Source organism: Weizmannia acidilactici (assembly GCF_008974225.1).
GTDB lineage: Bacteria > Bacillota > Bacilli > Bacillales > Bacillaceae_C > Weizmannia > Weizmannia acidilactici.
Genome location: NZ_BKZR01000004.1, coordinates 1 through 54,859, shown reverse-complemented (window position 1 = coordinate 54,859; position 54,859 = coordinate 1). Strand labels below are relative to the sequence as shown.

65 protein-coding genes and 2 riboswitches (1 of these 67 cut by a window edge) are annotated in these 54,859 nt (G+C 48.0%); of the genes, 54 read left to right on the top strand and 11 right to left on the bottom strand.

What is annotated here, in order from left to right:
* From GBH70_RS02390 to mciZ, 5 genes are all read right to left on the bottom strand, one after another.
* A protein-coding gene (locus tag GBH70_RS02390) for a helix-turn-helix domain-containing protein (protein WP_253693353.1) crosses the window boundary here: on the bottom strand, nucleotides 1-123 show its 5' end (the start). Its footprint begins 129 nt before the window's first position; 123 of the gene's 252 nt are visible here — the first part of the coding sequence; it begins with the start codon at nucleotides 121-123; the stop codon falls past the left edge of the window.
* Between the two features lie 596 nt (nucleotides 124-719).
* The gene (locus GBH70_RS02385) at nucleotides 720-1,049 is read right to left on the bottom strand and encodes a helix-turn-helix domain-containing protein (RefSeq protein WP_151679525.1); all 330 of its coding nucleotides are present in this window, start codon (nucleotides 1,047-1,049) and stop codon (nucleotides 720-722) included.
* A 102-nt stretch (nucleotides 1,050-1,151) separates the two neighbouring features.
* Nucleotides 1,152-1,298 carry an anti-repressor SinI family protein gene (locus GBH70_RS02380; RefSeq protein ID WP_151679524.1) on the bottom strand — a complete coding sequence of 49 codons (147 nt, stop codon included), beginning with the start codon at nucleotides 1,296-1,298 and terminating at the stop codon, nucleotides 1,152-1,154.
* 28 nt (nucleotides 1,299-1,326) lie between these two features.
* Nucleotides 1,327-1,410, bottom strand: a riboswitch (cyclic di-GMP riboswitch).
* A 272-nt stretch (nucleotides 1,411-1,682) separates the two neighbouring features.
* Entirely contained in the window at nucleotides 1,683-2,597 is a 915-nt protein-coding gene (locus tag GBH70_RS02375; RefSeq protein WP_151679523.1) for an aldo/keto reductase, read from the bottom strand.
* Nucleotides 2,598-2,660: 63 nt separating this feature from the next.
* Nucleotides 2,661-2,789: a Z-ring formation inhibitor MciZ gene (gene mciZ / locus GBH70_RS02370; protein WP_151679581.1), complete on the bottom strand. Its 129-nt coding sequence runs from the start codon at nucleotides 2,787-2,789 to the stop codon at nucleotides 2,661-2,663.
* A gap of 85 nt (nucleotides 2,790-2,874) precedes the next feature.
* Here mciZ and GBH70_RS02365 point away from each other — a divergent pair, with 85 nt between their 5' ends.
* The 19 genes from GBH70_RS02365 (at nucleotide 2,875) to GBH70_RS02275 (ending at nucleotide 18,839) form a co-directional block, all read left to right on the top strand.
* Nucleotides 2,875-3,423, top strand: coding sequence for an NUDIX hydrolase (locus GBH70_RS02365; protein WP_151679522.1), 549 nt, complete (start codon nucleotides 2,875-2,877; stop codon nucleotides 3,421-3,423).
* Entirely contained in the window at nucleotides 3,420-4,595 is a 1,176-nt protein-coding gene (locus GBH70_RS02360; protein WP_151679521.1) for an endonuclease Q family protein, read from the top strand. Before GBH70_RS02365 ends, GBH70_RS02360 begins: the two co-directional genes overlap by 4 nt.
* A gap of 86 nt (nucleotides 4,596-4,681) precedes the next feature.
* Nucleotides 4,682-5,329: a stage II sporulation protein M gene (gene spoIIM / locus GBH70_RS02355; RefSeq protein WP_151679520.1), complete on the top strand. Its 648-nt coding sequence runs from the start codon at nucleotides 4,682-4,684 to the stop codon at nucleotides 5,327-5,329.
* A gap of 110 nt (nucleotides 5,330-5,439) precedes the next feature.
* On the top strand, nucleotides 5,440-5,916 hold the full coding sequence (fur, locus tag GBH70_RS02350) for a ferric iron uptake transcriptional regulator (protein ID WP_151679519.1): 477 nt from the start codon (nucleotides 5,440-5,442) through the stop codon (nucleotides 5,914-5,916).
* Between the two features lie 143 nt (nucleotides 5,917-6,059).
* Complete coding sequence (locus GBH70_RS02345) at nucleotides 6,060-6,281, top strand: DUF4227 family protein (protein ID WP_151679518.1); 222 nt, start codon at nucleotides 6,060-6,062, stop codon at nucleotides 6,279-6,281.
* 5 nt (nucleotides 6,282-6,286) lie between these two features.
* Complete coding sequence (gene xerD / locus GBH70_RS02340) at nucleotides 6,287-7,180, top strand: site-specific tyrosine recombinase XerD (protein ID WP_151679517.1); 894 nt, start codon at nucleotides 6,287-6,289, stop codon at nucleotides 7,178-7,180.
* A 144-nt stretch (nucleotides 7,181-7,324) separates the two neighbouring features.
* Nucleotides 7,325-8,509 (top strand): phosphopentomutase, encoded by a 1,185-nt coding sequence (gene deoB, locus GBH70_RS02335; protein WP_151679516.1) that lies wholly within the window; start codon nucleotides 7,325-7,327, stop codon nucleotides 8,507-8,509.
* Nucleotides 8,510-8,520: 11 nt separating this feature from the next.
* Nucleotides 8,521-9,363, top strand: coding sequence for a purine-nucleoside phosphorylase (locus GBH70_RS02330; RefSeq protein ID WP_151679515.1), 843 nt, complete (start codon nucleotides 8,521-8,523; stop codon nucleotides 9,361-9,363).
* On the top strand, nucleotides 9,350-10,654 hold the full coding sequence (locus GBH70_RS02325; protein WP_151679514.1) for a pyrimidine-nucleoside phosphorylase: 1,305 nt from the start codon (nucleotides 9,350-9,352) through the stop codon (nucleotides 10,652-10,654). The genes GBH70_RS02330 and GBH70_RS02325 overlap by 14 nt, the downstream gene beginning before the upstream one ends.
* Nucleotides 10,655-10,820: 166 nt before the next feature.
* The gene (locus tag GBH70_RS02320; protein WP_151679513.1) at nucleotides 10,821-11,984 is read left to right on the top strand and encodes a D-alanyl-D-alanine carboxypeptidase family protein; all 1,164 of its coding nucleotides are present in this window, start codon (nucleotides 10,821-10,823) and stop codon (nucleotides 11,982-11,984) included.
* Nucleotides 11,985-12,097: 113 nt separating this feature from the next.
* Nucleotides 12,098-12,448: an anti-sigma F factor antagonist gene (spoIIAA, locus tag GBH70_RS02315; protein ID WP_151679512.1), complete on the top strand. Its 351-nt coding sequence runs from the start codon at nucleotides 12,098-12,100 to the stop codon at nucleotides 12,446-12,448.
* Entirely contained in the window at nucleotides 12,449-12,892 is a 444-nt protein-coding gene (spoIIAB, locus tag GBH70_RS02310; RefSeq protein ID WP_151679511.1) for an anti-sigma F factor, read from the top strand.
* 12 nt (nucleotides 12,893-12,904) lie between these two features.
* Entirely contained in the window at nucleotides 12,905-13,663 is a 759-nt protein-coding gene (gene sigF, locus GBH70_RS02305) for an RNA polymerase sporulation sigma factor SigF (protein ID WP_151679510.1), read from the top strand.
* A gap of 94 nt (nucleotides 13,664-13,757) precedes the next feature.
* On the top strand, nucleotides 13,758-14,378 hold the full coding sequence (locus tag GBH70_RS02300) for a stage V sporulation protein AA (protein ID WP_151679509.1): 621 nt from the start codon (nucleotides 13,758-13,760) through the stop codon (nucleotides 14,376-14,378).
* The gene (locus GBH70_RS02295; protein ID WP_172967435.1) at nucleotides 14,338-14,790 is read left to right on the top strand and encodes a stage V sporulation protein AB; all 453 of its coding nucleotides are present in this window, start codon (nucleotides 14,338-14,340) and stop codon (nucleotides 14,788-14,790) included. Before GBH70_RS02300 ends, GBH70_RS02295 begins: the two co-directional genes overlap by 41 nt.
* A 15-nt stretch (nucleotides 14,791-14,805) precedes the next feature.
* Nucleotides 14,806-15,417 (top strand): stage V sporulation protein SpoVABEA, encoded by a 612-nt coding sequence (spoVAEA, locus tag GBH70_RS02290; protein WP_151679507.1) that lies wholly within the window; start codon nucleotides 14,806-14,808, stop codon nucleotides 15,415-15,417.
* Nucleotides 15,371-16,849 carry a spore germination protein gene (locus tag GBH70_RS02285; protein WP_151679506.1) on the top strand — a complete coding sequence of 493 codons (1,479 nt, stop codon included), beginning with the start codon at nucleotides 15,371-15,373 and terminating at the stop codon, nucleotides 16,847-16,849. The genes spoVAEA and GBH70_RS02285 overlap by 47 nt, the downstream gene beginning before the upstream one ends.
* A 155-nt stretch (nucleotides 16,850-17,004) precedes the next feature.
* Nucleotides 17,005-18,324: a diaminopimelate decarboxylase gene (gene lysA / locus GBH70_RS02280; RefSeq protein WP_151679580.1), complete on the top strand. Its 1,320-nt coding sequence runs from the start codon at nucleotides 17,005-17,007 to the stop codon at nucleotides 18,322-18,324.
* Between the two features lie 155 nt (nucleotides 18,325-18,479).
* Nucleotides 18,480-18,839, top strand: a complete 360-nt coding sequence (locus tag GBH70_RS02275; protein WP_151679505.1) for a GNAT family N-acetyltransferase — start codon at nucleotides 18,480-18,482, stop codon at nucleotides 18,837-18,839.
* Between the two features lie 222 nt (nucleotides 18,840-19,061).
* Here GBH70_RS02275 and GBH70_RS02270 read toward each other — a convergent pair whose 3' ends face one another.
* Nucleotides 19,062-19,154, bottom strand: coding sequence for a YjcZ family sporulation protein (locus tag GBH70_RS02270; protein WP_151679504.1), 93 nt, complete (start codon nucleotides 19,152-19,154; stop codon nucleotides 19,062-19,064).
* Nucleotides 19,155-19,321: 167 nt separating this feature from the next.
* On the opposite strand from GBH70_RS02270, the gene GBH70_RS02265 reads away from it, so the two are divergent.
* From GBH70_RS02265 to GBH70_RS02205, 13 genes are all read left to right on the top strand, one after another.
* Nucleotides 19,322-20,065: a segregation/condensation protein A gene (locus GBH70_RS02265; RefSeq protein WP_151679503.1), complete on the top strand. Its 744-nt coding sequence runs from the start codon at nucleotides 19,322-19,324 to the stop codon at nucleotides 20,063-20,065.
* A 1-nt stretch (nucleotide 20,066) separates the two neighbouring features.
* Nucleotides 20,067-20,669, top strand: a complete 603-nt coding sequence (scpB, locus tag GBH70_RS02260) for an SMC-Scp complex subunit ScpB (protein WP_151679502.1) — start codon at nucleotides 20,067-20,069, stop codon at nucleotides 20,667-20,669.
* Nucleotides 20,670-20,805: 136 nt separating this feature from the next.
* On the top strand, nucleotides 20,806-21,924 hold the full coding sequence (locus GBH70_RS02255) for a D-alanyl-D-alanine carboxypeptidase family protein (RefSeq protein WP_151679501.1): 1,119 nt from the start codon (nucleotides 20,806-20,808) through the stop codon (nucleotides 21,922-21,924).
* Nucleotides 21,917-22,507 carry a nucleoside recognition domain-containing protein gene (locus GBH70_RS02250; protein WP_151679500.1) on the top strand — a complete coding sequence of 197 codons (591 nt, stop codon included), beginning with the start codon at nucleotides 21,917-21,919 and terminating at the stop codon, nucleotides 22,505-22,507. Before GBH70_RS02255 ends, GBH70_RS02250 begins: the two co-directional genes overlap by 8 nt.
* A 6-nt stretch (nucleotides 22,508-22,513) precedes the next feature.
* A complete protein-coding gene (locus GBH70_RS02245) occupies nucleotides 22,514-23,041 on the top strand; it encodes a spore maturation protein (protein WP_151679499.1) in 528 nt (175 codons plus the stop codon).
* 110 nt (nucleotides 23,042-23,151) lie between these two features.
* Nucleotides 23,152-23,889 carry a pseudouridine synthase gene (locus GBH70_RS02240; protein ID WP_151679498.1) on the top strand — a complete coding sequence of 246 codons (738 nt, stop codon included), beginning with the start codon at nucleotides 23,152-23,154 and terminating at the stop codon, nucleotides 23,887-23,889.
* Nucleotides 23,890-24,020: 131 nt separating this feature from the next.
* Nucleotides 24,021-24,560: a thiol-disulfide oxidoreductase ResA gene (resA, locus tag GBH70_RS02235; RefSeq protein WP_151679497.1), complete on the top strand. Its 540-nt coding sequence runs from the start codon at nucleotides 24,021-24,023 to the stop codon at nucleotides 24,558-24,560.
* Nucleotides 24,561-24,575: 15 nt separating this feature from the next.
* The gene (locus GBH70_RS02230; RefSeq protein WP_151679496.1) at nucleotides 24,576-26,225 is read left to right on the top strand and encodes a cytochrome c biogenesis ResB family protein; all 1,650 of its coding nucleotides are present in this window, start codon (nucleotides 24,576-24,578) and stop codon (nucleotides 26,223-26,225) included.
* A 47-nt stretch (nucleotides 26,226-26,272) separates the two neighbouring features.
* Nucleotides 26,273-27,484, top strand: coding sequence for a c-type cytochrome biogenesis protein CcsB (gene ccsB / locus GBH70_RS02225; RefSeq protein ID WP_151679495.1), 1,212 nt, complete (start codon nucleotides 26,273-26,275; stop codon nucleotides 27,482-27,484).
* A gap of 114 nt (nucleotides 27,485-27,598) precedes the next feature.
* Nucleotides 27,599-28,315, top strand: a complete 717-nt coding sequence (locus GBH70_RS02220) for a response regulator transcription factor (protein ID WP_151679494.1) — start codon at nucleotides 27,599-27,601, stop codon at nucleotides 28,313-28,315.
* The gene (locus GBH70_RS02215) at nucleotides 28,312-30,087 is read left to right on the top strand and encodes an ATP-binding protein (RefSeq protein ID WP_151679493.1); all 1,776 of its coding nucleotides are present in this window, start codon (nucleotides 28,312-28,314) and stop codon (nucleotides 30,085-30,087) included. The genes GBH70_RS02220 and GBH70_RS02215 overlap by 4 nt, the downstream gene beginning before the upstream one ends.
* A 112-nt stretch (nucleotides 30,088-30,199) precedes the next feature.
* The gene (locus tag GBH70_RS02210; RefSeq protein WP_151679492.1) at nucleotides 30,200-30,916 is read left to right on the top strand and encodes a peptidoglycan DD-metalloendopeptidase family protein; all 717 of its coding nucleotides are present in this window, start codon (nucleotides 30,200-30,202) and stop codon (nucleotides 30,914-30,916) included.
* Nucleotides 30,917-30,988: 72 nt separating this feature from the next.
* Nucleotides 30,989-31,124, top strand: a riboswitch (FMN riboswitch).
* A 150-nt stretch (nucleotides 31,125-31,274) separates the two neighbouring features.
* Complete coding sequence (locus GBH70_RS02205; protein ID WP_151679491.1) at nucleotides 31,275-31,853, top strand: ECF transporter S component; 579 nt, start codon at nucleotides 31,275-31,277, stop codon at nucleotides 31,851-31,853.
* A 44-nt stretch (nucleotides 31,854-31,897) separates the two neighbouring features.
* On the opposite strand, the gene GBH70_RS02200 is transcribed toward GBH70_RS02205, so the two are convergent.
* On the bottom strand, nucleotides 31,898-32,146 hold the full coding sequence (locus tag GBH70_RS02200) for a ferredoxin (RefSeq protein WP_151679490.1): 249 nt from the start codon (nucleotides 32,144-32,146) through the stop codon (nucleotides 31,898-31,900).
* A 293-nt stretch (nucleotides 32,147-32,439) separates the two neighbouring features.
* Here GBH70_RS02200 and GBH70_RS02195 point away from each other — a divergent pair, with 293 nt between their 5' ends.
* The 5 genes from GBH70_RS02195 (at nucleotide 32,440) to GBH70_RS02175 (ending at nucleotide 36,324) form a co-directional block, all read left to right on the top strand.
* Nucleotides 32,440-33,510 (top strand): YpbB family protein, encoded by a 1,071-nt coding sequence (locus GBH70_RS02195; protein WP_151679489.1) that lies wholly within the window; start codon nucleotides 32,440-32,442, stop codon nucleotides 33,508-33,510.
* The gene (locus GBH70_RS02190) at nucleotides 33,488-34,951 is read left to right on the top strand and encodes a RecQ family ATP-dependent DNA helicase (protein WP_151679488.1); all 1,464 of its coding nucleotides are present in this window, start codon (nucleotides 33,488-33,490) and stop codon (nucleotides 34,949-34,951) included. Before GBH70_RS02195 ends, GBH70_RS02190 begins: the two co-directional genes overlap by 23 nt.
* On the top strand, nucleotides 34,944-35,522 hold the full coding sequence (locus GBH70_RS02185; RefSeq protein ID WP_151679487.1) for a CPBP family intramembrane glutamic endopeptidase: 579 nt from the start codon (nucleotides 34,944-34,946) through the stop codon (nucleotides 35,520-35,522). Before GBH70_RS02190 ends, GBH70_RS02185 begins: the two co-directional genes overlap by 8 nt.
* Nucleotides 35,523-35,546: 24 nt before the next feature.
* Nucleotides 35,547-35,798: a hypothetical protein gene (locus GBH70_RS02180; RefSeq protein ID WP_151679486.1), complete on the top strand. Its 252-nt coding sequence runs from the start codon at nucleotides 35,547-35,549 to the stop codon at nucleotides 35,796-35,798.
* Nucleotides 35,799-35,874: 76 nt separating this feature from the next.
* On the top strand, nucleotides 35,875-36,324 hold the full coding sequence (locus tag GBH70_RS02175) for a YpbF family protein (RefSeq protein WP_151679485.1): 450 nt from the start codon (nucleotides 35,875-35,877) through the stop codon (nucleotides 36,322-36,324).
* A 68-nt stretch (nucleotides 36,325-36,392) separates the two neighbouring features.
* On the opposite strand, the gene GBH70_RS02170 is transcribed toward GBH70_RS02175, so the two are convergent.
* Genes GBH70_RS02170 through GBH70_RS02160 form a run of 3 tightly spaced genes read right to left on the bottom strand, consistent with a single transcriptional unit; the run spans nucleotide 36,393 to nucleotide 37,471 of the window.
* Nucleotides 36,393-36,962 carry a manganese catalase family protein gene (locus GBH70_RS02170; RefSeq protein WP_151679484.1) on the bottom strand — a complete coding sequence of 190 codons (570 nt, stop codon included), beginning with the start codon at nucleotides 36,960-36,962 and terminating at the stop codon, nucleotides 36,393-36,395.
* 24 nt (nucleotides 36,963-36,986) lie between these two features.
* On the bottom strand, nucleotides 36,987-37,247 hold the full coding sequence (locus GBH70_RS02165) for a spore coat protein CotJB (RefSeq protein ID WP_151679579.1): 261 nt from the start codon (nucleotides 37,245-37,247) through the stop codon (nucleotides 36,987-36,989).
* 5 nt (nucleotides 37,248-37,252) lie between these two features.
* Nucleotides 37,253-37,471, bottom strand: a complete 219-nt coding sequence (locus GBH70_RS02160; protein ID WP_151679483.1) for a spore coat associated protein CotJA — start codon at nucleotides 37,469-37,471, stop codon at nucleotides 37,253-37,255.
* 201 nt (nucleotides 37,472-37,672) lie between these two features.
* Here GBH70_RS02160 and GBH70_RS02155 point away from each other — a divergent pair, with 201 nt between their 5' ends.
* From GBH70_RS02155 to rpsA, 10 genes are all read left to right on the top strand, one after another.
* Nucleotides 37,673-38,458, top strand: coding sequence for a metallophosphoesterase (locus GBH70_RS02155; protein ID WP_151679482.1), 786 nt, complete (start codon nucleotides 37,673-37,675; stop codon nucleotides 38,456-38,458).
* Nucleotides 38,459-38,518: 60 nt separating this feature from the next.
* Nucleotides 38,519-39,067, top strand: coding sequence for an adaptor protein MecA (locus GBH70_RS02150; protein WP_151679481.1), 549 nt, complete (start codon nucleotides 38,519-38,521; stop codon nucleotides 39,065-39,067).
* A gap of 96 nt (nucleotides 39,068-39,163) precedes the next feature.
* The gene (locus tag GBH70_RS02145) at nucleotides 39,164-40,441 is read left to right on the top strand and encodes a Glu/Leu/Phe/Val family dehydrogenase (RefSeq protein WP_151679480.1); all 1,278 of its coding nucleotides are present in this window, start codon (nucleotides 39,164-39,166) and stop codon (nucleotides 40,439-40,441) included.
* A 132-nt stretch (nucleotides 40,442-40,573) separates the two neighbouring features.
* The gene (locus tag GBH70_RS02140; protein WP_151679479.1) at nucleotides 40,574-41,545 is read left to right on the top strand and encodes a YpdA family putative bacillithiol disulfide reductase; all 972 of its coding nucleotides are present in this window, start codon (nucleotides 40,574-40,576) and stop codon (nucleotides 41,543-41,545) included.
* Between the two features lie 127 nt (nucleotides 41,546-41,672).
* Nucleotides 41,673-42,356, top strand: coding sequence for a glutamic-type intramembrane protease PrsW (gene prsW, locus GBH70_RS02135; protein WP_151679478.1), 684 nt, complete (start codon nucleotides 41,673-41,675; stop codon nucleotides 42,354-42,356).
* A gap of 371 nt (nucleotides 42,357-42,727) precedes the next feature.
* Complete coding sequence (sleB, locus tag GBH70_RS02130; RefSeq protein ID WP_253693369.1) at nucleotides 42,728-43,474, top strand: spore cortex-lytic enzyme; 747 nt, start codon at nucleotides 42,728-42,730, stop codon at nucleotides 43,472-43,474.
* A gap of 12 nt (nucleotides 43,475-43,486) precedes the next feature.
* Nucleotides 43,487-44,836 carry a germination protein YpeB gene (gene ypeB, locus GBH70_RS02125; RefSeq protein WP_151679476.1) on the top strand — a complete coding sequence of 450 codons (1,350 nt, stop codon included), beginning with the start codon at nucleotides 43,487-43,489 and terminating at the stop codon, nucleotides 44,834-44,836.
* A 147-nt stretch (nucleotides 44,837-44,983) separates the two neighbouring features.
* Nucleotides 44,984-45,628 (top strand): flagellar brake protein, encoded by a 645-nt coding sequence (locus GBH70_RS02120; protein WP_151679475.1) that lies wholly within the window; start codon nucleotides 44,984-44,986, stop codon nucleotides 45,626-45,628.
* 131 nt (nucleotides 45,629-45,759) lie between these two features.
* Nucleotides 45,760-46,434, top strand: coding sequence for a (d)CMP kinase (gene cmk / locus GBH70_RS02115; RefSeq protein ID WP_151679474.1), 675 nt, complete (start codon nucleotides 45,760-45,762; stop codon nucleotides 46,432-46,434).
* A gap of 144 nt (nucleotides 46,435-46,578) precedes the next feature.
* Nucleotides 46,579-47,712 (top strand): 30S ribosomal protein S1, encoded by a 1,134-nt coding sequence (gene rpsA / locus GBH70_RS02110; RefSeq protein ID WP_151679473.1) that lies wholly within the window; start codon nucleotides 46,579-46,581, stop codon nucleotides 47,710-47,712.
* Nucleotides 47,713-47,737: 25 nt separating this feature from the next.
* Here the strand turns inward: rpsA and GBH70_RS02105 are convergent, their stop codons facing one another.
* Nucleotides 47,738-47,866, bottom strand: a complete 129-nt coding sequence (locus GBH70_RS02105) for a YpzI family protein (RefSeq protein ID WP_151679472.1) — start codon at nucleotides 47,864-47,866, stop codon at nucleotides 47,738-47,740.
* Between the two features lie 97 nt (nucleotides 47,867-47,963).
* Here GBH70_RS02105 and GBH70_RS02100 point away from each other — a divergent pair, with 97 nt between their 5' ends.
* The 7 genes from GBH70_RS02100 to hbs all read left to right on the top strand — a co-directional run bounded on the left by GBH70_RS02100 (nucleotide 47,964) and on the right by hbs (nucleotide 54,616).
* Nucleotides 47,964-48,563, top strand: a complete 600-nt coding sequence (locus GBH70_RS02100; protein WP_151679471.1) for a YphA family membrane protein — start codon at nucleotides 47,964-47,966, stop codon at nucleotides 48,561-48,563.
* 88 nt (nucleotides 48,564-48,651) lie between these two features.
* Nucleotides 48,652-49,962, top strand: coding sequence for a ribosome biogenesis GTPase Der (gene der, locus GBH70_RS02095; RefSeq protein ID WP_151679470.1), 1,311 nt, complete (start codon nucleotides 48,652-48,654; stop codon nucleotides 49,960-49,962).
* A 20-nt stretch (nucleotides 49,963-49,982) separates the two neighbouring features.
* The gene (locus GBH70_RS02090) at nucleotides 49,983-51,032 is read left to right on the top strand and encodes an NAD(P)H-dependent glycerol-3-phosphate dehydrogenase (RefSeq protein ID WP_151679469.1); all 1,050 of its coding nucleotides are present in this window, start codon (nucleotides 49,983-49,985) and stop codon (nucleotides 51,030-51,032) included.
* Between the two features lie 259 nt (nucleotides 51,033-51,291).
* Nucleotides 51,292-51,492, top strand: a complete 201-nt coding sequence (locus GBH70_RS02085; RefSeq protein ID WP_151679468.1) for a DUF2768 domain-containing protein — start codon at nucleotides 51,292-51,294, stop codon at nucleotides 51,490-51,492.
* Nucleotides 51,493-51,512: 20 nt separating this feature from the next.
* On the top strand, nucleotides 51,513-52,232 hold the full coding sequence (locus tag GBH70_RS02080; RefSeq protein ID WP_151679467.1) for a YphF family lipoprotein: 720 nt from the start codon (nucleotides 51,513-51,515) through the stop codon (nucleotides 52,230-52,232).
* 360 nt (nucleotides 52,233-52,592) lie between these two features.
* Nucleotides 52,593-54,071 carry a stage IV sporulation protein A gene (gene spoIVA, locus GBH70_RS02075; RefSeq protein WP_151679466.1) on the top strand — a complete coding sequence of 493 codons (1,479 nt, stop codon included), beginning with the start codon at nucleotides 52,593-52,595 and terminating at the stop codon, nucleotides 54,069-54,071.
* Nucleotides 54,072-54,343: 272 nt separating this feature from the next.
* Entirely contained in the window at nucleotides 54,344-54,616 is a 273-nt protein-coding gene (gene hbs, locus GBH70_RS02070; RefSeq protein ID WP_151679465.1) for a non-specific DNA-binding protein Hbs, read from the top strand.
* Nucleotides 54,617-54,859 lie beyond the last annotated feature (243 nt).

The window sequence follows — 54,859 nt, the reverse complement described above, 5'->3', positions numbered from 1 at the left end:
GTTATTGCGGATGTTTCGTTCAATATAACTTAAATAAGATTTCGACACGCCGGCCCGCCAGTGTGTAATCGAGTAGCAGTAGCCTTTTTTCAGGCGGAGTTCTTTTATCTTTTTCCCGATCATGGTATTCTCCTTTTTTGATAAGTCCTTAATGTTCATTATAAAAAACGATCGATTCTTTATAAAATGCCAAAATTGTACGGACGGATGAAATAATTTGAGAAAAAGAACAAAAAATGTTCTTAATTAAGAAAATACCACTTTTTTAAAGTTATACAAAATTAACGTGCTTTCGTATATTCAAGTTGTGCAGATCGTTAAAACAAACGCTGATAAAATGCACATTTTCACTGTTTTAATTATAAAAAATAGATAAAAGGAGGATGGATTTGTTCTCTAAAAAGGACTACTGGAAAATCCAGGGAGGGAACAGAAAGGGGTATAGGTGAAAAGCGGGAAATCCGGGGTGGAAAAAGCGCACCAATCGTCACAAAGCAGCACAGCGAAGCAAAACACCGAAAACGCCAAAACAGCTGTAAACAAGGCTGCTCCAGGCAAAAATAACACAGAAAAAGGGGCAGCAATGCCGGATACAAACGTGCAAACAGAATTGGTTCCTGGCAGGGGGCCGGCCTTGCTTGATTGCCGGCGCGGAAAAACACCGCCCGCCTCGGCAAATAAAGCAAAAGCAGCCGCTTTTTGCGCAACTGCCTGTGCTTTTACTTTCGCCCCATTTTCCATTTGTTATATTCGAGGAATTCCCGAAATTCTTCTTTGGATACACCGGAATGCATGGCTTCAATGACCAGCTGTTCCCACTCGGCATCAAGTTCTGTTGTTTCTTTCTCATCTATTTGGTCGTGGAGCAAGACACCGATAGACACCCCGAGCACCTGGGAAATTTTTTCGAGAAATTGAATGGATGGGTTGGTTTGGATATTCCGTTCAATGGAACTTAAATAAGATTTTGCCACGCCTGCTTTTTCAGCCAATTCAGATAAAGACAGTTCTTTTTTCAGGCGGTAGCTTTTAATTCGTTCGCCAATCATGCACGTCACCTACCTCCGTTTTATTATAGCATATAACGAAGAATATGTTTCATATCTAGAACAAAAAAATTCACAACCCCCCAAAAATCGTTCCTAAGTTCGTCAGCCTTTATGATTGCCTTTTGCTTTTTTCTTTCTTAAAAAAGAATGGAATTCGGCGACCGACAGCCCCTTGTTTTTTGCCATGCTGATGAGATGCACCCATTCCTGATCCAACTGTTTATTGGAATATTGAACATCAGGCTTCATCCTCATTCCTCCTAAAATACAATGTATTTCAGGCAGCCCAGCCGTCTTAGCCTCCGCCTTAGACCTGTGGCTTTGCGCCTCTATTTTTCAAAAAGGTTTGCTCTTTTCTGATTTCTCCAATCCTTGTATCCGAACAATCGGTTCATTATGAATATAGACATTTTTTCTATCCGTGATGGTGGAATTTGTCGAAAAATCTAAAAATTGTTATGACAAATTCATCCTTTCTTCCCCTATTATATCGGCAAAGGGTGCCATTATTTTGGAATCTGGGCAGAATGTTGGCGCAAATATTGTCGAAAACGGACGATTCAGGTGACGCTTTTTGCGCGGGGGGCATAAATAAGATGGCAAAGAATGGCGCGCATCCTTTGCCGTGCAGGGTTATCGGTGTGCGGTATAAACATTTTGCTTTGTGATTTCGCGAAGCAGGTTGAGTTCCCGTTCTGTTAAAGGCAGTGCATTCACCGCATTGGCATTGGCACGCACCTGGTCCGGGGAGCTGGCGCCGGCAACGACTGAAGCAACCGTAGGGCAGGCGAGGTCATATTGGAGGGCGAGCTCGAGCATCGTCCGTCCGCCGCCAAGCAGCGCTTCTTTGATTTTTTCAAGAAGTGTGGCGATTTCTTCGTAAGTGTAATCAAGATACCCGTCCCGGGGCACCTTTTCCATCATTTTCCCGCTTAAAATTCCTTTTGCGACCGGGCCCCTGGCGACAATGCTGATCCCGTTTTCCTCCAAAAGATCCGTGACCGTTTCTTCCGGGCGCCGGTCCAATAAGCTGTACTGCATCATCACACTTACGATTGACGATTTTTTCATGTATTCGCGGATGACATTCGGGCGGATGGAAGAAATGCCGTAATAACGGATCACGCCTTCTGCTTTTAACTCTTCAAACGCTTCAATCGTTTCTTCAATCGGGTCTTCGATCGTTCCGCCGTGGAGCTGGTACAAATCGATATAATCCGTACCGAGGCGCTTCAGGCTTTGTTTGACGGATTCTTTTATGTATGCTTTGGACGGGTCCCAATGCCAGCCTTTGCCGTCTTCATTCCAGCGGTTCCCGACTTTCGTCGCGATGACCACTTCCCCGCGCACGTTTTTGAGCGCCCCGCCTACCAATTTTTCGTTGGTGCCGTGGTCATAAAGGTCGGCCGTGTCGAAATAGTTGACGCCTTCTTCGAGCGCCGTTTCGATAATGGCGCGCGCTCTTTTCGGGTCAGTGCCGAGCGACATGCAGCCGAGACCGAGTTTTGATACATATAAATTGGAATTGCCTAAACGGTTTTTTTCCATTTTTTCCTTCCCCCTTTTTCTTTTATTGTATAAAAGCGAGAGGGAAAAACACAAACATTGGGTTTAGGAACACGTTTTTTCAATCCATTCCTCGACCGTGCTGTACTTGCGGCTGTATTTTTTCAGTTGTGCGCGGATTTCCCAAGCCTTTCCTTTCAAAATAATGCCTTTTGGATGGACAAGAATGGTCATCATTTTTCACTCCCCTGGCCGGTAACTTTTTTATGGTAAAATATATGAGTCAGTTTAGAATCAAGAACTCGAGGAGTTTGGTAACATGCATAAATACGAAGAAAAAACGTTGAAGGTGGAAGAGATTTTTAACGGGAAAATATTGCATTTGCAAGTATTGGATGTCGAGCTGTCGGACGGGAAGACATCAAAGCGCGAGGTGATCAAGCACCCTGGTGCCGTCGCTGTGCTGGCTGTCACGAAAGAAAATAAAGTTGTCATGGTCGAACAATACCGGAAAGCGGCCGAGCGCGCGCTCATCGAAATTCCGGCCGGGAAACTGGAACCGGGGGAAGATCCGCTGGAGGCGGCGATGCGTGAACTCGAGGAAGAAACCGGCTATGCGTGCGGGAAATTGGAGCCGATAACTGCTTTTTACACCTCGCCGGGTTTTGCCGATGAATGGATCCGACTTTATATGGCTACAGGCCTTGAAAAACTGGAAGAGCCGAAAGCGGGAGATGACGATGAGTTTGTCGACATTTTGGAATTCAGTCTTGATGAGGTGAAAGGGATGCTCCGGTCGGGGAAATTATGCGATGCCAAAACGATCATCGCCCTTCAGCATTGGATCCTGCTGGGGGAAAACAAATGAACAACGAGGCTTATTTTGCTGATCTGCATATCCATATCGGGCGCACGCAAATGGGCAGGCCGGTAAAAATTACGGGTGCACAAAGCCTCACGCTTGAAAATATTTTAAAAGCGGCCAAAAAACCGAAGGGGTTGGACATTGTCGGGGTGATCGACTGCCATTCACCGGAAGTAAGGGAAGAAATCAGAACGCTTATCGGTTCAGGCGGTTTAGCCCCGTTAAAAGGCGGCGGGCTTTTGTACCAGGGGAAAGTCACACTGATCCCGGGTGTTGAAATTGAAGTTTATGATGAAAATTGCCTGGGGCCGGTCCATGTGCTCGCCTATTTTCCGGAATTGGCAGCACTTGATGCGTTTTCCGGATGGTATGCGGCGCGTGTTGCCAATCCGCATTTAAGCACGCAGCGGATCCGCGCGGGGGCAAAAGAGCTGCAGCAAAAAGTGAAGGCGCTGGATGGAATGTTTATTCCCGCCCATGTGTTTACCCCTTTTAAAAGCTTGTACGGAAAAGGGGTGGAACGGTCGCTCGAAGAAGTGCTTGACCCGGATTTGATTGATGCCGTAGAACTCGGGTTAAGTTCCGATACTGATATGGCGGACCGGATCGGGGAGCTGCACCGCTATCCATTTGTGACGAATTCGGATGCGCACTCGCTTGCAAAAATCGCGAGGGAATACCAAATGGTGGCACTTGAGTCTCCGTCATTCAATGCTCTTTTAAAGGCGTTCCGGAATGAGGGGGGGAACCGGATCATCGCAAATTACGGGTTAAACCCGAAACTCGGGAAGTATTACACAACGACGTGCGCTAAATGCCGCCAGCCTGTTTCAAGTGGAATTTGCCCGCATTGCGGGTCCCCGTTAAAAACGAAAGGCGTTTCCGGACGGATTGAAGAATTGGCGGATGCCCAACCGCTTAACACGCGCCCGCCTTATATCCACCAGGTGCCGCTTGAGTTTTTGCCAGGTCTCGGACCGAAAACGATGGCAAAACTACTGGACCATTTCGGGACGGAGATGGATATTTTGCACCGCGTACCGGAGGAGGCGCTTCGTGAAGTCGTTAACCTGAGTCTTTCGGATCTGATCGTAAAAGCACGGGCAGGAATGCTGGCGCTTGACTCGGGCGGCGGCGGAAAATACGGAAAGGTGAAGCAGAAAAAGCCCCGGTAGACCGTTTCCTCCATCTCCTGCATAAACGTTCCCCTCCTTTCATAGATTGATAGCAAGAGCCAACTCGCTTTCAGGAGGGGAAAGCAATGCGGAAACAAAATGTGCTACAAAATCCGATCAGCCGCCATATCAGGGAAAATTCCTCTATTTATTCGTTTGTCATCGTGCTGTTTTTGATGGGCGTGATCTTTGGCGCCGTCATTGTCAACAGCCTGTCCATCGCCCAGAAAGAAGATTTGTTTTTCTATTTGAAGCAATTTTTCGGACAAGTGTCGACCGGCAAAGTCGCTGCGCCGGAAGATTTATTCCGTTCGAGTTTTTTGCACAATATCAAATTTCTCGTGCTGATTTGGGTGCTCGGCATTTCGATCATCGGCTTGCCGCTCATTCTCATTCTTCTTTTTTTAAAGGGACTTGTTGTCGGTTTTTCGATCGGCTTTCTCGTGAACCAAATGAGGTGGGGCGGGTTTTTGCTCGCATTTGTCACCGTCCTCCCGCAAAATCTGCTCATTATTCCGATGTTTATTTTTACGTCCGTGATCGCGGTTATGTTTTCCTTAAACCTGATCCGTAAAATTTTCATCAAACAATCAGCCCATTATGCGTTTTTCCATTTATTTATCAAATATTGTGGGGCACTTGCCGCGGCATTCATTGCCGTATTGCTGGCGGCTTGCGTGGAAGCGTACATTTCCCCGCAGCTTATGCAGTCTGTTATGAAGATTATTAATTAATAATTAATATTAAAAAATAACCATTATTTTTTACAGTTTATAATCATTTCATTTTGACTATTTCCCTTAATCTGCTATAATATCATAGACAGCGGCGAGGGGGAGGAATAATGGAAGAAGCTCGTATTGATAGAATTAAAAAGCAATTACATTCAGCCAGTTACAAGCTGACGCCGCAGCGAGAGGCGACCGTGCGCGTTTTGCTTGAACATGAAACGGACCATTTGAGTGCGGAAGATGTGTACCTCCTTGTAAAAGAAAAATCCCCTGAGATCGGTCTCGCCACCGTTTATCGTACTTTGGAACTGCTGTCCGAACTGAAAGTGGTGGACAAAATCAATTTCGGCGACGGGGTATACCGCTATGACCTCAGGCAGGAAGGCGCCGCACATTTTCATCATCACCTTGTGTGCATCGAATGCGGCGCGGTGGACGAAATACAGGAAGATTTATTGGAAAATGTAGAAAAAGTTGTGGAAAGCCGCTGGCATTTTATCATTAAAGACCACCGCCTGACATTTCACGGCATCTGCTACAGGTGCCAGCAAAAAGAAAAGGGAAAGAAAGACGGGACAAAAGAAGAATGACCAGGCCTTTTCGCGCGGACGAAAAGGTTTTTGTTATAATATGCGTTTTTGGCTACCTCAGAAATTTTTACATACAACATGTATAATTCGGCAAAAGTCTGTCATAGCTTGTATTAAAAGTGATTCAGAAAGGCGGACGAAACATGCCGTGGCTGAAAATGTTGCTCCATGTGCTGAAAATCTTCATTCTGTTTTTATGCTGCACGTTGCTTTTTTACTTTACGCTGCTGTGGGTTAATCAGGAATATGAAAACTACCACCGCTATGAAAAACCAAAAGGGGCGGCCGTTAAGGTAAGCGCGGCCGCGAAGGATGAGCCGGCGTGGGTACAACGCCTGTTGCTCTTTTATATGGATGGGGAGTAATCGGAATGGAAGACCAATTAAAAGATTTTATGCATTTTATGGTTGTTGAAAAAGGGCTGGCCAAGAATACGGTTGCATCGTATGAACGCGATTTGCGCAGCTATCTCCGTTATTTGCAAAAGGTGGAGCTGCTCGCGTCCTGGAATGAAGTGACGCGGTTCCATATCATGCATTTTTTGAACTTTTTAAAACAGCAGGGGAAATCATCGAAGACGCTCGCAAGGCATGTCGCCTCGATCCGGTCTTTCCACCAGTTTCTGCTGAGGGAAAGGGCGGCGGACCATGACCCGACCGTCCATATTGAAACTCCCCGGGCCGAGCGCACTTTGCCGAAAGTATTAAGCATCCAGGAAGTCGAAGCGCTGCTTGCCGCGCCGAAAGGGGATACGCCGCTCCATATGCGTGACCAGGCGATGCTTGAGCTGCTGTATGCAACCGGCATGCGTGTCAGTGAACTGATCGGGCTAAATCTCGATGACCTCCATTTGTCGATGGGCTTTTTGAAATGCATCGGAAAAGGGGACAAGGAAAGGATTATCCCGGTCGGGCGTACAGCAACTGCGGCGCTTGAACGGTATTTAAAAGACGGGCGACCGAAATTAGTGCCCAAAACGGAAAAAACGGATGCGCTGTTTTTGAACCACCACGGCAGCCGGCTGACGCGGCAGGGGTTTTGGAAAATTTTAAAAGCGCTCGCCAAAAAAGCAAATATTGAAAAAGACATTACGCCGCATACGCTCAGGCATTCGTTTGCTACCCATCTGATCGAAAACGGCGCTGATTTGCGGGCGGTGCAAGAAATGCTCGGGCATGCTGATATTTCGACAACGCAAATTTATACCCACGTCTCGAAAACAAGATTAAAAGATGTCTATGCCAAATTCCATCCAAGGGCCTGATGCTTCTCCCTCCTTGCATTCCACGGGGCAGGTTGAAGCATCCGGCCCTTTCTTGTACTTTTGTGGCAGATTTTAGTAAAATAATAATTATGATCACATTCACGGCAGATAGACGGCTGCCGCAAAGCTTGAGGAGGCAATGAAATGAAAGAGAGCGGATTCAAAAGGGTGCATCTCATTGTAATGGATTCCGTCGGGATCGGGGAAGCGCCCGATGCTGATAAATTTAATGATAAGGGCGCGGATACGCTCGGCCATATCGCGGAAAGAATGAACGGGCTCCATATGCCGAATATGGCAAGACTTGGGCTGTCCAATATCCACGAAATTAAAGGCATAAAGCCGGCGGAAAAGCCGCTAGCGTATTACACGAAAATGCAAGAAGCGTCAAACGGAAAAGATACGATGACGGGCCACTGGGAAATCATGGGTTTGAATATAAAGGAGCCTTTCCGGACATTCCCGGACGGTTTTCCACCCGAACTGATCTCCCTTTTGGAAGAAAAAACAGGCCGCAAAGTGATCGGCAACAAGCCGGCGAGCGGGACGGCGATTATCGAAGAACTCGGGGAAGAGCATATGAAAACCGGCGCTTTAATCGTTTATACATCCGCCGATCCCGTTTTGCAGATTGCCGCGCACGAAGAAGTAGTGCCGCTTGAAGAATTATATCAAATCTGCAAAATCGCCCGCGAAATTACGCTTGCGGACGAGTACAAAGTCGGACGTGTGATCGCGCGCCCATTTGTCGGCAAGCCGGGAAGTTTTAAACGGACGGCAAACCGCCATGACTACGCGCTTAAGCCTTTCGGGCGGACGGTCATGAACGAATTGAAAGACAGCGGGTTTGACGTCGTTGCGCTCGGTAAAATCTCGGATATTTACGACGGGGAAGGCGTAACGGAAGCGATCCGCACCGTCTCCAATATGGACGGGATGGACAAATTCATCGCAACGTTTGATAAAGATTTTATCGGGTTAAGCTTTTTGAATTTGGTCGACTTTGATGCTTTGTACGGCCACCGCCGCGACCCGGAAGGATACGGGAAAGCGCTGGAGGAATTCGATGCGCGCCTCCCGGAAGTTTTTGCCAAAATGAAAGATGGTGACTTGCTGATTATTACTGCTGACCACGGCAATGACCCGGTCCACCATGGCACGGACCATACGCGCGAATATGTGCCCCTGTTGGTGTATGCCAAACGTTTTCAAGTTGGCAAGGCACTGCCGGTCAGGAGAACGTTCGCGGATATCGGCGCAACGGTGGCGGATAATTTTGGCGTCAAAATGCCTGAATACGGTACAAGCTTTTTGGCGGATTTAAAATAGGAGGATTTGAAATGGATTACGGACAGGTAAAAGAAGCAGCCGCATTTTTGCAAAATAAGTATACAGGGAGGCCGAAAATCGGGCTGATCCTCGGTTCCGGGCTCGGCATCCTCGGCGAAGAAATCAAACAGTCGGTGCGGGTGCCGTACAAAGAAATCCCGCATTTTCCCGTGTCGACGGTAGCGGGGCATGCCGGCCAGCTTGTTTTCGGTTTTTTAAGCGGAAAAGAAGTCGTCGCGATGCAGGGCCGTTTCCATTACTATGAAGGCTATCAGATGGGCCAGGTGGCGTTCCCGGTGCGGGTGATGAAAGAACTCGGCGTGGAAGTGCTGATCGTGACAAACGCGGCAGGCGGGGTGAATGAAAAATTAAAACCTGGCCAGCTGATGCTCATTTCCGACCATATCAATTTGATGGGCACGAACCCATTGATCGGACCGAATGACGCGGAATTCGGCGTGCGTTTTCCGGACATGTCCGCCGCGTATGATCCGGAATTGCGCCAATTGGCAAAACAAATCGCAGACGAGCTGCAAATCGATGTGCAGGAAGGCGTTTATGCGGCGTTTACAGGCCCTTCATACGAAACGCCCGCCGAAATCCGCATGGTGCGCGCAATCGGCGGCGATGCGGTTGGCATGTCAACAGTGCCGGAAGTGATCACAGCGCGCCATGCCGGATTGAAAGTACTGGGCATTTCCTGTATTACGAATATGGCAGCGGGGATCCTTGATGTGCCTTTGAACCACGAAGAAGTGGTGAAAACGGCAAACCGGGTCCGGGAAGATTTCCTTTCGTACGTAAAAGAAATCACCGGTCGTTTGAAAGTAGGGCAGCCAAATGAGAATGGTTGATTTGATTGAAAAAAAGCGTGATGGATATGAATTGGCAACAGAAGAAATCCAATTTATCATCCGCGGTTATACGGACGGTACAATTCCGGATTACCAGATGAGTGCTTTCGCCATGGCCGTCCTTTTCCGCGGGATGACGGAAAGGGAACGGGCCGATTTGACAATGGCGATGGTGCACTCCGGCGATATGATTGATTTATCGGCCATTGAAGGGATTAAAGTCGATAAGCACTCAACCGGCGGCGTCGGCGATACGACTACGCTCGTGCTCGCGCCGCTTGTTGCGTCAGCAGGCGTCCCGGTTGCTAAAATGAGCGGGCGCGGACTCGGCCATACGGGCGGCACTATTGACAAGCTCGAATCGGTACCGGGTTTTCATGTCGAAATTTCAAATGAGGAATTTATCCGGCTTGTCAACGAGAATAAACTTTCCGTCATCGGCCAAAGCGGCGATTTAACGCCTGCCGACAAGAAACTGTATGCATTGAGGGATGTCACAGGCACGGTCGACAGCATCCCACTGATCGCCAGTTCAATCATGAGCAAAAAAATCGCGGCCGGGGCGGATGCGATCTGCCTCGATGTGAAAACGGGCGCGGGCGCATTTATGAAAACGCTCGAGGATGCCCGCGAACTAGCGCGTGCGATGGTTTCGATCGGCAGGCACACCGGCAGAAAAACGATTGCCGTGATCAGCGATATGAGCCAGCCGCTCGGGTATGCAGTCGGCAATGCCCTTGAAGTAAAGGAAGCGGTCGATACGCTGAAAGGGAAAGGCCCCGAAGATTTGCGCGAACTCTGCCTTGTACTCGGGAGCCATATGGTCGTTTTGGCGCAAAAAGCAGGCTCCTTAAAAGAGGCGCGCGCGATGCTCGAAGCTTCGATTGCCTCCGGTAATGCGCTTGAAAAATTTAAAGTGTTCCTCAAGTCACAGGGAGGGGATGTATCCGTTGCGGACCATCCGGAAAAACTGCCACAGGCCAAATTCCAAATCGATCTTCCTGCGTTAGAGAGCGGATATATCTCCGGCATTACGGCGGATGAAGTCGGCCTTGCCGCCATGATGCTCGGCGCCGGCAGGGCTACAAAAGAGTCAAAAATTGATCTTTCGGTCGGGATCGTCCTCCATAAAAAAGTGGGCGACCCTGTTAAAAAAGGGGAATCGCTTCTCACCATCCATGCCAATCAAGAAGACATTGCGGAAGTGAAAGAGAAACTTTACAAACATATCCGGATCTCAAAGGAAAAAACGGCCCCTCCCCGCCTCATATGGGAAGAAATCGAAGAATAACCTGATTCCCACCCGGCATACGCCGGGTTTTTTTATCGCGTGTGAAAAAATCAGTATAAAAATGGCGGAACTGGAAAAAATGGTTCTATGCATACGTATTTAAAATCTCCGCCCGGTTCGGGGGTTTTGCACTGGAGTTTCACATTTTACAAGATGGAGGGTCATCATGAAGAAAATCACAAGTTTGCTCGCCTGTCTGATACTTGCCGCCGCCGCCCTGGGCCCGCGCGCTTTTGCGGCCGAAACGAAAAATGAACTGGCCCCGGATGCCAAATCCGCCATTTTGATCGAGCGTGACACGGGAACAGTTTTATACAGCAAAAACAGCCATGAAGAACTGCCGCCCGCATCCATGACAAAAATTATGACCATGCTTTTGATTATGGAAGCGCTTGATAAGGGCGAAATTAAAATGAATGAAAAAGTGCGGGCGAGCGAATATGCGGCCTCCATGGGCGGATCGCAAATCTTCCTTGAGCCCGGCGAAGAAATGACAGTGGAACAAATGCTGAAAGGCATTGCCATCGGTTCGGCAAATGACGCTGCCGTTGCGATGGCGGAAAGGATTGCCGGAAGTGAAGAAGCTTTTGTCGACCGCATGAACGAACGGGCAAAAGCGCTCGGCCTGAAAAACACGCATTTCGAAAATGTAACGGGGTTGCCTGTAAAAGGCCATTACAGCTCGGCATATGACATGGCCATGATGGCGAAGGAACTGCTGAAGCATGAAGAGATTACAGAATTTACCGGGAAGTACGAAGATTATTTAAGGGAAGGCACGGATAAAAAGTTTTGGCTTGTCAATACGAATAAGCTTGTCCGGTACTATCCCGGCGTTGACGGCCTAAAAACCGGCTTTACGAGTGAAGCGAAATTCTGCCTGACCGCGACGGCCAAAAAGAACGGCATGCGCGTCATCGCCGTCATTTTCGGCGCGCCGTCGACAAAAGAACGGAACGCGCAAGTCTCAAAAATGCTCGACTATGCATACAGCCAGTATACCTCACATCCGTTATACAAAAAAGGGGCGGTACTTGCTGAAGCGAAAGTCAGCAAAGGCGATGTGAGGCACATCCGCGCCGTGACAAGCGAGCCTGTATCGGTGCTGACGAAAAAAGGCGTGAAACTGTCAAATATCAAGAAAACGGTTAAATTGAACGGGCATTTGCAGGCCCCTCTGGAAAAAGGGCAGCCGGTCGGGACGCTCTCGGTCAGCCAGGGCGGAAAAATGCTGGCAAAAACAACGCTTGTCGCGGAAAAAAGCGTCAAGCGCGCAAGCTGGTGGCAGCTATTCAAACGCGCTGCCGGGATGTTTGCCCAGAATGACTGATGTCGAATGAAATGCAAAAAATGTTTTTTTCTTGCTTCTTTTGTCGGCAGGAAGGAAAAACGGGCAGGAAGGTCGAAATGACTCACTATTAACAGCGAAGGAGGCTTTTAATCGTGAGTCTGGCGATTGACCTGGAAGTGAAAAAAGATGTTTTATGCATCCGGCTGCAGGGGGAATTGGACCACCACACCGCCGAAGCTTTGCGCGGGAGCGTGACGAAAGCAATTGATGAAAACGGCATCCGCCATCTTGTTTTAAATTTGGAGCAGCTTACCTTTATGGATAGCTCGGGTTTGGGCGTGATATTGGGGCGGTACAAACAGATCAAACAGAAAAACGGGGAGATGATCGTCTGCGCCATTTCCCCGCCAGTAAAACGGCTGTTTGAACTGTCCGGTTTGTTTAAAATTATCCGTCTTGACGAATCCGAACAATACGCGCTGCACAGATTGGGGGTTGCCTGAATGAAAAACAAAATGCAATTGCAATTTTCCGCGCTCAGCCAAAACGAATCTTTTGCCCGTGTGACGGTTGCCGCTTTTGTGGCGCAGCTTGACCCGACGCTTGAGGAACTGACCGAAATCAAAACGGTCGTGTCGGAAGCGGTGACGAATGCGATTATCCACGGGTATGAAGGCGATCCGGACGGGATTGTCTATTTGTCGGCGGCCATCGAGGATAACGGGACGGTTGAACTTGTGATCCGCGATGAAGGGAAAGGGATAGAAGATATTGAAGAAGCCAGGCAGCCGCTATTTACGACAAAGCCCGAACTGGAAAGGTCCGGCATGGGCTTTACGATCATGGAAAATTTTATGGACGATGTAGAAATCCAGTCGCAGCCAGAATTAGGCACCGTTGTTCGTCTAAAAAAGCATTTGGCCCTGAAAAACGCCTTATGCAATTAAGGAGTCGTGCCGATGGATGTAGAACTGAAGAAGGGCAAAAAACAGGCCCAGCTGAAAGATGAGGAAGTGAAAGACTTAATCAGGCGGAGCCAGGACGGGGACCAGGCCGCGCGCGACCTGATTGTCGAAAAAAATATGCGCCTTGTCTGGTCGGTTGTCCAGCGTTTTTTAAACCGCGGGTACGAGCCGGATGACCTGTTTCAGATCGGCTGCATCGGACTGTTGAAATCCGTTGACAAATTTGATTTAACTTATGATGTGAGATTTTCAACGTACGCGGTTCCAATGATCATCGGGGAAATTCAGCGGTTTTTGCGGGATGACGGGACGGTAAAGGTAAGCCGCTCGCTGAAAGAGATGGGCAACCGCATCCGCAAAGCGCGCGATGAACTGACGAAAAAGCTCGGCAGATCGCCGACGGTCCATGAAATATCGGAAGTGCTGGACATCCCGGTTGAAGATGTTGTGATGGCGCAGGAAGCAAACAAATCCCCATCCTCGATCCACGAAACGGTTTACGAAAACGACGGCGACCCGATTACGCTATTGGACCAAATCGCGGATCAGAACGACCAGAAATGGTTTGATAAAATTGCGCTGCAGGAAGTGATCAGGGGATTGGAGGAGCGGGAAAGGCTGATCGTCTACCTCCGCTATTACAAGGATCAGACGCAGTCGGAAGTGGCGGAGCGGCTCGGCATTTCCCAAGTCCAGGTTTCCCGCCTTGAAAAGAAAATATTGGAAGTTATGAAAGAGCGCATGGAGATGTAAAGCTGTGCGCTTTTTTGCATTCCCGGTTTGATGCATGAAAACCTCCCAATATCACATACTACAAGTAACCAGTAACAAGCAGGGGGTGAATGCAATGGATGAAACGGTTTATTTACGGCTGCGCCACCGCATCCGCGTGAATCCGGGAAGCTCGGTTTTGTTGTCCCATATTGCCCAGATCATCGCCCCCGGGCATTTGGAGGAAATCCTCCCCCGGATCCCCATTCATCAGATTACGGAAGAAGATCGGGATACTGTTGTAGTGGACATGATGCAAATCATTTCCTGTATCCGGCACTATGCCCCTTCGGCTGCCATTTCCCAGATCGGCCCGTCGGAGGCGATCATTGAAGTGGCGATAAAGAAAAGGAATCTACCGGTATTGTTTTTTATTTTGATTTGGATTTTGCTGTTTTTGGGCTCCGCGCTCGCCATTATCAATTTTCACGAAGATGTCGGCATGCAGGCGGCCCAGGAAAAAATCTATTATCTCATCACCGGCATCCATGATGACACGCCGCTCGTTTTTCAAATCCCTTATTCACTCGGGCTTGGGGCGGGAATGGTCATTTTTTTCAACCATGTGTTTAAAAAAAGATTCAACGAAGAACCGAGCCCGCTCGAAGTGGAAATTTTCAACTACCAGCAGGACATCGACCAGTACATCCTGCTGAATGAAAACAAGGAGAGCATTAAACATTTTGACCATCGTTAAAGAGATGTTTGCCGCCTTTTGCGGACTTGGCGGTGGGCTTGTCGCCGGCTGCGGTTACGTGGCATTTTTAACCGTGCTCGGCATCGTGCCGCGGCTTGTGCAGCTGTCGAAAACCGCAAAATTTATCCAATATTATGAGTGGGCGGTGGTGCTCGGGGTGCTGTCCGGCACATGGTGGGGGCTCGGGGATGCCGGCGGGAGACTCCCTTTGTTTGTTGCGGCGCCGGCCGGGCTTTTTTGCGGCGTGTTTGTAGGCATGCTTGCCGCCGCGTTGACGGAAGTGATCAATGTTATCCCGATTTTTTCGAAAAGAATCGGGATGGACCGGCGACTGATCAGCGCGTTAATGGCCATTGTCATCGGCAAAGTGGCCGGTTCTTTATTCCAATGGCTCTATTTTGTATACCATTAAGAAAGGAAAGTCGGCATGGGGAAGAAACGGAGGGTCATCCTTGTTACAGACGGAGACGAATACGCCAAAAAAGCAATTGAATGTGTCGCAAAAAAAATCGGAGGGCGCTGCATCTCACAGACGCGGGGCAATCCGACCGTGTTGAGCGGGGAACAGACTGTAGAGCTGATCAAAAACGCGGCATCGGATCCCGTCTTTGCCATGTTCGACGACAGCGGGTATATCGGGCCGGGTTCCGGAGAAGAAGCGCTCATGTATGTTGCCGGGCACCCGGATATCGAAGTTTTGGGGGTGATTGCGGTCGCGTCCAAAACCCACCAGGCGGAATGGTCAAGGGTCGATGTCTGCATTGACAACAATGGAGAATTAACGCCGTACGGGGTCGATAAATTCGGCGTTCCGGAAATGGAGCTGAAAAAAATAAACGGGGACACGGTCTACAGCCTCGATTGCCTGGATGTGCCGGTCATTGTCGGGATCGGGGACATCGGAAAAATGTCCAAAAAAGACGACTATAAAATTGGCGCCCCCATTACCGAAAAAGCTGTCAGCCTCATCTTGGAAAGGAGCGGATTCAGGCATGATGAACACAAGCGCAAAAAGGCCGGTTCCGGCAAATCCTGCTGAAACTGAAGCATTTTTTAAAAATAAAATCGGCCTCGGCATCAGCTATGATATCGGCGTAAGGAAAATCCAAGTGTTAAAAAAAGAAGTGCAGGTTTACTATATCAACGGGTTGACGGACACGCTTTATATTATCCATATTCTCGAACAGCTTGTGGAATTAAATAACGATCAGCATTCTGAGCGGAATGCGTATGAACTGATCCAAAACCGGATTGTCCACCAGCAGTTCCAAAAAGTCAAAACGCTTGATGAAATGGTGGACCAGGTCCTTTCCGGGCTGATTGGAATCACCGTGGAAGGGGAGACGGAAGCGATTATTATCGATGTCCGCAGCTATCCAGGCAGGACGCCGATGGAACCGGATACGGAAAAGGTTGTCAGGGGATCGCGGGACGGCTATGTGGAAAATATCGTTTTTAATACTGCGCTGACGCGGAGAAGGATCCGTGATGAGCGGTTGCGTTTTGAAATGATGAAAGTGGGGGAACGCTCGAAAACGGATGTGGCGCTCGCCTATATTGAAGGAGTGGCCGACCCCGAATTGATTGAAACGGTAAAAAAAGAACTGAAAGCGATCGATCTTGACGGCATCACGATGGCGGATAAGACGGTGGAAGAATTTTTGCTGAAGCAGGGTTTCAATCCTTTTCCGCAAATCCGCTATACCGAACGTGCAGATGTCGGCGCCGCCCACCTGCTTGAAGGGCATGTATTAATTTTTGTCGATACATCGCCGAGTGTTATCATTACACCGGCGACGATCTTCCACCATATGCAGCACGCCGAAGAGTTCAGGCAGGCGGCCGCAGTAGGGACTTTGATCCGTTGGGTCCGGTTCTTTGGCATCTTCACATCGATTTTTTTATTGCCGCTTTGGTACTTGATGGCAGTGGAACCGTCTCTTTTGCCTGATAAGCTGGATTATATCGGCCCGAACAAGCAGTCGCATGTCCCGCTCATTGCCCAAATTATGATTGCGGACCTCGGCGTGGAATTTATGCGGGTCGCCGCCATCCATACGCCGACCCCGCTTGCGACGGCAATGGGCTTGATTGCCGCCGTCATGATCGGACAGATTGCGGTGGAAGCAGGCCTTTTTGTATCTGAAGTCATTTTGTATGTGTCCGCGGCGGCGATCGGGACATTTGTGACGCCAAGCTATGAATTGAGCGTCGCCAATAAAATTGTCAGGGTCCTGCTGCTTGTTTTCGTCGGATTTTTCAAAGTAAAAGGGTTTGTGATTGGCAGCACGGTGTTCTTGCTGTTTCTCGTTGCGATGAAGCCTTTGAACGCCCCGTATTTATGGCCGTTTATCCCGTTTAACCCGATGGCATTTTTCCAAATCCTTTTCAGAAGGCCGATTCCGGGCTCCAAATTCCGTCCGAGCATCGTCCAGCCTGTTGACCGCTTCCGGCAGCCGCCTGATGCGTAAACTATTGCGAAAAGCCTGTTTTTATGATAAAGTTAGTAGAAAAATTAAGAACAGGATTTCAGTGCCGGGAGAACAAAACGGAGCCGCCGGGCATAATGTATTTGGAAGGCGGCTTTCCTCTATTCGGGCGGAATATACAGGTGGAGTTGAAAAAGATGAACCATTACGGGACGATGAAAGTAAATGCACAGGGGCATCTCGAAATCGGCGGCGTGGACACGGTGGATTTGGCCGCCCGTTACGGAACGCCTCTTTATGTATATGACGTTGCTTTAATACGGCAGAGGGCCAGAGCATTCAAAGAGGCTTTCCAAAACCTTGGTGTAAAATCCCGGGTTGCCTATGCAAGCAAAGCTTTTTCTTCCATTGCCATGCTGCAGCTGGCGAATGAAGAAGGTCTCTCCCTGGACGTTGTCTCGGGCGGGGAATTGTATACTGCAATGGCTGCCGGATTCCCGGCGGAAAAAATCCATTTTCACGGGAATAATAAAAGCAGGGAAGAGCTGGAAATGGCGCTTGATGCCAATATTGGTTGTATCGTGGTGGATAATTTTTACGAACTCGGGATGCTGGAAAATCTTTGTGCAGCAAGAAACCGGAAAATCCGGGTCCTGCTGAGGGTGACGCCGGGCATCGAAGCGCATACGCATGATTATATTTTGACGGGACAGGAAGATTCGAAATTCGGGTTTGATTTGCAAAATGGGCAGGCAGAAACAGCTTTGAAGCAGGCTTTGGATTCCAAATGGCTCAAAGTCCACGGGCTGCACTGCCATATCGGTTCACAAATATTCGAAACGGCCGGGTTTGTTCTGGCCGCCCAAAAAATTATGGAAAAACTGGATAAATGGCACAAGCTTTACGGCTATTTTCCGCAGGTGCTGAACCTTGGAGGCGGCTTCGGCATCCGCTACACGAGCGAGGACAATCCGCTCCCGCCCGGTTATTATGTGACAGAGATCGTAAAAGAAGTCAAACATCAAGTAAATATGCGCCGCCTGCCAATGCCGGAAATTTGGATTGAACCCGGCCGGTCGCTTGTCGGGGAAGCGGGGACGACGCTTTATTCGGTAGGGTCGAGCAAAGAAGTGCCGAATGTCAGGAAGTATATTGCCGTTGACGGGGGGATGATCGACAATATCCGGCCGGCGCTGTACGATGCAAAATATGAAGCGGTGCTGGCCAACCGCCCGCTTGCAAAATGCGAGGAAACTGTATCGATCGCCGGCAAATGCTGCGAGTCGGGGGATATGCTGATTTGGGACTTGCCGCTTCCAAAGGCGGGCAGTGACGATCTTCTTGCCGTGTTCTGCACCGGCGCCTACGGTTATTCAATGGCTAACAATTACAACCGCATCCCTCGCCCGCCGGTTGTGTTTGTCGAAAACGGAAAAGATGAGCTTGTCGTCAAGCGGGAAACTTATGAAGATTTGATCCGCAACGACCTTCACCTGCGCGTGCCGCTTGCCGAATGAGGCGCGCGCCCGGGTGGAAAACTTATGCTTGTCTTCCGGCTGCGCTTATGATAAATATGAAGTTGTCGTCTTGCGCCTGTTTACTTTCTCTGAAATAAGCATATACTAATAAGTAAAGCGTTTGAATTAAACTGGATGATTACGAGGGATTCTGTATGTTAATTCGGTATAAGAAATCTTATGATAAGATTGCGATGGGCCTGTTATCATTTATGCCAGATGAAAAAGATTTAAAAAAGCTGCTGCAGACGAAAAATTTGTACGAGACGGAGGACAACTGGCAGCTTTTTTTGTGGAAAGAGGATGATGATATTGTAGGCCTGATCGGAGCCGTGCTGGACGGCGACACGGTTGAAATCCGGCATATCTCTGTAAATCCGTCTTATCGTGATCAGGGGATCGGAAAAAGCATGGTCAAGGCTTTAAAACAAATGTATGAAGGGAAAAAAGTGGTTCCGAATAAATACATTGTCAACTTCTTTCATAAGTGCGCCGAAAATGAAGACCTGTCCTGACCGGGTCTTCTTTTATTTCGGGGTTCGGGGCGGTGTGCCGGATAAATATGGCACTTTTCGGAGTCCGTTTCGCTCAGAAGCGTCGCAAGGTTCACCCGTCCGGGGATCTTCTTGTCCGCTTTTCCTATAGGAGTTTCATAAGTATGTGATCATCAGTAATGAATACGGACAATACCGACTAAAAGAACCCTCCGGCAGAGGCCGGGGGTTCTTTCTCAACAGTTACCAAATATAGGCGCTGCCGACAATAATTAACAAAATAAACAGCACGACAATCAACGCAAAACCGCTGCCCCAGGCAAAACCATCAGCCATGAGATACCCTCCCTCAACATTCATTACATGGTATACTATGTAGGCGGGCCGGAACGTGTATAGACTTTTGCCCATCCAGCCCGTACCCCAAGGTTTCCGTTGGATGTGCCCGGATTTTCGGCTATACTAAGTTTGGACGCTGCGAAAAAGGAACGGTGTAAATTTTTATGGAATATAAAGTGAAAATCGATGCGTTTGAAGGGCCGCTCGATCTACTCCTGCATCTTATCCATCAGCTTGAAATTGATATTTATGATATTCCAATGGCCGAAATCACCGAGCAGTATTTGGATTATATACATACAATGAAACAATTGGAACTTGATGTGGCCAGCGAATATTTGGTGATGGCCGCGACACTTTTGGCGATCAAAAGCAAGATGCTTCTGCCCAATCAGGAACAGGAAGAGCCGGAAGATGAGTTTGTCCCCGAGGAAGATCCGCGCGAAGCACTCGTCGAACGGCTGTTGGAATACAAAAAATACAAGGAAGCGGCCCGCAAATTGAAACGCCTGGAATCGAGCCGCAGCGAAATGTTTACAAAGCCCCCGAGCGATTTGTCGGAATTTGCGGCAGATGCAGGCGGGAAGAAAATCGGCGCCAACGTAACCATATACGATATGATCGGTGCATTAAATAAACTGTTGCGTAGAAAAAAATTGCAAAAGCCGCTGTCAACAAAAATTACGCGGCAGGAAATCTCGATTGAAGAAAGAATGGATGATATTTTAAAGAGATTGGAAGAAACGCCGGGAAGCGTCCATTTTAACGAATTATTTCCTTTTCCGGATAAGGAGCATATCGTCGTCACTTTTTTGGCTGTCCTGGAGCTGATCAAACGGCATGAAATCATCGTAGAGCAGGAAGAAAATTTCGGCGAGATACTGGTTGCGAGAAAAGGAGAGAAGTAATTTGGAAATTGTCCATTGGAAAGGCATTCTGGAAAGCCTGTTGTTTGCTGCGGGGGATGAAGGGCTGTCACTTAAGCAAATTTCCCATGTCATGGAAATCGAGGAATTCGAAGCCCTCGAGGTGATTAACAGTTTAAAAGAGATTTATGAAAAAGATCCGGACCGCGGTATTACCCTTGTTGAGCTGGCAGGTACCTACCAGCTGGCGACAAAAAAAGAGCATGCGCCTTATTTGAAAAAGCTGGTGGAATCCCCGAATGCAAATACGTTATCGCAGGCGGCTCTAGAGACGCTCGCGATTATATCATACAAACAGCCGATTACGCGGATTGAGATCGAAGAAATCCGCGGTGTGAAAACGGAACGGCCGCTGCAGACGCTGATGGCAAAAGGGTTAATCCAGGAAGTCGGCAGGCAGGAAGGGGCGGGACGGGCAATCCTTTACGGTACAACGAAAGAATTTCTCGACCATTTTGGGTTGAAAGATTTAAAAGAACTGCCGCCGTTTCCGGAACAATTGGAGGATGATTTTTCCGAGGAAGAGGCGAATTTGTTTTTTGAAAAATTTAATGTAGATCACAGTGTAAATGGATTTTCACCCTGATGGAAGCAGGCTCCCCAAAAAGTCAGTCGTTGACCCGGGGGAGTCCTTTTTTTGTTTGCGGTTATTTCTTTCCATCCGGCGCATAAACTTGTACAAAGCGTATGTAAGAAAAAGCTGAAAAAAAAGGAGCTTTTTTATGAAACGGTTATTCTTCTATGCGGCAGCCATGATGCTCATTTTTTCGGCCATGCCGCCGGAATCGGCTGAAGCGGCGCCATCCGTGCAGGCAAAAAGCGCCATTTTAATGGACCAGGATACAGGGCGGATTTTATATGAAAAAGGTGCTTATGAGCCGCGCAGCATTGCCTCGATTACGAAAATTATGACGGCCATCCTCGCGATCGAATCAGGCAAGATGGATAAGGAGGTGACAGTCACGGACCGCGCCGTACGTACGGAGGGTTCGTCTTTATATTTAAAGCCGGGGGACAAATGGAAATTAAAGGATTTGGTGTACGGGTTAATGCTCCGTTCCGGAAACGATGCCGCAAACGCCATTGCCGAAAATGTCGGCGGCAGCATCGATGGCTTCGTGTTTATGATGAACGAAAAGGCAAGGGAAATCGGGATGCGCGATACCCATTTTGCCAACCCGAGCGGCCTAGATGACCCCGATGGTGAACATTATTCAACTGCTTACGATATGGTGCTTTTAATGAGATACGCGATGCAGAACAAAACGTTTAGGGAAATTTCCGGCACCAAATTTTACAAAGGCTGGCGGAATAAAAACCGGCTGCTCACAGAGAAATACCGGTACTGTACAGGCGGGAAAACGGGTTATACGAAAATTGCCAGGCGGACGCTTGTGACAACCGCATCAAAAGACGGGCAGCATCTTATTGCGGTTACGCTGAATGACCCCGATGACTGGGATGACCATATCGCCTTGTTTGATTATGGGTTCAGCCATTACGGCAATAAGCTGATTGTGGAAAAAGGCCCTGTTGCCGCTATCCGCAACAAATTTTTCAAAAACCATGTTTATATCAAACGCAATATTGTGTATCCGCTCGCGAGGAACGAAGAAGACGGCGTGAAAGTAGATTTTCGGCTCGCAAAGCCAAAAAAAGAATGGAAAGATCCGGAAAACGTGCCTCAAATCGTCGGGAGGGCCGTTGTTACGCTGGATAACAGGGTGATCAGCAGCACGCCGATATATTACAAGAAGACGCCGTTTAAGGAAAGGAAAACATGGTATAAGCTTTTTAAAGAAACATTATTCATCCAATTGGGGCTGAAAAACTATGGTTAATTATATTTGGATCGGCATGACTGTTATCGGCCTCGTTTTTGCAGGTATCAACGGCAAAATGAAAGAGGTCAACCAGGCGATTTTTGTTTCCGCGCGCGATGCGGTCGCAATCAGCATTGGCCTGATCAGCGTCCTCGTTTTTTGGCTCGGCATGATGAAAATCGCGGAAGTGTCCGGCTTGCTTGCGAAACTTTCACGCTTATTCCGCCCGCTGATTACGAAATTGTTTCCCGAAGTGCCAGAAAACCATCCTGCGATGGGTTATATCCTGTCCAATTTGATCGCTAATATGTTCGGGCTCGGGAATGCCGCCACCCCGCTCGGCATCAAGGCGATGGAACAGCTGCACGAATTGAACGGGCGGAAACCGGAAACAAGCCGGTCAATGATTACATTCCTTGCTTTGAATACATCGGGGCTGACGATCATTCCGGCAACCGTTATTGCCATTCGTATGAATTACCATTCCGCGCAGCCGACCGAAATTGTAGCGCCCACATTGATCGCCACTTTTTCCACGACGATTGCGGCCATTTGTATTGACAGGTTTTTTTACCACAGACGGGCGAAACGGAGGAGATGAAGCGGCATGAGATGGATATCGCTTATATCAATCTGGATGATTCCGGCGATGGTCGGGTTCATCCTGCTTTACAGCACATGGAAAAAAATCCCCGCATATGAAACGTTTGTGGAAGGCGGCAAAGAGGGGATCAAAATTGCCGTTTCCATTATCCCGTTTTTGGTTGGAATGCTCGTAGCGATTACAATATTCCGGGCATCAGGGGCGCTTGAATTTTTTGTCGGCTTTCTGAAACCTGTGCTGAATTTGTTTGGCGTTCCCTCTGAAATCGTGCCACTCGCTTTGATCCGGCCTGTGTCAGGAAATGCCGCGCTCGGGATTATGACCGACCTCATCAAGACGTACGGCCCCGACTCGCTGATCGGGAGAATGGCATCCGTGATCCAGGGCAGTACAGATACTACGCTTTATGTGGTAACCGTCTACTTCGGGGCGGTCGGGATCAGGAAAATGGGCGATGCCTTAAAGGTGGGGCTGCTCGCCGATCTGGTCGGCATCATCATCGCTGTCACAATAGTGCTTTTACTGTTTTAACGGCCGTATTTTTTTGTAGATATGCGCCAAACTTTCTTTGAAATTTTATCCGGTTATGCCATAATGCTAAAAGGAAAGTTTATCCGAAAAAAATATTTGAGGTGTAACGGATGGAACGTTTGCAGAAAATGATTGCCCAATCAGGCATGACATCCCGAAGAAAAGCGGAACAATTGATTATAGAAGGAAAAGTGAAAGTAAACGGGGAAGTCGTAACGAAGCTCGGGACAAAGGTTTCTTCCCAGGATAAGATCGAAGTGGAAGGAATCCCGCTAGAGCATGAAGAAAAAGTATATTACCTGTTTTACAAGCCGAGAGGGGTGATTTCCGCCGTCAGTGATGATAAAGGAAGAAAAGTAGTAGCCGATTATTTCGGGGATGTTGCGCAAAGGGTTTATCCGGTCGGCCGTCTTGATTATGATACATCAGGGCTTCTTTTAGTGACGAATGATGGTGAGTTTGCCAACCTCCTGATGCACCCGCGTTATGAAATCGACAAAACCTATATCGCAAAAGTTGACGGTATCCCTTCAAAACTGGAACTGAAGCAGCTTGAAAAAGGCATCCGGCTCGAAGAAGGCATAACCGCGCCCGCCAAAGCAAAATTGCTTTCCGCAGATAAACGGAAGAAGAAGGCAATCGTCCAATTAACGATCCATGAAGGGAGAAACAGGCAGGTGAGGCGCATGTTTGATAAAATCGGATACCCGGTTGAAAAGCTGCGCCGCGAAGCGTACGGGACTTTGACGCTGAAAGGCTTGAACGCGGGTGAAAAAAGGGAGCTCTCTCCGCATGAAGTGAAGACTTTAAGGGCGCTGGCCCAAAATGGCGCCAAAGCGTCCAAGTAGCGGGCAGTCCAAAGCGTGGCCCCGCTCTTTCTACTTTTATTCACAAAACTTTCAAAAATCAGTAAAAAAACGGGAGAAAATGTTATAATATATGATAGTTATGTGACAGTTTCGGGACAGGGGGATCACAAATGTCACTAACGAAAAAGAGACGCCTTTTGGTCCGTACCGCCATCCTTGCTGTTCTGATCGCGGCTGCAGGATACACGCTTTATGCAAATGCAACGAAAGGGACGCGCGGCAAGCTGCAGGCCGGCGACCAAGCTCCTGATTTTGTGCTGAAAGATTTGAACGGCAAAACATACCGGCTTTCGGATTATAAAGGCCGCGGCGTTTTTTTGAATTTCTGGGGCACTTGGTGCGATCCATGCAAAAAAGAGATGCCCTATATGAACGAACTCTATCAAACTTACAAACAAAAAGGTGTGGAAATTCTTGCCGTCCATGTGAAGGATACGAGATTCCTTGTGGATCAATTTGTGAAACAGTACGGCCTCGACTTTCCGGTATTGATCGATAAAAACGGCGATGTCCAGAACGCTTACAACATCGATCCGCTTCCGACGACCGTTTTGATCGCACCTGACGGAAAGGTCAAAAAAATTATTGTCGGAAACCAAAACTTGTCCAAAAAAGATATTCGAAACATGATGGATATGATCAAGCCTTAGCCGAGGAGAAATGCCATGAAGGAGATCAAGTGTGAGTGCGGACATGTGAATCCGCCGGGAACGATCTTGTGTGAGTCATGCGGAAAAGCGCTAACCGAGGAGGCGGGAAGTGCAAAGCTGCATGATATGCGGTATGACGGGAGTGCGCGCAGGTCGCAGACGTACAAAAAAACGCCGGTTGATAAAATCTGGAATTTTTTTTCTTCAGTGAAAACCGGTGTCTGGCTGATTGTCATTACACTCATTGCCTCTGCGCTTGGAACCGTTTTACCACAAACCGATTACATCCCTTCCAATGTCGCCCCTGCCGTATATTACCAAGATCAGTACGGCTGGTTCGGCAAGCTTTGGTACACGCTCGGATTTGATGATTTGTACGGTTCCTGGTGGTATATGCTTTTGATTGCACTGATCGGCGTGTCACTCGTCATCTGCAGCCTTGACCGGTTTATCCCGCTGAGGCGTGCCCTTGCGAACCAGAAAGCAACGCGGCACGAAGGGTTTTTGAAACGGCAGCGGCTCTATCGGAAAATGGACGGCCCGATCGGTGAAGAAACTTATGCGCAAATCAAACGTAAGCTTGAAGCAAAGCGTTATAAAGTACTGGAAGAAGACGGCAATTTATTTGCCGAGAAAAACCGTTTTTCCCGCTGGGGTCCGTATGTGAACCATATCGGTTTGATCATTTTTTTGATTGGCTGCATGCTTCGGTTTATTCCTGGCATGTATGTTGATGAACTCGTCTGGGTGCGTGAAGGAGAAAAGAAGGTGCTGCCCGGCACAAACGAACAGTATGTGATCCTCAATAAGAAGTTCACGGTGCAGCTCTACAATAAAAAAGACAATCAAAATTTCGAGGCAGCTTTAAACAGAATAGGCAATGTAGCGAAAGATTTCGAGACGGATGTTGTGCTCTACAAACAGGGGGCAAAGCACGTGCTGGGGGAGGAAGCGCCGCTTAAAAAAGTGAAGTCGTACGCCATCCGGGTCAATAAACCGCTGAAATTCGGGGGCTACGCCGTTTACCAGATGGATTACAAGATGGACGAATTCCAGTCTATGTCATTTGCTTTGGAAAAGAAAGCAAACAAAAAAGTGTATGGCACGTTTAAAATTGACTTATACCACCCAAAAAGCGAGTATGACCTCGGCCAAGGGTATAAAGTGAAGCTTCTTGGCTACTATCCTTCGTTCTCTGGATTTGCAAAAAACGGAGAGCCCGAGACCGATTCCTATATTCCGAACAACCCTGCTTTCCTTTTTAGTTTAATCTCCCCTGAACATCCGAAAGGGGAAAAGAGCTTTGTTGCGATCCGGCAGACGGTGGAGCCGCTCGGGAAAAACGATTATAAACTCGCTTTTGCCGGACTTGAAACAAGAAATGCTTCCGCCCTTGCTGTCCGTAAAGATGAAACCCTTTGGGTGCTGGCGTTGGGCGGCGCAATCTTTATGATCGGCGTCGTCCAGGGGGCATACTGGAACCACCGCCGTTTTTGGTTGAAGTGCGAAGGTGGGCCGGTGATGCTCGCGGCCCATACGAATAAAAACTGGTACGGCCTGAAAAAAGAGCTGGAGTGGGTGCTTGAAGGATCCGGCATACCGGTCCCCGTTGACCGCCAGGATAAAAAGAACCCCGGTAAAAAAGATACTGGACGTCCGGCATGAAATAAACGACTTGTTTGCCCTGCAATCGGGATTAGGGAGGGGAAAAATTGGAGAATCTAGTCCATGTCAGCAGCGGGCTGTTGTTTACCGCATTTATTCTGTATTTGGCCGGCACGATGCTTTTTGGCGGTGCGATCCGTTTCCCAAAAAATAAAGACGGTGAAACTGGGGCCGAAAAAAGCGCGCGCTGGGGAAACGCTGCGATTGTTGTAACGGCAGTCGGTTTTATTTGCCAGATTGGGTATTTTGTTATGAGATGGATTGCGTCCGGCCATGCGCCTGTGAGTAATTTGTTTGAATTTACAACTTTTTTTGGTATGATGCTTGTTGGAGCATTTATGGTCATCTATTTTCTTTACAGGATCGCTGTGCTTGGGTTGTTTGCCTTGCCGATCGCACTGCTCATGATCGCCTTTGCCAGCATGTTTCCGAGGGAGATCAACCCGCTTGTCCCGTCGCTGAGAAGTTACTGGCTGCAGATCCATGTCACGACGGCGGCTGCCGGGGAGGCAATACTGGCAGTCAGTTTTGCGGCAGGTTTGATCTATCTCGTCAAAAATATCAATCAGGAGCGTTCGAACAGGCAGACATTTTGGCTCGAATTTGTTATGCTTTGTTTAATCTGCATATTCGGGTTTATTGCTGTCAAAACCGTTTTCGGCGCTTTTCATTATGAGGCAGCCTTTAACTGGGTGGATAAAAACGGCACTTTCAACACGGGGGAAAATGCCCTCATTTACCAAATGCCGGCGCTAATCGGCCCGCATGAAGGGGAACTTGTTACCGCCGGTAAGATGAAACCTTTCTTCTTTGTTCCGGCTTTTATCAATGCAGTGAAATTGAATACGGTTATTTGGTCGGCTATTGCCGGGCTCATCCTTTACGCGCTCATCCGGATCATTTTCAGAAAGCGGATTGGCGCGCTGTTAAAACCGCTGACCAAAAATTTAAATTCCGATTTAATTGATGAAATCGGCTACCGGTCCGTTTTGATCGGTTTCCCGGTTTTCACGCTCGGCGCCTTGATTTTTGCGATGATTTGGGCGCAAGTTGCATGGAGCAAATTTTGGAGCTGGGATCCGAAAGAAGTGTGGGCGCTCATTACTTGGTTGTTTTATGCCGCCTTTCTCCATCTGCGCATGTCAAAAGGCTGGCGCGGCGAAAAATCGGCCTGGCTAGCGGTGATCGGTTTTGCCATTATCCTATTTAATCTTGTAGCGGTCAATCTTGTGATTGCCGGGCTGCATTCATATGCATAAGTGTTGCGGCCTGTTTAATGGGCCGCCCGAAAATTCCGGATGCGGCAGTAAATCGGCTGTAATGGCCGGTCTTTCCGCAATGCGGACGCGGACATTGACTTAGGAGGAATAGCCATGGATCAGGATGTAAAAATTTTAGTTGTCGATGATGAAGAAAGAATTCGGCGCTTATTAAGGATGTATTTGGAAAGAGAAAATTACGCCATCGATGAGGCGGGGGACGGGGACACCGCATTGAAAATGGCTTTGGAAAATGATTACAGTTGCATTTTGCTCGATATTATGATGCCTGGCAAAGACGGTATTGAAGTGTGCCAGGAGTTGCACCAAAAAAAAATGACGCCCGTGATCATGCTGACCGCAAAAGGCGAGGAAGCAAACCGGGTGGAAGGGTTTGAAGTCGGCGCGGACGACTATATTGTGAAGCCGTTCAGCCCGCGTGAAGTGGTGCTGCGGGTGAAAGCACTGCTCCGGCGTTCGCTGCAAACGTCATTTTTAAGCCCGGATACAAAAGCGAAAGATCTTGTCGTTTTCCCGCATATCACGATCGACAATGATGCGCACCGTGTGACGGCGGACGGAAAAGAAGTAAACTTGACGCCGAAAGAGTATGAGCTTTTGTATTTTCTCGCCAAATCGCCGGATAAAGTGTTTGACCGCGAGCAGCTCTTAAAAGAAGTATGGCATTACGAATTTTTCGGGGATCTGCGCACAGTTGACACGCATGTCAAGCGTCTCCGTGAAAAATTGAACAAAGTCTCCGAAAATGCGGCGAAAATGATTGTAACCGTTTGGGGTGTAGGCTACAAGTTCGAGGTCACTGCAGAATGAGGATTTGGCGGACGGTTGTCGGAAAACTGTGGATGACCATCCTGCTGATGGTGGCATTTGTTCTCTTGATCCTTACGGTACTTTTGCTCAAGTTTTTTGAGGATTACCACATCAACCAGATTAAGCAGGATTTGTCGAACACGGCCCAAAAAATCTCCAACATTATGGAGGAGCACCCGAGCGGGCAAGTGGGGAAAGAAATTGCCCTCGGTGTTTTGGATAAAAATGAGAAGGTTATGATCGTTTACAATAAAAAAGACATTTTTTATCCGACCGGTGCGGAGAGCTACAAAGGGATATCGTATCAATCGATTTTAAAGGACAAGCAATTGTCGCAAGTTTTCAGGGGGAAGAAAAAAGTAATGAAAGAATTAACGCCTCCACACAGTTCTTCGCGGAATGAATACAACCATGTCATTGTGACGGCTGTCCCGCTCTATGCGGCTGGCAAAGAACCGGGAGCCGTGTTTGTCTACCAGTCTTTGGAAGCCCTGCAGGAAACGACACAGCAAACGACGAAAATCATTTTGCTGGCCGCGGGCATCGCGATCGTGCTGACAACCGGTTTTGCTTTTTTCCTTTCAACGAGGATCGGCGGTCCGCTCCATAAAATGCGCGAAGCCGCTTTTGAAGTGGCAAAAGGGCGTTTTGACAAAAAAGTGCCGATCTTAACACACGATGAGATTGGGGAACTGGCAACCGCGTTTAATACGATGGGCCGGCAGCTGAAGTTTAACATGGATGCATTAAAGCAGGAAAAAGAGCAACTGAGAAGCATCCTGAGCAGTATGGCCGATGGTGTACTGACGTTTAACCGCGACGGCACGATATTAATTATGAATCCGCCGGCGGAAATGTTTTTGCAGCACTGGTACCACGTACAGGGTGATCAAGCGAAAGATGCCGCGCTGCCGGATGGCCTTTCCGCCCTCTTAAGAAAAGTGGTGGAAACGGAAAAAGAGCAGACGGATGAAATTGAAATAAACGGAAGGTTTTATGTAATGATTGCAAGCCCTCTGTATAACCAATCGCACATCCGGGGCGTCGTCACCGTGATCCGGGATATGACCGAAGAACGGAAGCTCGATAAACTACGCGATGACTTTATTGCCAATGTTTCTCACGAATTGAGGACACCGGTCGCCATGCTGCAGGGATACAGTGAAGCCATTATTGACGATATCGCCGCAAGTGAGGAAGAAAAGAAAGAGTTTGCGAAAATCATTTATGATGAAACGCTGCGGATCGGACGCCTTGTCAACGAATTGTTGGATTTGGCGAGGATGGAAGCCGGGCATTTTTCGTTCCGCATCGAACCAGTTCCTTTTAAAAGTTTTATAGAAAGGGTAACTCATAAATTTAACGGGATTGCGAAAGAAAAAGGGATTGAACTGTTATGTGAGGCATCGGACCGGGACCTTGTCATTGAAATGGACGCTGACCGGATCGAGCAGGTGCTGACGAATTTAATCGATAATGCCCTCCGCCATACTGCCCCGAACGGATATGTGAAAGTGAAGGAAGAAGAAGTGGAAGACGGCGTTTATATCCATGTGGAAGACAACGGCTCCGGCATCCCGAAAGAAGACCTGCCGTTTGTCTTTGAACGCTTTTATAAAGCGGACAAGGCCAGGACGCGCGGTAAATCCGGCACCGGGCTCGGCCTAGCGATTGCAAAAAATATCGTCGAAGGCCATAACGGCCGCATCTTTGTGAAAAGCAAAACAGGAGAGGGTACCACATTTTCCTTTTTCCTGCCGAAAAAAGCTTGATCCTATTAGGGGGACAAGCTTTTTTTTTGCATATTTTTTTCGTTTCTGCGCATGCTAAATGGTAGTTTTGCATGAAAACAATTTGGTGAAAGCTGGAATCGAGGTGGGTTCAATGCCGGGTTACATAAAGATGTTCGTTCATGCGTCCATTGCTGCGGCATGCATCGTCTTGGGCGCTAGGGAAAGTCTGGCGTCTGAAAACGATATACGTGAAACGACAAAAAATTGGATTTTCCCGGCTGGTGGCACGATCAGCGATACGTTCCATACGAGGGGAGGGGCACATAAAGGGATTGATATTGCCGGCAAATACCGGGAAAAAGTTTTCAGTGCCGACAAAGGTATCGTCATCCGTTCGTATTATTCAGCTTCTTACGGAAATGTCGTGTTCATCCGGCATCCTTCCGGGTATGAAACGGTTTATGCCCATCTTGACGAAAGGGTGGTAGAAAAGGGACAGCGCATAGAAATGGGCGGTTTGGTCGGCTATATGGGCACGACCGGCGATTCAACGGGCACCCATCTTCATTTTGAGGTGCATGCGGGGAAATGGACCCTGGATAAAAAGAATGCCATTGATCCGTTTCTTGTTTTCGGTGCGGGTGAACGAGGGCAGTTGGTGTCTGCCAAAGCCCATGATCCGTACGGGATTGCCGCCGCATCGGCACCGGGGCATGCAGCCTATATCGTAAAAAAAGGCGATACGCTTTGGAAAATTTCATTGCTTTACCATACGAGCGTGGACAGGTTAAAAAGCTGGAACAACATGCGTACCGACCAAATCTATGCCGGGCAGGTACTTGAGATAGAAAACGGGAACAATCGATAGAAAATATCGTATAAACTGCTTCACAAATCTGGGGCATCTATGTATAATAAATTGTAGTAAAAATTTCATACGATTTATCTTCGGGGCTGGGTGAAATTCCCGACCGGCGGTGATAAGGCATAGCCTTTCAGTCCGCGAGCCGGTATTTCCGGCAGGATTTGGTGAAATTCCAAAACCGACAGTATAGTCTGGATGAGAGAAGATAAAGGTTGCCAGTGTTTAATACGGTACCGTTAAACGCTTATTTGGATTGTGCCTAAACAAAGCCCCTGACATTTGTCAGGGGCTTTTCATTTGGCCGTCCACGGCACCTTTCTTCCTTAAGATGATAAATCGATCATAAGGAGAGAGGGTTCACATGAAAAAATGGGATTTAAAAAAATTTGTTTCCATCGCTTTGCTTAGTACACTCGCTTTTATTCTTATGTTTATTAAATTTCCGATTCCGCCGTTCCCATCATTCTTAACGGTGGACTTCAGCGACGTACCGGTATTGGTGGCTGCACTTCTTTACGGCCCGATGGCTTCGGTGGTGGCCGAATTGATCAAAAACATCCTGAACTACCTGTCGCTCGGCAGTGAAGCGGGCGTGCCGATCGGGAATGCGGCAAACTTTTTTGCCGGCATACTGTTTGTGCTGCCGACCTACTTTATTTACAGGAGGATGCGGACGAAAAAAGGGATGACTGTCGGTTTAATCGCCGGTACAGTTTCCATGTCCGTTTTCATGAGCATTTTAAATTATTTTGTCATTCTTCCCGCTTATCTGTATTTTATGAATTTTTCGGTCGGCAATGTAAAGCAATATATTGTCGCCGGCGTGCTGCCGTTTAACCTTGTAAAAGGCGTGATCGTCACGATACTCTTCATGCTAATGTTTACAAAGATGAAAAACTGGATTGACAAGCAGTCTACAACCGGCATAAAAAAAATATAATGAAAAAGCAGGCATGAAATGATGCCTGCTTTTTCGGTGGAGGTTTATTCATATTTTAAAGGATCGCCGTCAAAAGGTTTGTCGGAAATTTTAATGGATTCCGTCGGGCAACCTTCAAACGCGTCCATTAAATCATCCTCTAAAACTTCCGGAACTTCCGCAATGCCTTTATTGTCATCTAAGATCACAAAAGATAGACCTTCGTCATCATAGTCGAAAATATCTGGAGCGCTTGCGGAACAAGCCCCGCAAGCGATGCATGTGTCCTTGTCCACAATTGTAAATTTTGCCATCTTTATTCCTCCCCGCTGGTTCAATCTATTTGCGCAAATGGCAACGGATAAAGAAAAACCGGCATCCTTCTGCATAAAACTGCGTGCAGAGGAGTGCCTTCATTTCTATATAATTGTAAAACTATTTCCCTTTTATTTCAATAGGAGAACCTTTTGGACGGGATGAAGTATGTCGAATAAATGAAAAATTTGTAAACAAAACAGCCATTCCATGTTAAAATAAGATATACTCCCTTATTTCAAGCCTTGCCCCAAATATCCCCTTTTAAGCAAAAGAACAGGAGTGGATCCCGATGTCTTTTTTGCAGGCTGTATTGCTGCATTGCTTCACTAACCTTAATGGAGAACGCACCCCTTATGCCATTTTCCATTTATTAAACGGGAAAAAATCGGCGCAAACAATCCAGGATGCCCATTTTTTCCGGATCGGGGAACTGTTCCAAACGTATCCTTTTATCTCCCGTGAGCGTTTCGCAAGGGAAGTCCATTCCATGATATCCGGCGGTTTGCTGCGGCAAAGCGGCCGGGATGCTTGTATCGTCACCGAAAAAGGCGCCGCGCTGTTATTGGAAATCGGAAACATGGGGCTGAAGTTTCCTTATTTAAATGGTTTGAAATACCAGGAGACGGCGAATATGTTTTGGAAAAGGCTGAACCTCGCCACGCAGGTTGTATCCAATTTAATCTATGAAAAAAAAGCCTATTATCCGGTGCAAAGAGATCCGGCGCTTCAGGCATGGTTAAAGCATTGGCTGAAACAGCATGCAAGGCACCGCGCCGGACTTGCGGAAAATATGTATGAAGAATACGCCCGCCTGTTATCGGATCATCCCCCGGAAAAGCCTGATATTTTTGTGCTGCGGCTGACGGGTGCCGGACATATTGGCCGCACAATCGGGCAGGCAGCAGCTCGTTTGGAGCTAGATCCGGCTGAATACTGGTACCGTTTTTTGCATCTCCTTCATTTTATGGTCCGGCGTGTCGCAGAAACTCCCGAAACCTTTCCGCTTTTTTATACAATGATATGCGACGTGCATCAGAAAATGCCGCTGACAAAGTCCGCTTCGAAAACGTTCGAACTGTTGAAAAAAGGGAAATCGATTGCCGAAATTGCCGGCCTAAGGGGGCTGAGGCAAAGTACGATTGAAGACCATCTGATTGAGATTGCGTTAAACGATCCGGATTTTCCCCTCAACCGGTATGTGGCAAAAGAGGACGAAAATAAAATCCTCAACGCGGCGGTTGAGCTTAACACAAAAAAACTAAAACCAATTAAAGAAAAAATCGGGGATGTCCCGTATTTCCAAATCCGCCTTGTTTTGGCAGGAAGGATGGGCCGCAATGGATCTGAACAGCATCCTTAAAACGAAATTCGGTTTCGATCGTTTCCGCGAAGGGCAGGAAGCGGTGATCCGCTCTCTGTTGGGCGGTGCGGATACATTGGCCATGCTCCCGACCGGAACCGGGAAGTCTTTATGCTACCAGCTGCCTGCCTATTTGTTAAAAGGGTCGGTAATTGTCGTTTCCCCGCTTTTATCTTTGATGCAGGACCAGACCGAGCAGATGAAAATGCGCGGGGAAAAAAGTGTTATCGCCTTGAATTCATTTTTGACAGGAACGGAACGGGAGACGGCGCTAAGGCATTTGCAGCGGTACAAGTTTATTTTTATTTCGCCGGAAATGCTGCATCAGCCTTATATTCTTTCACGGATAAAACAGCTTGAAATCGGGCTGTTTGTTGTCGATGAAGCGCACTGTATCTCCCAATGGGGGTACGATTTCAGACCCGAATATTTGAGTCTTGGCGAAGTCCGTAAAAGTTTAGGAATGCCGCTTACCCTGGCCTTGACCGCCACCGCGACGGAACAAGTAAGGGAGGATATTTGCAAATATCTCGAGTTGAGGGCTCCACAGCGTTTTATTTATTCTGTCAACCGACCCAATATCGCCTTTAAAGTGGACTGTACCGGCTCTTACCGCGAAAAAGAAGAAAAACTCATTGCTTATGCGAAAACGTTAAAAAAGCCGGGAATCATTTATTTTTCCAGTAAAAAGGCGGCTGAGGAAATGGCGGAGCGGCTGCGGCTTGAAGGAATCGCCGAAACGGCCGCCTACCACAGCGGTGTCGACCAGGAGCAAAGGATTTTAATCCAGCAGCAATTTATATACGGGCAGATCGGCATTATTTGCGCAACGAGCGCGTTCGGCATGGGGATCAATAAGGCGGATATCCGCTTTGTCATCCATTTCCATTTCCCGTTGCAAATGGAATCTTATTTGCAGGAAATCGGCAGGGCCGGCCGTGACGGTTTGCCGAGCATTGCCATCCTTTTGTACACGGCGGGCGATGAGCTGCTTCCGCTCCAGCTGATTGAATCAGAGCTTCCGACCCATTCCCAAATTGCTGCGTTCAGCGGATGGAAGGGGGATGTAAAGGATGCGGAATTTGCTTTAGGGTGTACCGAGCAGCAGTACAGTTTCCTCCAGCATTACAAAAAACTGCAATTGCCGGAAGAAGAATGGACCCTTAAAGTGGCTTCCATCCGCGACGAAAGGATGGCATACAAGCGCCGCAAGTTAAAGGAGATGGAGCACTGGGTCCGTTCCGAAGCATGCCGCCGGCAGGAAATTTTACGTTATTTCGGGGAACCGGCCTTCTCCGAAAAGGAGAATTGCTGCGATATTTGCGGATTTGATGTCGGCCTGTACGAAGAAAAACAGGCGGTGCAAAGGGTTGCGGAAACGCTGCCGGCATGGGATTTTTTGCTGCAAAAAATATTCAGAAGAAGTGAACAAAATGGTTAGAAAAAAGCAGACAGATATCATTAAGGAATTGAAGGACCGTGAACTGATTTTCCATCTGGTCTTGACGCAGCTGATTCTCATCTTTGTTTCTGTTGTGCTCGGCTTGTTTTTATTTCCGGATGCCGCTTCTTTTTTCCGGCACTTCCGCATAGATTTAAGCGTATGGGGATATGGTTTAGTAAACGGGATCATTGTCGTGATATTGGATTCCGCGCTGATGAAAATCCTGCCGAAAGCTTATTATGACGACGGGGGTTTGAATGAGCGGATTTTCCGCACTCGTTCCGTTCCCGCCATCATAGCCTTGACCGCATTTGTCGCCTTTGCGGAAGAACTGCTGTTCCGGGGGATGATCCAGACGCATTTCGGCCTGGTTTGGGCAAGCATGATTTTTGCCGCCATGCATATCCGCTACTGGAACCACTGGTACTTAATTGCAAACGTGTTGCTGTTGAGCTTTTGGGTAGGGCTCGTTTACGTATTTTCGCATGAAAACCTGCTTGCGGTGATGGTGATGCATTTTACTATTGATTGTTTATTGGGGATCCGCATCAAAAAATGGGGCGTTTAGCCCGCGTTTTGGGAAGGGGTTACCATGTCCGACGAATTATTTGAAAAAGAAATGGAAAAAGGACGGCAGAAGCTTGAAAAAGTGATCGAAAAGAAGCCGTCAGGGCAGCGGAAAGGGACTGAGCGGTATCCGGCCTACGCATCCCGCACGGAGCGGAGGGACCATGGGCGGACGAAAGAGCAGTCCAAAATCCCGCTCATCAATGTACTGGTTGTATTTTTTATGCTTGTACCGGTTGCCGTATATTTTTGTTATACATATTTGTTCCATCGATAATTTTCCTGCTGTTCCGGCTTCCGTCTGTCATGGAATGTTGGACAGACGCATATAGTTGGGGATAGGGGTGATCGATATGGAGCCGTCAATCAGCGGGCTTGGCCATGGCACGGATGAAGCAACAAAACAAATGCTCACAAATGTAGTAAAGCGCAAGAAGAAATACGAGCGGTACCGGAAACGCCATCTTGCCGTTTTATGGACAAGCGTTTTTTACACGTTCGGCTGGGCTTATGTTGTCTACCGGTCTTTTGGGGATTCCGGATCCATGTTTGCCACGTTTTCCGGCATAGCCGCCAGTCCTTTCCAAATGTTTTTGCTGCTTTGCGCTGCCGCCCTATGGGGGATGAGCAAAATTTGGTTCGACAAAAGGGAAAAGGCTGAAAAAGAATTCCATGCGCTCCGCTGCGAAATCATTGACAAAAGCAAAGATTTATGGAAAGGGGAAAGTTGGAAGGAGCGTCACAAAGTATTTGAAATGATGCAAAAAGAATTCGACATTAACTTATACCATGAAAATAAATAAAAAGGCTCGGGCGGGGGAAAGCGGATTTTGCAGTCAATAGAAAAAATAAGAAGATGGCGGGCATCTTCTTAAAAAATTTTTTTTCGGTTTCTTTCTTCTATTAAAATTTGCGCGGCTTCCCGGAACCGCTGCGAATGGATGATTTCCCGCTCCCTCAAAAAACGGAGCCCGTCATTTAAATCCGGGTCGTCGCTTAAATTGATGATCCACTGGTAGGTGGCCCTTGCTTTTTCCTCTGCGGCAATATCTTCATATATATCCGCGATCGGGTCGCCTTTTGCCTGGATGTATGTCGCCGTCCAAGGCACACCGGCCGCGTCATGGTAATGGAGTGCTTTTTCATGGTCGACATAATGGCGGTCTAGCCCGGCAGCTTCCAGCTGGTCGGGTGTCGCGTCTTTTGTGAGTTTATACACCATTGTCGCAATCATTTCGAGATGGGCGAATTCTTCCGTGCCGATGTCGTTTAAAAGCCCGATCACTTTATCCGGTATCGTATAGCGCTGGTTCAAATATCTGAGCGCTGCCGCAAGCTCCCCGTCCGCGCCGCCGTACTGTTCGATAAGAAGTTTTGCTAGCTTTGGGTTGCAGGTACTGACCCGGACCGGATACTGCAGTTTTTTTTCATATATCCACATTCGGTTCATCCACTCCTTTTGAAGTTATACTTGCCATGGCCAAGGTGCTTCTTTCCAGTGGAAAGGGTAAGGAGAGTAACTATAACCGAAGCTCGTCAGCGGACCGAACTGTTTTTCAAATTCCTTTTTTACTTTTTTCCTGGCGCCTGTGAGCGTATTATATTGTTCAACGGTTGCCTTGTCGCCTGGATGCGTATCCAAATAAAGGTTCAGTTCCAAAATCGTAAAATCGAGCGCCTGCAGTTCTTCGAGCAATGTATAATATTCTTTCGGAAGCTGTTTCATGATGATCATTCCTTTGCCCGTTCATAAGGGCTGTAATAAGGGTCATAAAGCGGCATCCAAAGTGTTCCGCGCGCCAAAGCTTCTGCAGGCGGAAACTGCGGCAAATTCGGCGGCTGGAATCCCATGTAAAGGTGCGGCGGCGTTGAATACACTTTTTCCTTTATCGGCGGGCAGGGGTCAAACGGCCCGATAAAAGGATGGTATGTTTTAAAAGGTGTGCTCATCACAATCCTCCTGACATTTATAGTCTCTTCCATTTTATGTGCCTGATTCAGCCGCCATGACAAAAATCAAAACGGAATTCTTTTCATCTACCGCGATTAAGATATAATACTGATATAGGCGGAAGTTTAAGGAAAGCCGCGGGAACGTGCCCGGTTTTGTTTTTTGGGCCGGCCCGAGATTTTCAGAATAGGAGCTCATATATGTTCGCATTTTTATGGATTGCGGTTTTGTGCGGAATCATTTTATTGGTATATATGCGGTATGAAGCATCCATGAACAGGCTGATCACACACGAGTTTTGTGTGGATGCCTATCCGGACGGGCAGGAACCGTGCACGTTTTTTTTTATTTCCGATATCCACAGGCGGAAAATCCACCCCCAAATCGTGGAAGAGGTGCTTGGCAAGGCGCGGTTTACCATCATCGGCGGCGATTTGCTCGAAAAAGGAGTGCCACTTGGCAGGGTGGAAGAAAACTTGCGCCTGCTGAAAAAAATCGGCCCCGTTTTCTTTGTGTGGGGAAATAATGATTATGAGATTGATGCGGAAAAACTGAACGGAATTTTTTCCGCATCGGGCGTCCACTCGCTGCGGAATACGGCGTATTTTCTCCATTTAGGTGGGGAAAAGCGGATTGCGCTGATCGGTGTCGATGATTTAACGATGGAGCAGGAGAATCTCGATGAAGCGCTCGAACAAGTGCAGCCGGATGATTTCCGGATTTTAATCAGCCATAATCCGAAAATGGTTTACCAGCTCCACGAATTGGACCATATCCATGTGATGTTAAGCGGCCATACGCACGGCGGTCAGATCCGCCTTTTCGGAATTAGCAGGTACAGGAGCGGTGGCGTAAGAAAAATCCGCAACATGATCCACTTAACAAGCAACGGTTACGGCACCACCCTTGTTCCGCTGCGACTCGGCGCGAAGCCGGAAACGCATTTAATTACAATTAAAAGCAACCGCGGTTCAAGCGGCCTATGAACCTTCTTTCCCCCACTACATACTATATTGGTAAGAGCCGTATGCAGGGGGCGGAAAAATATGAAACTCGAACGGATTTCATCCAACAAAATTAAATACTCCATTTCGTTTGATGAGTTGACGGAACGCGGCATCCTTGTAAATGACCTGGATTCGCCCGTTTGGAACCATTTATTTGATGAAATGCTTGAATTGGCGGATGAGGCATACGATGTTGGCGGGAGCGAAATGCTCTCGATCGAAATATATTCTTTGAGTGTCCATGAAATGGTATTAATTTTGACTTTGGGAGAGGAGGACGAGGCAACATCCGGACGGGATTGGTTTGATGAAGACAACCCGCTGCAGGAAGACGTGTACTGGTTTCAATCCATTGAAGAGGTCATTGCGCTGGCACGATTTTTAAAAAATGTGGGCCAAATCGCCGAAACAAGCCTTTATTGTTTTGAGGAACGTTATTATCTGCTTGTTGAACCTGGGGCAAAAATGGCGCCGTTTTTCCTTGAATACGGGGAACGCGCGAGGATTTCCCCTTTTATGGTACGGGAATACGGCCTTGCAGTGTTTGAAAACGGCGCGCTCCACAGGATCCTCGAGCATTTCCGGTAAACGGCCGGCGTGCATTTGCGGTTTTCATTCGCAAATGAAAGTTGTATACTAATTTTAAAAGCAGATATTTCTTATGTATCTAGGAGGTTTGCGATAATGGCAGCCGATAAGGGTGCAGATCACCAAACAACGGAAGCAAGTCGAGATGTGCTAAAATCAACACAGACAATTATCCATGAGGCTCTTGAAAAGCTTGGATACCCTGAAGAAGTATATGAACTTTTAAAAGAGCCGATTCGCATGTTAACGGTGAAAATTCCCGTCAGAATGGATGACGGTACGGTTAAAATTTTTACGGGGTACCGCGCGCAGCATAACGATGCGGTCGGACCGACAAAAGGCGGCGTCAGGTTCCACCCGGATGTCACGGAAAACGAAGTAAAAGCTTTGTCCATCTGGATGACATTGAAGTGCGGTATCGTCAATCTGCCTTACGGGGGAGGAAAAGGCGGTATCGTCTGCGACCCGCGCAAAATGTCTTTCCGCGAACTGGAAAGCTTGAGCCGCGGTTATGTCAGGGCGATCAGCCAAATCGTCGGCCCGACAAAAGACATTCCGGCACCGGATGTGTTTACGAACTCGCAAATCATGGCCTGGATGATGGATGAGTACAGCCGAATCGATGAATTCAACTCGCCGGGGTTTATTACGGGCAAACCGCTTGTGCTCGGGGGCTCGCACGGCCGTGAATCGTCAACGGCCAAAGGGGTGACTATCTGCATCCGTGAAGCGGCGAAGAAAAAAGGCATAGAATTAAAAGGCGCCAGGGTTGTGATCCAAGGTTTCGGCAATGCCGGAAGCTTCCTTGCAAAGTTCATGCATGATGCCGGAGCAAAAGTAATCGGCATTTCGGATGCTTACGGCGGGCTGTATGACCCGAAAGGCCTTGATATCGACTATTTGCTGGACCGCCGCGACAGTTTCGGGACGGTTACGACGCTGTTCAAAAATACGATTACAAACAAGGAACTGCTCGAGCTGGACTGCGATATTTTGGTTCCGGCGGCCATTGAAAACCAAATTACTGAAGAAAATGCCCATAATATCCGGGCGCAAATTGTGGTAGAAGCGGCAAACGGCCCAACCACGCTGGGGGCTACCGAAATTTTAACGAACCGCGGCATCCTGCTTGTGCCGGATGTGCTTGCATCGGCCGGCGGCGTAACGGTTTCGTATTTTGAGTGGGTACAAAATAACCAGGGGTATTACTGGACGGAGGAAGAAGTCAATGAGAAGCTTGAAAAAGTTCTTGTCCAGTCGTTCGATACGGTTTACAAAACCGCCCAGTTCCGCCGGGTAAATATGCGCCTTGCCGCTTATATGGTCGGCGTGAGGAGGGTGGCGGAAGCCTGCAGATTCAGGGGCTGGATTTAAAAGGATGCGCACGTAAAATCTCCTGTCGTGAAACGGTGGGAGATTTTTCAATGGGTGGCCTTTCATGTTGCGGCCGCTTCAGGGGGAAACTTTTTTACATATCGACAGTTTTCGTGAAAGGGATGAGGAAATATGCAGAAAGAAGATTGTATCATTATCGGGGGCGGCCCGTGCGGATTGGCAGCCGCCATAAGTTTACAGGGAATCGGGAAAAATCCGCTTGTCATCGAAAAAGGGAATATTGTGAATGCCATTTACCATTATCCAACGCACCAAACATTTTTCAGCTCAAGCGACCGGCTTGCGATCGGTGATGTGCCGTTTATTACAGAAAACTTAAAACCGAAGCGCAACCAGGCGCTCACGTATTATAGGGAAGTGGCGAGGCTGAAACAGCTCCGCATCAACCGGTTCGAAAAAGCGGAAAGCGTGGAAAAGCAGGCGGACGGAAATTTTGTTGTAAAGACTTCGAAAAATGAATATGAAACACCTTATGTGATCGTTGCAACCGGGTATTACGACAACCCGAACATGATGGATGTGCCGGGGGAAAATTTAAGTAAAGTGTTCCACTATTTCAAAGAAGCGCACCCGTTTTTTGACACGGATGTCGTTGTCATCGGAGGGAAAAACTCGGCCGTTGATGCCGCTATTGAGTTGAATAAGGCGGGGGCGCGCGTAACGGTCCTGTACCGCGGGGACAAATATTCTGAAAGCATTAAGCCGTGGATTTTGCCGGAATTCGACTCGCTGATCCGCCACGGGAAAGTGAAAATGGAATTCCGCGCGAATGTAAAAAAAATCAAAGAACACAGCGTAGTTTATAAAGCGGGCGGGGAAGAAAAGGAAATCAAAAACGATTTTGTGTTTGCGATGGTTGGTTATCATCCAGACCATTCTTTTCTGCGTGGAATGGGCGTCGAAATCGATCCGGAAACGGGGCGGCCGCAATACCGGGAAGACACGATGGAAACAAATGTCGAAGGGATTTTCATTGCAGGCGTCATTGCGGCGGGAAATAATGCCAATGAAATTTTTATCGAAAACGGACGTTTCCACGGCGGCCTGATTGCTGAAGCGATTCGGGCGCGGGAAAATGTTTAACCGGCCTTTTGTGCCGGAATGGTTTTTCCGGGGCCGGTGTTTCTTTTCCAATCTTTTCGTGTTACGATAAAGATAACACATTAACGGGACGCGGAAACACGATTCCTTAAGAAAAGAGAGGTTGGTTATGCTTGTCCTTTTATCAGCCGGCATCGCACCCGGGTTTGCCCTGCTCTGTTATTTTTATTTGCGGGACCAGTTCGAACCGGAGCCGATTCTTGCTGTAGCCAAAGCTTTTTTGTACGGTGCGCTCGTAACGCTGCCGGTGATGTTCGTCCAGTTTGTCATCACGCACGAAAACTGGCTTTCGGGCAGTCTCCGGTATGCCTTTTTCCATTCCTCTTTGCCCGAAGAATTTTGCAAATGGCTGATTTTGGCAATCATTGTATTTTATAACAGGGAATTTACTGAACCATTTGACGGAATTGTATACGGCGTCAGCGTTTCGCTCGGTTTCGCCACGATTGAAAACATCTTGTCGCTGTTTTCAGGCGGGGTGTATCTTGCATTTGGCCGCGCACTGCTTCCGGTATCAAGCCATGCTTTATTCGGAGTCATCATGGGTTATTATTTAGGAAAAGCAAGGTTTTCACCGCACAAAAAAGGGTGGCTGTTCCTTTCTTTTGCCCTGCCGTTTACATTGCACGGCTTTTATGACTTGATCATGCTTACCCAGCAAAAATGGCTGTATTACATGATCCCGTTTATGTTCGGGCTCTGGTGGCTCAGCCTGAAAAAAGCAAAGCAAGCGCACAGCCTTTCCGCCCAGCATTTTGCGCAGGAAGCTGCAGGAACGCAGCAAACTTTATAATCTTTTTGGAATTTCTCTGTTTCTTATTTACGGTTGATGATCGCTTTCCGCGGTCTTATCCAGGCCTCCTTGCCCGTACTTCACTGCGGGGTTTCTTCTTGCCCGCTTTTCCTGCAGGAGTCTCGTAAATTCCGCGATCATCAACAAGGTCAATTACCTATTCATCATACATAACTTAAAAGGGGTGTCCTTGGTCAGTTACTGACTTTGGGACATCCCTTTTTAATTTTCCGGCAGGATACCAGCCGTACAAAAGCTTTTGCATAAAATTCCCGCATTCTCCAAAAACTACGGTTAATTCTTCACCAATTTTGGGGGTATGCGGAATGAAATACAACGGCTGTATGAAATTCCTGATCGTGCTGGCGGCTATGGCAGCGCTTTATACTGCCGGAAGTGCAGAGCCAGCATACGCATTCACGGATCAGGTTATCCAAAAAGGGGCGGTTGGGGACGATGTGATTGAACTGCAGGCGAGGCTGCAATATATAGGTTATTACAGGAGCGCCATTGACGGTGTTTTCGGATGGAGTACATACTGGGCTCTGAGAAATTTCCAGGCGGCTTTCGGGCTTCCGGTCGACGGGCTGGCGGGCGACCGAGTCAAAGCAAAACTCGTGAAAGCATCGAAATATGACGCCGCTTACGTGAAATCCATGGTCAACAGCGGTAAAAAATTTACGTATTACGGCGGTGCGAAAAAACAAACTTCAAACATGTCCGTAAATAAAGCCGCCACAACATCCAATGTGCCGAACGGCTTTTCGCAAAACGATATCCGCCTCCTGGCTCAGGCCGTTTATGGCGAAGCACGCGGCGAACCGTATGAAGGGCAGGTGGCGGTGGCGGCGGTCATCCTGAACCGGGTCGACAGCCCGTCTTTTCCGAACACGATTTCCGGCGTCATTTTTGAGCCTGGCGCATTTACGGCTGTTTCCGACGGGCAGATTTGGCTGACGCCGAACGATACGGCGAAAAAAGCCGCCTTGGATGCAATCAACGGCTGGGACCCGTCGGGAAATGCGCTTTATTATTTTAATCCCGCGACTGCAACGAGCAAGTGGATCTGGTCGAGGCCGCAAATTAAGCAAATTGGCAAACATATTTTCTGCAAGTAAGGGGGATCAAACATGGCAAAACGGATATTGATCGTTGTACTGGCCCTTGGGCTTGCGGGGACGGCGGCCTGGGCTTACAAGGAGCACCGCGATAAGCAGGCGGTTTTATTGAATGCCGAAAATACGTACCAAAGGGCATTTCATGATCTTACTTATAAAATGGATCTGCTTCACGATGAAATCGGCAACACGCTCGCGATGAATTCGCAAAAATCGCTTTCGCCGGCATTGGCGGAAGTGTGGCGCCTGACATCGGAAGCGCATGCCGATGTCGGCCAGCTGCCTTTGTCGCTGCTTCCGTTCAATAAAACGGAAGAGTTCCTGGTCAATATCGGGAACTTCAGCTACCGGACAGCCGTGCGCGATCTGGACAAAGAGCCGTTAACAGACAAAGAGTATGCTTCGTTAAAAAAATTGTATGCGCAAAGCCGTGATATTCAGGATGAATTGCGAGATGTCCAGAAAAACGTCCTGCAAAACAATTTGCGCTGGATGGATGTCGAGCTGGCGCTTGCCACCGGGAAGGAAGCGAAGGACAATACGATTATCGACGGGTTTAAGACGGTGGAAAGGACGGTTAAAGGCTACGACAATGCAGACTTGAACAGCCCTTCTTTTGCGAACTTCCAAAACCGCGATGATAACTATAAACATTTACAAGGCAGGATGGTCAGCAAAAAAGAAGCAATTGAAACAGCCAAAAACTATGCGGGCATCAAAAACACCCGGTCCGCTGAAGCGAAACCGAATGAAAAAGGCGCGCATTTTTCCTTTTACAGCGTATCGCTGAAAGACAAAGACGGTCATGAAATTACCGCCGACATCACGAGAAAAGGCGGATATCCGATCTGGTTTTTTCACAAGCGCACGATCGGCAGACAAAACATTAGCTTAAACGAAGCATCGCAAAAAGCCGCCCAATTTTTAAACAAGCACCATTTTGAGAAAATGGAGATGTTTGAAAGCTCGCAATATGATAACATAGGTGTCTTTTCCTTTGTTGCGAAACAAGGTGATGTGCGGATTTATCCGGAAACGGTTAAAATGAAAGTGGCGCTTGACAATGGACAAGTCGTCGGGTTTATGGCCGATGACTTTCTAAGGAGCCATCAAAAACGGGTCATTCCAAAGCCAAAAATCAGCGAAAAAGAGGCGAGAAGCCGTGTAAATCCGAAGCTTAAGGTAATGGAAAAACGTCTTGCCATCATCACGGGCGATTTAAACCGTGAAGTACTTTGCTATGAATTTTTGGGCGTATTGAATGATGATACGTACCGGATTTATATCAATGCCGAAAACGGGGACGAAGAAAAAGTGGAAAAGCTGAAAGATACGGAAAGGACGTACGGCAAGTCCATTTAGCCATTGCCCGGCAAATTCGGCCGGGCTTTTTTGGCGGAAGAATCATCGGCAAGTGAATTTCTCAACAAAAAACATGCAAAAAATGGTACAAAATGGCCCCGCCTATGTCATAATAAAATTGGAATCGTTTAGAAGGGGTTTTGGAACATGTTAAAAGTCGGGATGCCATTGGCGCTTGAGGACAAAGACACAGGCAGGAAATACAGATGCAAAATAGCCGACATCCGGGACGGGGGCATCTATATTGATTACCCGATCGACGTGGAGACGAACCGGATCGTATTTTTGTTAATCGGGCAGGCGCTGTTCGTGGAATTTGTTTCGGATAACCGGATTGCCTACCGTTTTTCGGCAAAAATCACCGGCAGGGAACTCGGCAATATCCCGATGCTCATTTTATCAGAACCAGCTCCGGAACAAATCCGTAAAATCCAGCGCCGGCAGTATGTCAGGGTGGATGCGGCGCTCGATATCGCGCTCCGCTTTCCCGAATCCAATATTAAAATGACAGCGGTAACGAAAGATATCAGTTCTGGGGGCTGCGCCGTCTACATTCCGGAAGGTGTACGGCTCAGGGAGAATGAAGAGGGGAAAGCGCTGCTCGTACTGCCGATGAAAGACGGCCATGTGTACCTGAAAATGTTGATTTCCGTCGTCCGGCTTTTTGAAAGCAGCGGCAAACCCGTGGTATCATTAAAGTTCCTTGATACGACCGCCTTGGACAGGCAGCGCATTATGCGGTTCTGTTTCGAACAGCAGGTGGAGCTGCGTAAAAAAGGATTTGCCGGATAACAAATATGTTTCATGGATAGGAGGATTCCCCATTTTATGGTACACTATAAAAGGGTGTAACCTTTTATCCGTTGCCCCAGCGGCAAATGGTCATGCTACAGCAACAAGAGAGAATAGGGTGAATTCGTTGTATGAAGAAAATCAATATTGCCATCGACGGTCCCGCAGCGGCCGGGAAAAGTACGGCGGCAAAAAAAGTTGCCGAGAAATTGAATTATATTTACATTGATACAGGGGCTATGTACCGGTCACTTACATACAAAGCGCTTGAGAACGGGGTTGATGTGGAAGATGGCAAAGCGCTTGCGGAACTTTTGTACAGGACCGAAATCCGCCTCATGTCCGGGGAGTGCGGCCAGGTTGTTTTCGTCGACGGAGAAGACGTTACCGGAAAAATCAGGGAAAGGGAAGTGACGAATTCAGTTTCCGCCGTTTCAAAACACCGCACCGTCCGGGAAGAAATGGTGAAGCGTCAGCAGGCACTTGCCAAAGGCGGCGGTATTGTCATGGATGGCAGGGATATCGGCACGAGAGTTTTGCCGGATGCCGAATTGAAAATTTTCCTGCTTGCCAGTGTCGATGAGCGTGCGGAAAGGCGCCATGCCGAAAATTTGGCGAAAGGAATCCCTTCCAACCTCAACGAGCTGAAACGCGAAATTGAGGAGAGGGACAGGCTTGATTCGGAGCGTGAAGTTTCGCCGCTGTGCAAAGCGAAGGACGCCGTCGAACTGGATACGACCCATCTGGGCATTGAAGAAGTTGCGGACAAAATCCTTGAATTGGCGCGGGAAAAAATTGCCCAATAAACGTGCAGCTTCTTTGCTTGACAAAATGCAAAATTTGTTAGAAATTTTATAGGAAAGAGTTTCTTTTTGAATAATACGAATTTAATTTGAAAAGAACGGGTATATTCAATTGTAGTTGAAGCGCCGGATAAGGAGGAAGTACATATGTCAGACGAAATGAATGAAATAGAAGTAAGGTCCCTCTCCGTAGGGGACAAGGTCAAAGCGGCCGTGGTCAGAGTGGAAGAAAAACAGGTGCTCGTTTCCATTGAAGGAAGCAAAGTGGACGGCATCATCCCAATCAGCGAGCTTTCCAATCTCCATATTGAAAAAGCCTCGGATGCCGTAAAAGAAGGGGACGAGCTGGATCTTGTCGTCACGAAAGTGGAAGAGGACGCCGTCATTCTTTCGAAACGGAAATACGATGCCGAAAAAGCCTGGGATGAGTTAAAGGAAAAATTTGAAAACCAGGAAATCATAGAAGCGGAAGTGAATGAAGTTGTAAAAGGCGGCCTTGTTGTTGACCTCGGCGTACGTGGCTTTGTCCCGGCTTCCCTCGTGGAAGACCATTTTGTGGAGGACTTTTCCGATTATAAAGGGAAAACGCTGTCCTTTCTCATCGTTGAATTGGATGAGGAAAAAAACCGGCTGATTTTATCGCACCGTGCCGTTGTCGAAAAAGAAAAAGAAGAAAAGCGGCAGGAAGTGCTTGACCATCTGGAAGCCGGGCAGGTTTTGGAGGGGACCGTGCAAAGGCTGACGAGTTTCGGCGCTTTTGTCGATATCGGCGGCATTGACGGGCTTGTGCATATTTCCCAGCTTGCCCATGAGCGGGTGGAGACCCCGTCCGACGTTGTAAAAAAAGGGGAAACCATAAAAGTAAAAGTGCTGTCGGTTGACCGTGACAACGGGCGGATTTCACTTTCGGTCAAAGAAACGCTGCCGGGCCCGTGGGAAGGTATCGCGGAGAAAGCGCCGAAAGGTATTGTCCTTACCGGCACCGTAAAGCGCCTTGTTTCCTTTGGGGCGTTTGTTGAAGTTTTCCCTGGTGTTGAGGGATTGGTCCACATTTCGCAAATTTCCCACAGGCATATTTCCACCCCGCATGAAGTGCTGAAAGAGGGGCAGCAGGTCAAGGTCAAAGTGCTCGATGTAAACGAAAAAGATCACAGGTTGTCATTAAGCATCAAAGAACTGGAACAGGCGGATACAGAGGCGGATTACGATCTTCCTGAAGAAAATACCGGCTTCCAGCTCGGTGATGTGGTCGGTGACCAGTTGAAAAAATTTAAACAGTAAAAAAGAGTGCGCAACGCACTCTTTTTTACTGCCTTTTGCGCGCTTCTTCCGGGCTTTCGAGACGGGTTGCCCCGGCGTAATGGAACGCCTGGTCGCGGTCGCTTTCCACCCGTCCGCTTTTACGTAGTTTTTTCTCCTGGCGGTCTTTGCCCATAACACTCACCCCCGCTTATAGTATGGCTAAAAAATCATCAATGTTGCGATTAGTCCGGCGCAATCTTTCCCATAATGGAAATAAAAGGAGGTGCGCCATGGACGGTTCGCTTTTTTTGGGCATCATGTGGGGAATTTGGATTTGGGCGACATTTTTGCTGGAAAAAGGGCACCCTTTGAGACTTACGTCCGCTGTCCTTTCTTTGTTTTTCATTATTGCTTTTCCTTACCAATTGTCGGTGGGCGGCTTAAAGCTGCAATGTCCTTTAGCCGTGATGCTTGCTGCAGGGTACTTATTTTTGGCGCGGTTTTCAGGTTTTGCGCTTTTTTACCGGCTCGCTGGCGTATGGATTGTTATGACGGGCTATGCGGGGCTGCTTTTGTTTGAAATGTATGATCCGGTATGGATTTTGGCGGACCGCACATTTTGTTACAGCATTTTATTGTTTATCCTCGTGCACCTGATTTTTGATTCGCCGCTTACCGGCATTGCAACCGCTGTGATCGGGACGGCGCAGGGGGAAATCATTTACTCGCTGATTTTGATGAAATGGGGCTTTTCCCAGACGGCCGGCGCGCCTCCGTACTTGGATATGATTGGATTGTTTCTTGCCTTCCAATGCGGATGGGGAATGTTTAACCATTGTTTCAATGCTTTATCCGGAAAAGTGGGTGCGAAAAAAGAAAAACAGGGTTAGTTTATTGTCGTATTGCCTGGGCGGGAAAATATTGTTAAACTACTAAAGTTGATATTGTTTGCGAAATGAGACAGAAAGGGTGAATCATGTGGCAAAACCGGTTGTGGCAATTGTTGGGCGCCCGAATGTGGGAAAATCGACCATTTTTAACCGCATTGTCGGCGAAAGGGTTTCCATAGTGGAAGATGTCCCGGGAGTGACGAGAGACCGCATTTACAGCTCAGCTGAATGGTTGACCCATGAATTTAATATTATTGATACAGGTGGCATCGATATCGGGGATGAACCGTTCCTCGACCAGATCAGGCAGCAGGCCGAGATCGCCATACAGGAAGCGGATGTCATTATTTTTATCACAAGCGGCAGGGAAGGCGTCACTTCAGCTGATGAAATGGTGGCAAAAATTTTATATCGTTCGAAAAAGCCGGTTGTGCTGGCCGTCAACAAAATTGACAATCCCGAAATGCGTGCGCAAATTTACGATTTTTACGCATTGGGCTTCGGCGACCCGTTCCCGATTTCCGGCGCGCACGGCCTCGGGCTCGGCGACCTGCTCGATGAAGTTGTCAAGCATTTCCCGGAAAAAACCGATGAGGATTACGGCGAGGATGTGATTAAATTTTGTTTTATCGGCAGGCCGAATGTCGGGAAATCGTCTTTGTTTAATGCAATCTTAGGGGAAGAACGCGTCATCGTCAGCGACATCGAAGGAACAACAAGGGACGCTGTCGATACCGTCTATACTTATGAGGGCCAGACTTATGTTATGATTGATACAGCGGGTATGCGCAAAAAAGGGAAAGTCTATGAAAACACGGAAAAATACAGCGTGCTGCGCGCATTAAGGGCAATTGAACGGTCGGATGTGGTCTGCGTTGTGCTGAACGGTAAAGAAGGGATCCGCGAACAGGACAAGCGGATTGCGGGATATGCCCATGAGGCCGGCCGGGGCGTGATCATTGTTGTGAATAAATGGGATGTCGTCGAAAAAGATGAAAAAACGATGAATCAGTTCACGGAAAAAATCCGAGACCATTTCCAGTTTCTCGATTATGCGCCGGTCATTTTTGTGTCGGCAAAGACGAAAAAGCGTCTCAACCAGTTATTTCCGCTGCTCCAGACGGTCAGCGAAAGCCATGCGATGCGCGTACAGTCGAGCGTGTTAAATGAAGTGATAGCGGATGCGGTGGCAATGAACCCGACCCCGACAGATAAGGGGCGGAGGCTGAAAATTTTTTATGCGACGCAAGTGTCTGTCAAACCGCCGACGATCGTTGTCTTTGTTAATGATCCCGAACTGATGCATTTTTCCTATGAGCGGTTTTTGGAAAACCGTATCCGCGATGCATTCGGGTTTACCGGAACGCCGATCAGGATCATTACCCGCGCGCGCAAATAAAAAAGAAGAAGGTGTTTCTTTTGTCAAACGATAAAGTGATCGCAGTGCTCGGGGCGGGCAGCTGGGGAACTGCCTTGTCCATCGTTTTGGCCGACAACGGTTATCGGGTCAGGCTGTGGGGCAATAAAAAAGAGCAAATTGACGAAATTAACCGTACCCATATGAACGCGTTTTATTTGCCGGGGATCGAGCTTCAGCCCGAAATTAAAGGGTATTTTTCGCTGGATGAAACGTTAAAGGGCCTTGATACCATTGTGCTTGCCGTGCCGACAAAAGCGATCCGCGATGTTTGCCGGCAGATTGTGGAAGTGCGGAAAATGCCGCTTTCCATCATTCACGTCAGCAAAGGGATAGAGCCGGGTTCGCTGATGCGCATTTCCGAAATGATTGAGGAAGAAATCCCGGAAGCGGTCCTTCAAGATGTGACTGTTCTCTCCGGACCGAGCCATGCCGAAGAAGTCAGCCTGCGCCATCCGACAACCGTAACCGTTTCGTCGAAAAAGATGCAGGCCGCCAAAAAGGCGCAGGATATTTTCATGAATTCTAATTTCCGGGTATATACGAATCCGGACATCATCGGGGTCGAAATGGGCGGCTCATTGAAAAATATTATTGCGCTTGCCGCCGGGATTTCGGACGGCCTCGGTTACGGCGACAATGCGAAAGCGGCCTTGATGACGAGGGGGCTTGCGGAAATCGCCCGGCTCGGCACGAAAATGGGCGCAAATCCTCTAACGTTTTTGGGGCTTGCCGGGATCGGAGACCTGATCGTTACATGTACGAGCGTGCATTCACGCAACTGGCGGGCCGGCAATATGCTCGGCAAAGGAAAAAAACTGGATGATGTGCTAAACAGCATGGGCATGGTGGTTGAAGGTGTCCGGACGACGAAGGCCGCCTACCAGCTCGCCCATAAATTTAATGTAAAAATGCCGATTACAGATGCCCTCTACCATGTTTTATTTGCGGATCTCAATCCGAAAGAAGCGGTTGACCATTTAATGGGGCGTTTGAAAAAGCATGAAATGGAAGATTTAATGGACATGCTCGATGAACAGTTCCAAGGTTGATAGCTTGCCGTTGCATGGACGGAAGTAGGCTTTCTTATGATGCCAAGAAGGCCATGCATGCATATTCTTTAAGGAAAATGAAAAAGCTTTAAACTGGCAGGCTGGGTATTTGTCATTTTTTTGCCGGAGCGCATGTATTTGTTGCCCCGGCTTTTGTTTTGCCGCCAATTATTGGAAAATTTGAAAACTTATGATATAATGTCCGCAAAGTTTTACGGAAAAATGGCGGTATTTGTAAAATGCAAAGGGGGGGGTAATTTTGTCACGGGGGATGGCAAACATGTGGATCTCGCTTTTCGGCATGGGTCTCTTCTTTTTGGCCATGGTCATGATCATGGCCAGCAGGTACAAGCTGAAATCAAGTGTGATGAAATGGGCAGCAGCGGCCTTGGCTTATGCGTGTCTTGCTGTCGGCGGCCTGATCATGGCCTATATCGTGCTGAGCGGGCCGGCAAATTAGATCCGGAGGGGGGATGGTTTTTGGGATTTAAGAAACTGCTTTTGGTGTTATCGGCGGCATTTTTTTGCGCTTTTTTAGGCGGCTGTCTGTATCCGCAGGCAGAAAAGGCGGGAAGCGGGATCCTGGATGATGCGCAGCTTGCAATGGTGCAGAAAGCGGTCGAAGAGTACCGGAAAGATAACGGCGGCCTGCTTCCGATCATAACGAAGGGGCAAAATACGCCGGTTTACCAAAAATACCCGATTGATTTTAACAAGCTGAAGGCGCCGAAAAACTATTTGCCGGAACCGCCGGCAAACGCCTATGAAAGCGGAGGAACCTTCCAATATATTATTTTTGATCCGGAAAAAAAGCCTACGGTGAAAATTTATGACGTCCGCATTCCGGATAAAATAAGAGAACTGCAGATCAGGATTGCTTCCCAAGGTTACCCGCCGTTTAAAAAGGAGATTGCAAGAAACGTATACACCTTGGATTTTAAAAAACTGGGCTACAAAAAAGCCCCATATGTCGTATCGCCGTATACGCACCAAAAACTTCCGCTTGTCATTACGGGAAAAGGGGAAATCTATGTCGATTACCGGAGGGATCTAGCCAAGGCTTTAAAAAGTAGCAAACGCCCTTTTAAAAAGGGAGAGGATATCCGTGTGCTTTTAACGGAGGGATCCCCTTACGTTCCCGCATATTCCCTTCCTTATACAGTCAATGAAAAAAATGAGCCGGTATTTATGGCAAATTAGTCATAACCCTTTCTTCTGCCAATATATTGTTAGAGAAAGGGTTTATTTTTTTACGGGTTATGATCATGATTACATCCCGCTGTTCACAAGGTATTTTAAAGCGGAATCCGTGGGACTCCTGCGGGAAAAGCGGGCCGGTCGAGTCCCCGCAACGAGATGCGCCGGATGGGGGGATCGGACCGCCCGTAGAAAGCGAGCGGATTCTGCTGTAATAACCCTTCATCAGGCCCTTTTCTGTAAATCTATAAAAAAATTCATTTCATAGACATAAGGCGGTCGGACAACATCATACACATATAGTGTCCTATCATCAACTCAATGATGCTTTGTCCCGGGAACGAATGTGGGGAGGGAATCTTTTTGGAAAAGGTAGATATTTTTAAAGATATTGCAGAACGTACAGGTGGCGATATTTATTTAGGCGTTGTAGGCGCAGTCAGAACAGGCAAATCCACTTTCATCAAAAAATTCATGGAACTGGTCGTGCTTCCGAATATTGCAAATGAAGCGGACAGAACCCGGGCGCAGGATGAACTGCCGCAAAGCGCGGCCGGGAAAACGATTATGACAACCGAACCGAAATTTGTGCCGAACCAGGCGGTCGCCGTCCATGTCGATGAAGGGCTTGACGTGAACATCCGGCTTGTCGACTGCGTCGGCTATACGGTTCCAGGCGCAAAAGGGTATGAGGACGAAAACGGGCCGCGCATGATCCACACGCCTTGGTACGAAGAGCCGATTCCTTTCCATGAAGCGGCGGAAATCGGCACACGAAAAGTGATCCAGGAACATTCCAGCATCGGAGTCGTCATTACAACGGACGGCACGATCGGCGAAATTCCGCGCGAAGATTACGTGGAGGCGGAAGAACGGGTTGTTGCGGAATTAAAAGAAGTCGGGAAACCGTTTATCATCGTCGTGAATTCGGCAAAGCCGCACCACCCGGAAACGGAAATACTGAGAAAAGAACTGCAGGAAAAATACGATCTGCCGGTTTTGGCGATGTCCGTTGAAAGCATGCGCGAGGCCGATGTCTTAAATGTGTTGCGGGAAGCGCTGTTTGAATTCCCGGTTCTGGAAGTAAATGTAAATCTACCGAGCTGGGTGATGGTGTTAAAAGAGAACCACTGGCTAAGGGAAAATTACCAAAACTCCGTGAAAGAATCGGTGAAAGACATTAAACGGCTTCGCGATGTCGACCGCGTTGTGCAGGCGTTTAACGAATATGACTTTATTGAAAGTGCGAGCCTTGCCGGCATCGAGATGGGTCAGGGGGTTGCGGAAATCGACCTCGAGGCGCCGGATGAACTGTATGACCAGGTCTTAAAAGAAATTGTCGGCGTCGAAATCCGCGGAAAAGACCATCTGCTCGAACTGATGCAGGATTTTGCCCATGCAAAGTCAGAGTACGACCAGATTTCCGATGCCTTAAAAATGGTGAAACAGACCGGTTACGGTATCGCTTCCCCGTCCTTGCAGGATATGAGTCTTGACGAACCGGAAATCATCCGCCAGGGGTCGCGTTTCGGCGTCCGGCTCAAAGCGGTGGCGCCTTCCATCCACATGATCAAAGTCGATGTGGAATCGGAATTTGCGCCGATCATCGGGACGGAAAAACAGAGCGAAGAACTTGTGCGGTACCTCATGCAGGATTTTGAGGATGACCCGCTGTCGATTTGGAATTCCGATATATTCGGCCGCAATTTAAGCTCGATCGTCAGGGAGGGGATCCAAGCAAAACTGTCGCTCATGCCGGAAAACGCCCGCTATAAACTGAAAGAAACGCTTGAACGGATCATCAATGAAGGATCGGGCGGCCTGATCGCCATTATTTTGTAAAGGGGATACGCGGTATTCCCTTTTTTGTTGCCTGTAACCCTGGATTCCTCCATTTCCACCTTTCATTTTTGGAAAAAAGATGAAAAGTTTCCCTCTATTAGCGAATTTTTCTTGCACCCACCATGCGATTATGATAATCTTTTAACAGAATTGGTGTTGCTGAAATGCCTAATTCTATCGGTTTTTAACGTTTAATATGATGAAAAACCGTATACAATGATGACTAGAAACTGGAAATGCCTTCTAAGTTTCTCTGGGAGGAGGTGAATGGAATGAACAAAACTGATTTAATCAATGCGGTGGCGGAAGCTACGGAACTTTCCAAAAAAGACACCACAAAAGCAGTTGATGCTGTTTTCGATACAATCCAAAATGCATTGGCAAAAGGAGACAAAGTCCAATTAATCGGTTTTGGCAACTTTGAAGTGCGCGAACGCGCAGCCCGAAAAGGAAGAAACCCTCAAACCGGTGAGGAAATCGAAATTGCAGCAAGCAAAGTGCCTGCATTCAAACCGGGAAAAGCGCTTAAAGACGCAGTAAAATAATTACATATGTTTGGCTTTGAGCGAAAAAAAGGCTGCCTAGGCAGCCTTTTTTTAATACAGGCTCCAGGAATTCCAAAAAAGGATGCACCTGTGTTTTGCAAATTTTCCGGATTACGGCTGTAAAAACTGGGCAAAATAAAAGTACCTTTTAAATTCGTGCGTTTTTTCAACAATCCGCTTTGACTGGCCCCTGCACTATGATAAGATTAAACATATATTATGGATTTTACGGAAAAGAGAGAG

Coding starts and splice junctions, on each gene's coding strand:
- GBH70_RS02385 (WP_151679525.1), bottom strand. CDS start 1,049: ATGATTGGCGAACGAATTAAAAGCTACCGCCTGAAAAAAGAACTGTCT.
- GBH70_RS02380 (WP_151679524.1), bottom strand. CDS start 1,298: ATGAAGCCTGATGTTCAATATTCCAATAAACAGTTGGATCAGGAATGG.
- GBH70_RS02375 (WP_151679523.1), bottom strand. CDS start 2,597: ATGGAAAAAAACCGTTTAGGCAATTCCAATTTATATGTATCAAAACTC.
- mciZ (WP_151679581.1), bottom strand. CDS start 2,789: ATGACCATTCTTGTCCATCCAAAAGGCATTATTTTGAAAGGAAAGGCT.
- GBH70_RS02365 (WP_151679522.1), top strand. CDS start 2,875: ATGCATAAATACGAAGAAAAAACGTTGAAGGTGGAAGAGATTTTTAAC.
- GBH70_RS02360 (WP_151679521.1), top strand. CDS start 3,420: ATGAACAACGAGGCTTATTTTGCTGATCTGCATATCCATATCGGGCGC.
- spoIIM (WP_151679520.1), top strand. CDS start 4,682: ATGCGGAAACAAAATGTGCTACAAAATCCGATCAGCCGCCATATCAGG.
- fur (WP_151679519.1), top strand. CDS start 5,440: ATGGAAGAAGCTCGTATTGATAGAATTAAAAAGCAATTACATTCAGCC.
- GBH70_RS02345 (WP_151679518.1), top strand. CDS start 6,060: ATGCCGTGGCTGAAAATGTTGCTCCATGTGCTGAAAATCTTCATTCTG.
- xerD (WP_151679517.1), top strand. CDS start 6,287: ATGGAAGACCAATTAAAAGATTTTATGCATTTTATGGTTGTTGAAAAA.
- deoB (WP_151679516.1), top strand. CDS start 7,325: ATGAAAGAGAGCGGATTCAAAAGGGTGCATCTCATTGTAATGGATTCC.
- GBH70_RS02330 (WP_151679515.1), top strand. CDS start 8,521: ATGGATTACGGACAGGTAAAAGAAGCAGCCGCATTTTTGCAAAATAAG.
- GBH70_RS02325 (WP_151679514.1), top strand. CDS start 9,350: ATGAGAATGGTTGATTTGATTGAAAAAAAGCGTGATGGATATGAATTG.
- GBH70_RS02320 (WP_151679513.1), top strand. CDS start 10,821: ATGAAGAAAATCACAAGTTTGCTCGCCTGTCTGATACTTGCCGCCGCC.
- spoIIAB (WP_151679511.1), top strand. CDS start 12,449: ATGAAAAACAAAATGCAATTGCAATTTTCCGCGCTCAGCCAAAACGAA.
- sigF (WP_151679510.1), top strand. CDS start 12,905: ATGGATGTAGAACTGAAGAAGGGCAAAAAACAGGCCCAGCTGAAAGAT.
- GBH70_RS02300 (WP_151679509.1), top strand. CDS start 13,758: ATGGATGAAACGGTTTATTTACGGCTGCGCCACCGCATCCGCGTGAAT.
- GBH70_RS02295 (WP_172967435.1), top strand. CDS start 14,338: ATGAAAACAAGGAGAGCATTAAACATTTTGACCATCGTTAAAGAGATG.
- spoVAEA (WP_151679507.1), top strand. CDS start 14,806: ATGGGGAAGAAACGGAGGGTCATCCTTGTTACAGACGGAGACGAATAC.
- GBH70_RS02285 (WP_151679506.1), top strand. CDS start 15,371: ATGATGAACACAAGCGCAAAAAGGCCGGTTCCGGCAAATCCTGCTGAA.
- lysA (WP_151679580.1), top strand. CDS start 17,005: ATGAACCATTACGGGACGATGAAAGTAAATGCACAGGGGCATCTCGAA.
- GBH70_RS02275 (WP_151679505.1), top strand. CDS start 18,480: ATGTTAATTCGGTATAAGAAATCTTATGATAAGATTGCGATGGGCCTG.
- GBH70_RS02270 (WP_151679504.1), bottom strand. CDS start 19,154: ATGGCTGATGGTTTTGCCTGGGGCAGCGGTTTTGCGTTGATTGTCGTG.
- GBH70_RS02265 (WP_151679503.1), top strand. CDS start 19,322: ATGGAATATAAAGTGAAAATCGATGCGTTTGAAGGGCCGCTCGATCTA.
- GBH70_RS02255 (WP_151679501.1), top strand. CDS start 20,806: ATGAAACGGTTATTCTTCTATGCGGCAGCCATGATGCTCATTTTTTCG.
- GBH70_RS02250 (WP_151679500.1), top strand. CDS start 21,917: ATGGTTAATTATATTTGGATCGGCATGACTGTTATCGGCCTCGTTTTT.
- GBH70_RS02245 (WP_151679499.1), top strand. CDS start 22,514: ATGAGATGGATATCGCTTATATCAATCTGGATGATTCCGGCGATGGTC.
- GBH70_RS02240 (WP_151679498.1), top strand. CDS start 23,152: ATGGAACGTTTGCAGAAAATGATTGCCCAATCAGGCATGACATCCCGA.
- resA (WP_151679497.1), top strand. CDS start 24,021: ATGTCACTAACGAAAAAGAGACGCCTTTTGGTCCGTACCGCCATCCTT.
- GBH70_RS02230 (WP_151679496.1), top strand. CDS start 24,576: ATGAAGGAGATCAAGTGTGAGTGCGGACATGTGAATCCGCCGGGAACG.
- GBH70_RS02220 (WP_151679494.1), top strand. CDS start 27,599: ATGGATCAGGATGTAAAAATTTTAGTTGTCGATGATGAAGAAAGAATT.
- GBH70_RS02215 (WP_151679493.1), top strand. CDS start 28,312: ATGAGGATTTGGCGGACGGTTGTCGGAAAACTGTGGATGACCATCCTG.
- GBH70_RS02210 (WP_151679492.1), top strand. CDS start 30,200: ATGCCGGGTTACATAAAGATGTTCGTTCATGCGTCCATTGCTGCGGCA.
- GBH70_RS02205 (WP_151679491.1), top strand. CDS start 31,275: ATGAAAAAATGGGATTTAAAAAAATTTGTTTCCATCGCTTTGCTTAGT.
- GBH70_RS02200 (WP_151679490.1), bottom strand. CDS start 32,146: ATGGCAAAATTTACAATTGTGGACAAGGACACATGCATCGCTTGCGGG.
- GBH70_RS02195 (WP_151679489.1), top strand. CDS start 32,440: ATGTCTTTTTTGCAGGCTGTATTGCTGCATTGCTTCACTAACCTTAAT.
- GBH70_RS02190 (WP_151679488.1), top strand. CDS start 33,488: ATGGATCTGAACAGCATCCTTAAAACGAAATTCGGTTTCGATCGTTTC.
- GBH70_RS02185 (WP_151679487.1), top strand. CDS start 34,944: ATGGTTAGAAAAAAGCAGACAGATATCATTAAGGAATTGAAGGACCGT.
- GBH70_RS02180 (WP_151679486.1), top strand. CDS start 35,547: ATGTCCGACGAATTATTTGAAAAAGAAATGGAAAAAGGACGGCAGAAG.
- GBH70_RS02175 (WP_151679485.1), top strand. CDS start 35,875: ATGGAGCCGTCAATCAGCGGGCTTGGCCATGGCACGGATGAAGCAACA.
- GBH70_RS02170 (WP_151679484.1), bottom strand. CDS start 36,962: ATGTGGATATATGAAAAAAAACTGCAGTATCCGGTCCGGGTCAGTACC.
- GBH70_RS02165 (WP_151679579.1), bottom strand. CDS start 37,247: ATGAAACAGCTTCCGAAAGAATATTATACATTGCTCGAAGAACTGCAG.
- GBH70_RS02160 (WP_151679483.1), bottom strand. CDS start 37,471: ATGAGCACACCTTTTAAAACATACCATCCTTTTATCGGGCCGTTTGAC.
- GBH70_RS02155 (WP_151679482.1), top strand. CDS start 37,673: ATGTTCGCATTTTTATGGATTGCGGTTTTGTGCGGAATCATTTTATTG.
- GBH70_RS02150 (WP_151679481.1), top strand. CDS start 38,519: ATGAAACTCGAACGGATTTCATCCAACAAAATTAAATACTCCATTTCG.
- GBH70_RS02145 (WP_151679480.1), top strand. CDS start 39,164: ATGGCAGCCGATAAGGGTGCAGATCACCAAACAACGGAAGCAAGTCGA.
- GBH70_RS02140 (WP_151679479.1), top strand. CDS start 40,574: ATGCAGAAAGAAGATTGTATCATTATCGGGGGCGGCCCGTGCGGATTG.
- prsW (WP_151679478.1), top strand. CDS start 41,673: ATGCTTGTCCTTTTATCAGCCGGCATCGCACCCGGGTTTGCCCTGCTC.
- sleB (WP_253693369.1), top strand. CDS start 42,728: ATGGCAGCGCTTTATACTGCCGGAAGTGCAGAGCCAGCATACGCATTC.
- ypeB (WP_151679476.1), top strand. CDS start 43,487: ATGGCAAAACGGATATTGATCGTTGTACTGGCCCTTGGGCTTGCGGGG.
- GBH70_RS02120 (WP_151679475.1), top strand. CDS start 44,984: ATGTTAAAAGTCGGGATGCCATTGGCGCTTGAGGACAAAGACACAGGC.
- cmk (WP_151679474.1), top strand. CDS start 45,760: ATGAAGAAAATCAATATTGCCATCGACGGTCCCGCAGCGGCCGGGAAA.
- rpsA (WP_151679473.1), top strand. CDS start 46,579: ATGTCAGACGAAATGAATGAAATAGAAGTAAGGTCCCTCTCCGTAGGG.
- GBH70_RS02105 (WP_151679472.1), bottom strand. CDS start 47,866: ATGGGCAAAGACCGCCAGGAGAAAAAACTACGTAAAAGCGGACGGGTG.
- GBH70_RS02100 (WP_151679471.1), top strand. CDS start 47,964: ATGGACGGTTCGCTTTTTTTGGGCATCATGTGGGGAATTTGGATTTGG.
- hbs (WP_151679465.1), top strand. CDS start 54,344: ATGAACAAAACTGATTTAATCAATGCGGTGGCGGAAGCTACGGAACTT.